Genomic DNA, 55,364 nt, shown 5'->3' on the forward strand with positions numbered 1-55,364 from the left:
TGCCGGCGAGCGCTCCTCGACCGTGGTGTTCCCGCTGCCGATGAACCTTCTCGATCACCTGGCGCCGCGACGTGAAGCGACGTGAACTGGTTTGGGAGCAGAAACGACGGTCGCTCAAGGTCGGCGCGCTCGGGATCGTGGGTCTCGTAGGCGCCGCGGCCTCTGCACGTCACTGCGAGCCAACGGGTCGCGCGAACGCGCGCCTGATGACAGGCTCCGCGAAGCAATCCATCGCGCCACATGCGGAGATATGGATTGCTTCGTCGCCATGCTCCTCGCAATGACGCGGATGGGTTCGGGGGCTTAACGCCCGCGATGCTTGGCCCGCCACGCAGGTCCCGGACCGCGCATGTAATGCGCCTCGGGCCGGTAGCCGTTGATCGGCTCCTCGCCGATCCAGGCGAGGAATGCGAGCAGCCCTTCTGCGGCGCGGCGCGGCAGGGCAGCGATGAACAAAACTGTGCGCATCTCAGTAGTCCCACTTCTCGCCGAGCACGACCGGCGCCCGTGGATATCTCTCGGCGTCGCCGCCGAGCATGCCGACGTTGAGGTTGGTCCGCGCCCAATCCTCGTGGCCGCGATGCAGCAGCAGCTCATTGCGGAGCCGATGAATCTTGGCGGCGGCGATCGCACGGTGAACAGTCCTGAAGACGAGGCCGATCCGCCGGAACGTCCGCCGCAGCATCAAGGGCATGGCGCCGGCCGAACCGTGCGGCCGGGCATCGTGGTAATGGAGCAAGGTCATGTGCCACCTTCCCGTTTGGCGGCGCGCGCGAGCGCACCGCATCACGGCAAAAGATGCGGGGAAGGCCGTAGGAATTCGAGAGCAGCCGCGGTCCTGTCACATAGCCGCGGCATAAGCGTCCGGCTGCGGTCCGTGCATTGCGGTCATGCCGCAAATCGCGAGATTTCGGACAATTTTACCCTCGATCAGCGGCGCGAGGGGCAGGTTTACGGTCGGCGGCAAGACCGGTAACCTTGCCTCCCAGTGCGACGTGGAGAGTGCCCATGCGGCCCAAGGATCAGATCAACTGGATGCTGTCGGATGCGATCGAGGCGCTCGCCCGCGCCGAACGGCTGCACCAGAGCTTCCTCAATTTGCACCCGCGCGCGGGAAGCACCGAGCCGAGCTGGGAACCGCCGACCGACGTGATCGAGACCGAGGATGAAATCCTGATCCTGGTCGCGTTGCCGGGGGTCGATCCCGACGAGGTCGAGGCCGCGCTCGACGGCGGCACGCTGGTGATCTCCGGCCGCCGCACCCTGCCCCCTGAACTCCGCAACGCCCGTATCCTGCGCCTCGAACTGCCGCAGGGCCGGTTCGAGCGCCGCATCGCGCTGCCGACCGGCCGCTACACGATCAGCCGCTTTGCCGCGCATGGTTGCGTCGGCCTGCGGCTCGGAAAGTCGAGCTAAAGGATTTCGACATGGCTGCCTCAGACATTTCAAGCCCAGCTTCAACTTCGACGCCGATCCCGAGCGACGCGCTGATCATCGTCCCGGTGCGCAACACCGTGCTGTTTCCGGATGTCATCATTCCGATCACGATCGCCCGGGCGACCTCGATTGCCGCGGCGCAGCAGGCGGTGCGCGAGCAGCGGCCGATCGGCATCCTGCTGCAGCGCGATCCCGAGACCAACGATCCCGGCCCCGACGGGCTTTACCGCGTCGGCACCGTCGCCAACATCGTGCGCTACATCACCGGTGCGGACGACACCCACCATCTGGTCTGCCAGGGCGTGCAGCGCATGCGCGTGCTCGACTATCTGCCCGGCACGCCGTTCCTCGCGGCCCGCGTGCTGCAAATCCCGGAGCCGACCACCACCTCGGCCGAGATCGAGGCGCGCTTCCTCAATCTGCAGCGCCAGGCGCTGGAGGCCGCGCAATTGCTGCCGCAAGTGCCGCAGGAGCTGATCGCCGCGCTGCAGGGCACCACCTCGCCGGCAACCCTTGCCGACCTTGCGACGTCCTACATGGACATCAAGCCGTCGGAGAAGCAGGACATCCTGGAAACCATCGATCTCGTGGCGCGGATGGACAAGGTGTCGCGTCACCTCGCCGAGCGCATCGAGGTGCTGCGGCTGAGCCAGGAGATCGGGCAGAAGACCAAGGCCGTGTTCGACGAGCGGCAGCGCGAGGCGATCCTGCGCGAGCAGATGGCGACGATCCAGCGCCAGCTCGGCGAAGGTGACGGCAAGGCCGCGGAAGTCGCCGAGCTGACCAAGGCGATCGTCGAGGCCAAGATGCCGCCGGAGGCCGAAAGCCAGGCGCAGAAGGAACTGCGCCGCTACGAGCGGATGCCGGAGGCAGCGGCCGAATCCGGCATGGTGCGCAGCTATCTCGACTGGCTGATCGACCTGCCCTGGAGCATTCCGGAGGAGAAGCCGATCGACATCGCGGAGGCGCGCAAGATCCTCGACCAGGACCATTATGGCCTCGAGAAGATCAAGAGCCGCATCATCGAATATCTCGCGGTGCGCAAGCTCGCGCCCGGCGGCAAGGCGCCGATCCTGTGCTTCCTCGGGCCGCCCGGGGTCGGCAAGACCTCGCTCGGCCAATCGATCGCGCGCGCGATGGCGCGGCCATTCGTCCGCGTCTCGCTCGGCGGCGTGCATGACGAGGCCGAGATCCGCGGCCATCGCCGCACCTATATCGGGGCGCTGCCCGGCAACATCATCCAGGCGATCAAGAAGGCCGGCGCGCGCAATTGCGTGATGATGCTGGACGAGATCGACAAGATGGGCCGTGGCATCCAGGGCGATCCGTCGGCCGCGATGCTGGAAGTGCTCGACCCCGAGCAGAACAGCACCTTCCGCGACAATTATCTCGGCGTGCCGTTCGACCTCTCGCGCGTCGTGTTCATCGCCACCGCCAACATGCTCGACGGCGTCCCCGGCCCGCTGCTCGACCGCATGGAGCTGATCAGTCTCGCCGGCTACACCGAGGACGAGAAGCTCGAGATCGCCAAGCGCTATCTGGTCCGCCGCCAGCTCGAGGCCAACGGCATCAAGGCCGAGCAGGTCGAGATCGATGCGGATGCGCTGCGGCTGATCATCCGCAGCTACACCCGCGAGGCCGGCGTGCGCAACCTGGAGCGCGAGATCGGCAAGGTGCTGCGCAACGTCGCGGTGCAGATCGCCGAGGGCAGCACCAGCCACGTCACCATCGCACCGAAGGACATCGTCTCGCTGCTCGGCCAGCCGAGGTTCGAGAACGAGATCGCGATGCGCACCAGCATCCCGGGCGTTGCCACCGGGCTGGCCTGGACCCCGGTCGGCGGCGACATCCTGTTCATCGAGGCGTCGCGCACGCCGGGCCGCGGCGCGTTGATCCTCACCGGCCAGCTCGGCGAGGTGATGCGCGAGAGCGTGCAGGCCGCGCTAACCCTGGTGAAGAGCCGGGCCTCGCAGCTCGGCATCGACCCCGGCGTGTTCGAGAAGAGCGACATCCACGTCCACGTTCCGGCCGGCGCGACGCCGAAGGACGGTCCGAGCGCGGGCGTTGCGATGTTCACCGCCCTCACCTCGCTCCTGACCGATCGCACGGTGCGCAGCGATACCGCGATGACCGGCGAGATCTCGCTGCGCGGCCTGGTGCTGCCGGTCGGCGGCATCAAGGAGAAGGTGGTCGCGGCCGCGGCCGCCGGCCTGACCCGGGTGATGCTGCCGGCGCGCAACAAGCGCGACTTCGACGACATCCCCGCCAGCGCCCGCGCCAAGCTGGAGTTCATCTGGCTCGAACGGGTCGACGAGGCGATCGCAGCCGCGCTGGAGGCCGCCAAGACGACGCCCGCCGCCGCGGAGTGACCGCGTCTCGAACGCAACAAGAGGGCGGAGCGGTGCCGCTCAGCTCTTGCCCATGCATTCTTCGATGTAGAACCAGCGGTCGTCGCCGGTCAGGCCCTTCGACTTCACCTCGGCGCGGCAAGCCTTCAGCTTTGGCTTGTTGGCCTTCCACTTCGCCTTCATGTCCTTCAGCTTCTGCATGGTGAGCTTGACCTTGGACGGCTTGGCCTCGGTGGTCTGGGCTGACGCGGTGTGCAACGAGCCGGCGAGAAGCAGGGCGGCCACAAGACAGCTTGCGGTACGAAACATGACTGAAATGTCCCTTGATTATCTGTTGAATTGAACGGCGTAGAGCTTCTTGCTTGACGCGTCTTCTTCACGCGAACCGGCATCCACTTCGCTCGAAAACGCTTCAGGCCGCGCGGGATACCAGATGGTCCGCGCGCGGCCTGAACTGCGATCAGAGGATTTTGACCGCGCTGAGCAGCGTCATGTAGACGCCCCACGCCAGCGGAATGCCGACGAACAGCCAGAACAGCGCCGCCTTGGCGTCGAGCCCGCCGAACCCGATCCCGTAGGAACCATGCGGTCCGGCCGCCGCGGCGCTGGCGCTCGCATCCTGCAGTTTGGCAACCTCGGCGTCGCTCATATGCCATTTCGCATCGACCGGCTTGATCAGGTAGTTGCAGATCAGGCCCGCGATCAACATGGCGCACAGGATGTACATCGTGGTGTTGTAGAGCTGGTCGCGCGGCACGCCTGCGGCCAGCTGGAACTCACGGATGTAGTTCACCACGACAGGACCGATGATGCCGGCGGTCGACCATGCCGTCAGCAGACGGCCGTGGATGGCGCCGACGAACTGGGTGCCGAACATGTCGGCGAGATAGGCCGGCACGGTGGCGAAGCCGCCGCCATACATCGACAGGATGATGCCGAAGCCGAGCACGAACAACAGCTTCGATCCCATCGCGGCGAAGGTCGGCGCCAGCGCGTAGAGCGCGATGCCGAGGATGAAGAACGTGTAGTAGGTGTTCTTGCGGCCGATCTTGTCCGACAGCGACGCCCAGAAGAAGCGGCCGCCGATGTTGAACAGCGACAGCAATCCGGCAAAGCCGGCCGCGATCGCCGCGATCTGCGCCTTCTGTCCGGCATCGAGCTGGTTGAAGCCGACATTGGGCAGGCCGATCAGCTTGCCCGCGAAGATCTCCTGCAGCATCGGCGAGGCCATGCCGATCACGCCGATGCCCGCCGACACGTTCAGGCAGAGCACCCACCAGATCAGCCAGAATTGCGGCGTCTTGTGCGCGTTGTCGAGATGGACGTGCTTGCTCGAGATCATCGCGTTGGCCTTCGTCGGCGGCGTCCAGCCTTCGGGCTGCCAGCCGGCCGGCGGGATGCGATAGCGGAACGCGCCGATCATCATGAACACGAAGTAGATCGCGCCCATGGCGAGGAAGGTCTCCCAGACGCCGACCGAGGTCGGGGTCTTGAAGTAGTTCATCAGCCTGTCGGCGAGCGGGGCGCCGATCATCGCGCCGCCGCCGAAGCCCATGATCGCCATGCCGGTCGCCATGCCGCGCCGGTCGGGGAACCATTTCACCAGCGTCGACACCGGCGAGATGTAGCCGAGGCCGAGGCCGACGCCGCCGATCACGCCGGAGCCGAGCCACATCAGCCAGAGCTGGTGCGTGTAGACGCCGAGCGCGCCGATCACGAGACCGCCGGCCCAGCACAGCGCCGCGACGAAGCCGGCCTTGCGCGGACCGACCTTCTCGAGCCAGCCGCCCCAGATCGCGGCGGAGACGCCGAGCAGCACGAAGAACAGCGTGTACATCCAGCCGAGGCTCGCGACCTTCCAGTCGCAGGTGGTGGTGAACAGCTCCTGCACCAGCGAGGTGTCGGGGCACGCCTTCGGCGCGGTCAGGCCGATCGCGCGCGACAGCGGCAGCCAGAACACCGAGAAGCCGTAAGCCATGCCGATGCACAGATGGATGCAGAGCGCGGCCGGCGGCACCAGCCAGCGGTTGAAGCCGGCGGTCGCGATTGTATGTTCCTTGTCGAGGAAACCTGCGCCTGTCGCGGATACGCGTCCGGCGCTGCTCACTGTGGTCATTGACACCTCCCCTGCAGCCGCCATTACGACAGGCGCATCTGCATCTTCGATCCCGTCTCAGCCCATTGCGGCCAGCGTCAGCCGGCAGCTCCGCACATTTCCTCAATGCGTCGGGACCAACCACGCACATTCCGGAAATGCTAACCCCCAATACGGCCGGATATGCCCGGCCGTGCAGCCCGTGATCTGGACACAGGCCCAGTCGTTGTCCGTCGATGCGCCAACACTCGAGCACAACTCCATCACCACAACCCGGCGGACATTATCAATTCGCGCAGAATGGAAAATAGGTGTCGATAGGCAAAAGGTAGATATCAAGCTGCATCTAGCGCGTACGCGGCAACGCAGCATTCGAATTGCCTATCGCTCCATTGATCTTCTCGATCAAGAAAACGATCCGGGCGTCGCTTCGTTCGGTGATCTCGACCTTGTCGCCGGTCTCCTGGATCAGGGCCGGGATATCGATCACCGAAAGCGGATCGGTGCAGTGCACCTCGAGGAAATCTCCCGCCGTCACGCTCCGGAGGGCCTTGCGCGTCTTCAGCGCCGGCAGCGGGCATTTCAGGCCGGTGAGATCGAGCTTCGTCGTTGTCATGGTTCGACCATGGCGAAGCCGTCCTGCATCGTCAACGCCGCCCCTCATCCACGTCAGCCTTCGGCCGGAGCCGACGCGAGCACGTCGTCGACGGGAATCGCGGCGCGCAGCATCAATTCGGCAACGTCCTCGATGTCGTCGAGATGCGCGACCGGCAGCGTGGTTGCAACGGCGACATCGCTGGCAATCCCGACTACGCGCGGGTCGTCGGGAAACAGCAGCGGCTTGCCGTTGGCGGCGCGGTACACCTCGATCTTGTTGACCGGCTCGCGCTTGAAGCCTTCGACCACGACCAGATCGACCTGCGCCATCTTGGCGAGCAGCTCCGGCAGCCGCGGCTCATCGGCGCCGCGCAGCTCGTGCATCAGCGCCCAGCGCCGCGTCGAGGACACCAGCACCTCGGTCGCACCGGACTGCCGGTGCACCCAGGAGTCCTTGCCGGGCACGTCGACATCGAATTCATGGTGGGCGTGCTTGATTACGGAGACGCGCAGGCCGCGGCCCAGCAGGCAGGGGATCACCCGCGACAGCAGGGTGGTCTTGCCGGCACCGCTCCAGCCCGCGAGGCCAATCACTTTCATACGCGTCTCCGAAGACATGCCAATCGTTAGGGTATCCACGCCCGCGGTTCCGCCCGACATGGATGGCCGGGACCAGCCGTGACGGCGGAAAGCCGCGACTTGCGCCCAACGCTGCTTATATCAGCCTTGGAGCAATGTCATGCCAGGCTCGCCGGCGGATGAGGATGGGCTGGCGCGCTAGAGGACCGCCCTCGGAAACTCCTGCAGCAGCTGCGCCCACAGCACCGCGAACGCGATCAGGCCACAGACCCCAAGCGCCGCGGTGAATCTCGGCAATCGGCCGATGGCGACGAGCAGCCAGGCCGGCAGGAAGAACAGGCCGAACACTAGGCCGAGCGGAAAGACCGCCAGCCACTGGAAGCCGGTACCGTCGCCAGGCGGCACATGGGCGATGGCGTAGAAGGTGTAGAGCCAGAACAAGGTGCCGGCCGCCGCGACGAGCGCGGCAATCTTACGGAAGTTGGCGGTGTCGAATGCCATGATCGATTGGTCGCCGCAATCGGCGAACCCGTTCACGCGCCGCCGCGCAAGTTGGGCTCGGCTCGCTATCCCGCAGGGTCAGTCGGTTCGTTGACTGACCGGCCGCCCCGGCTTGGCCAGCCTTGCCGATCGGCTCTCTCTCGGGGGCTGGTCACGCATCCGCAGCCTCTTCCGCGGCCGCTGCGTATCGACTGCCAGCACTTCTTCCAGCGTTGTGTTCCTAAAACGAAGCCTTCTTAACATCGCTCCGCTCCTCGAGCGGGTGGGAGCCCCATCGGTCGCTCAACCACCGACATCCACAACAGGGCCCATGTCGGTGACAAGAGATAACCAGCGACGGGACGGTTTGCTCCAATGCATGTTGCAGCCCCCGCTCACGTCACGCGCGATCCCGCTATCCAGCGGATTTACCTCGAAATTTCCGATACGCAGGGCGATCGGAACACGATAATGTGCAGCATGGAGGACTATGTATGCCTCGCTCGCCTTCGATTGTGCCGCATTCAATCGATCACGACACCTATCTGGTGCTGAACGATTTTGGCCGACTGGGCCGTGCCTGGAGCGAAACCGACGAAGAAGGCACTGACCGGAAAACGCTGATCCGGCGTCTGCTGGATGACCAGTACAGCCGCCCGGTCCGCATCGTGGCCTTCAATACCAACGAAGGATGGTCGCGCGACGTCACGACCGACATTGCCGACGAGCTTCGGCGCCGTTTCGTCGAATACGAAGAGGTCCCGCGCTCCGTGCTGGAGTTCGTGGAGACGGCCATGCGGCACTGAGCTGGATCGGCAACGCAAAAGGCCCGCTCGCAGCGCGATCGTTCGGCCCCCTGCAAGCATCCGCCAAACGGCAATTTTACGAGCAATCTCAACGGGATCCGGCTGCCGCGCGGCGCTGCTCCGCCATAAGGCAATATTAAGAGCATTCGCCTTACCTGTTCTCCGTTCAACGGGAGAGCGGTCCAGTGCGCAATCGTGGTGACGTTCGAGACGCCGTGAGCCTGAAAAACCGGGTTCTGGTCACGGCGATCTTTCTGGCATCGGGCGCGGCATCGCTGATCCTGCAGGTTCTCTGGTTCAAGCAACTGCAATTCGTGCTGGGAAGCGCGACCGTCTCCGTCAGCGTCACGGTGGCAAGCTTCTTTTTCGGCCTCTCGCTGGGCAGCGCCCTGGGAGGCCGGATCGCCGACACCGTCAGCCGCCCGCTGAAAATCTACGGGTTGCTCGAACTCGCCCTCGCCCTCGTTTCTCTCGCGGTCACCGCGTTCCTGTCGCATTGGCCGACATGGGTGGGCTGGCTGTCACCGATGCTGGATCTGGAGTCGCCATTCCGGCTGCCTCTCATGGTCGCCGTGTCGCTCGCCATCCTGTCGCTGCCAACGATGTTGATGGGCGCGACCCTGCCCTTCCTGGTGAAATTCCTGACCCGCACACAAACCGACCTCGCCAATCGGATCGGCCTGCTCTACGGGTTCAACACCCTGGGCGCCGCCATCGGCACCCTGGCGGTCGGCTTTGTGCTGATGGGCCTCTGGGGCATCGCGGGATCAAGCCTGGTTGCGGCAGCGCTGTATGTCTGCGTCGGCGTCGTTGCCCTGTTCGTTGCGCGCGGCGCAAGCCCGCTCTTGCCGGTCGCGGCACAGGCGCCGGTGCAAACCGCCGCGACCGCGCGTGGCAGGACGTCGATCCTGATCTGGATTTTCGCGTGCTCCGGTTTTGTATCGATCGCCTATGAGGTCGTCTGGTTCCGATTCCTGACCAATGTCAGCACCTCGAGCGTCTACGCGTTCTCGGGCATGCTCGGCGTTTACCTGCTGGGGCTCGTGATCGGCGCCCTGATCTGCGCCAGGCTGCTCGCCCCCCGCAAGGATCAATTGCTGCGATACTTCGCCGTGACGCAGCTGCTGATCGCGGTTGCAGCCACGCTGACCGTCGGAATGCTCGGCAAGGCGCGGACCATGGGAGTAGCGCTGTCTCCCATCGTATCGGGCCTGCTTCCAGTCCCGGTGCAGGAGCTGTTGGGGGGTGACGTTTCATTCTTCCTGGTCTGCGCTGTTGCGCTGTTGCTGCCGACGATGCTGATCGGCATCAGCTTTCCCCTGGCCAGCGAGCTGACCGTGATGCAGATGAGCGCGCTGGGCCGCAGGATCGGCACGCTCTACGCCTTGAACACGATTGGCGGCGTCGTGGGTTCGCTGGCGGCGGGCTTTCTGCTGATCCCGTATCTGGGCAGCCAGGGCGCGCTCACCGCGCTGATTGTCGTGAACGTCCTGCTGTTCGTCGCGACCACCGTGTCGCAGCCGGATCTTCTGAGAGAAAGGAGCCTGTGGCGGCAGGGGACGATCGCCGCGAGCGTCATCGCCGTAGCACTGCTGCTCTTCACTCCGCACTATCTGGAGCGGGTCCTGACCGCGATCGAAGGCGCCAATGTGCTCGAGTTGCGGGAAACCCGGCAAGCGACGTTTGCGGTGGTCGAGTATCGCGAGAAGGCGGCGGGCACCTATCAGCAGTTGGTGGTGAATTCGAAGAGCTATGCCAACAACCGTCCCGAGGGCAGACGCTACATGGCCGCGATGGGGCACTATCCCGTTCTGCTGCACCAGGGCCCGGTTGAAACGGCTGTCGTCATTTGCATCGGGACCGGAACCACGGTGGGAGCGGTGAGCACCCATGAAGAATTGCAATCCATCGACGCGGTCGATCTGGCATCGACGGTGTTCGAATTTGCGCCCCACTTCGTGCCGATCAACAAGCAATTCTATCAAAATCCCAAAGTCCATCAGATCGTCGCGGACGGGCGCCACTTCCTGCTGGGGACCAAGGAGACATTTGACGTCATCACGCTCGAGCCGCCACCGCCCCATGATGCCGGCGTCATCAACCTCTACACGGAGGAATTCTATGCGCTGGCAAAGCAGAGGATGCGTCCCGGCGGCGTTCTCGCGCAATGGGTGCCGCTGGATTTCAACCGCGGCATCCTTCCGAAGATGATACTCAAGGCCATGATGGGCCAGTTCAAGCATGTCTCGCTGTGGCTGCCGTCCAGAATGGAAGGCGTGGCGATCGCCTCCGATGAACCGTTGAACATCGATCCGCACGAGCTCGCCATGCGCATGTCGAAGCCCGCGGTGGCTGAAGACCTGACGGCGAACGGCCTCGGCTCGCCCGAGGATTTCCTGGCGACATTCATCGCCGCCGATGAAAAACTCGCGGCCTTTGTCGGGGATGTGCCGACCCTCACGGATGATCGGCCGCGTCTCGAATATTACAACTGGTATCCGCTGGGTTCGGTCAGCGTGGACGAACTGAAGCGCCTCCGCGAGCCGGTGGAAGCCTATCTTGCCGACCGTTCCATCGACGAGGCCCGTCTCGACACCGCGCGCACGGTGGCCAATGCGATCCTGGACGAGCACAAGGCCACGGCCGACGGCGACAAGTCCGCCGCCCGGGCCGCGCTTCGCCTGGCCGTCAAACTGGACCCGGACAATTCCTACGTCGACTTCCTGGACCGCAAGCTGAGCGAGTGATCAGGGTGCCTTCGGCACACCGCATCAGGAAGTCCCCGAATGTCGCGAGAATGCGGATGTTTTGACTCACAGCTAGCGCAACAAGCTCAGTGTCGTCCCTGCGAAAGCAGGGACCCATAACCACAAACGCAAATTGTTACGCGATGCTGGAACGGCGAGGCCCGCCTGTAACGCCCGCCGCGGCGTATGGGTTCCTGCTTTCGCAGGGACGAGAGCTGTGATGGTGCGGCAGAGCGCACACCGGCTACGCCGGCCTGAACCCCGCCTTCGTCAATGCAGCCCGGCCTTCATCCGACGCCAGCGCATCGAGAAAGGCCTGCACCGCGGGCCGGTGCTTGCGCGCCGTCACCAATGCGAAGTCATAATGCTCTTCGGCGAACGGTATGAAGCCGAGTCCCGACGCATCGGCGACGGGCGCGATGGTCATGCCCCAGTCGGCGCGGTGCTGCGCCACCGCGGCCGCAACCGCATTGTGCGAGCGGGGCTGATTCCAGTAACCGTCGGGACGGCGGCCCGCCAGCAAGCGATCGATCAGGATGCGGGTGCCGGCACCCTGGTTGCGGTTGACCATGATGCAGGCGGGATCGGCGAGCGCGGCGCGCACCGCCTGCTCTGCGCTCAAGCCGGCAAAGCGCGTGTCGTCCTTGCGAAACACGATGCCCTGCATGCGCCGCCAGCCCGGCACCAGCTCGAGCCCGTCGGCCAGATACGGCGTGTTGTAGGTCTCGGTCTTGTCGTCGAACAAATGGATCGGGGCGAGATCGCATTCGCCGCGCTTGGCGGCAGCGAGCCCGCCGAGGCTGCCGACCGCGATCGAGCGCACCACGAGACCGTCATGCGCCAGCGGCGCGGTGACGAGATCGAGCCCGGTGCAATGGCTGCCGACGATGACGAGATCGGGCACCCGCACATGCGGCGTGAACAGCGTCACCTCGGCCTCGCTGCCGGCCGGCAACTGGTCGGCCAGCGCCTCGATCTTCAGGAAGCCGTCGGCCTGCGCAAACGACGTGATCGCGCCCGAACCCTTGCCGCCGGGATAGGCGATCAGGCCGTCGGCGCCCTCGACCAGCGACACCATCACGAACTCGGTACGCCCGAGCTCGGAGGCGATGCGCACCGGCACCTTCGCCGCCACCTTGGCATCCGATCGCGGCGGCAGCCCGGCCATCCGCCGCAGCACCGGCACGATCATGTCGTGGAAGGTGAACATCGCCGAGGTCGGAAAGCCCGGCAGGATGACCACCGGCTTGCCGTCGCACACCGCAAGGCACAGCGGCTTGCCGGGCTTCAGCGCCACGCCATGCGCGATGATGCCGGGCTTGCCGAGGCGAGCGATGATCCGGTGCGAGACGTCACCCGCACCCTTGGAGGTGCCGCCTGACAGCACCAGCATGTCGCTGTCCGCCAGCGCCTTGCGCATCGCGGCCTCGAGCATCGCCTCGTTGTCGGCGATCGCGCCAAGGAACGCCGCGTCACCGCCGTTCTCGGCAATCGCCGCGGTGACGATCGCACCATTGGTATCGTAGATCGCGGCCGGCCGCAGCTTCTCACCCGGCTGCACCAGTTCGTCGCCGGTCGAGAGGATCGCGACGCGCGGACGGCGCGTCAGCGCAACCTCGGCGATGCCGCAGGCCGCGAGCATGCCGATCTCGCGCGACCCGATCATCGTTCCCGCGCGCAGCAGGGCCTCGCCGCGCGCGATGTCGGAGCCGGCATAGGACACGAACTGGCCGGGCGATGCCGCACGCCGCACCTCGATGGTGCCGTGGCCGGCGAGCTGGGTGTGCTCGACCATCACGATGGCATCAGCGCCGCGCGGTACCGGACCGCCGGTCGCGATCGCAGTTGCAGTACCCGGGAGCACCGGCAGGGTGGGCGCAGTCCCGCACGAAATCGTCTCGTCGTTCAGCGCGAGCTGCACCGGCGCGGCCTCGCCGGCGCGCACCAGATCGGCCGAGCGCACGGCAAAGCCGTCGACATTGGAGCGATCGAATGGCGGCACGTCGATCGGCGCCACCACGTCCTCCGCCAGCGCACGGCCGAGCGCATCGGCGAGCAGCCGTTTCTCGGACGGCAATTGGCGCGGGAACAGCGCCGCCTCGAAGCGCGCGAGCGCCTCCTCGCGCGACAGGATGGTCAGGAACTGGTCCTGCTCGACGGACGGGTTGGGTTTCGGCGTGAACGTGTTGCTCATCTCGGGAACTCACTCCCGCAACATATAGGCATCGACAACCGCGCCCGCAGCGAAGCCCTCGGCAGCGCCGGGCACGATCAGCAGGGCTTCGGCGCGCACGATGGCATCGAGTGACAGGTCGCCGATGGCAAGTGCCGCCCAGGAATCCTGTTGAGTACCTTGCTCGCGTATCAGCAGCACGACCTCGGCAACGCCGACGCCGGAGGCGATCTTGCGTTCCAGCGGCAGCGCCAGTGTTTTGCGCGCGCGCCGGCCCGACAGGCGGTCGAGCAGGGGAAGCGCAATCGCCCACCAGGCCGCGAAAGCCTGATCCGGCGCGCCCGGCAAGGCGACGACCGGCGTTGTGTGGATACGGCCGACCGCTGCGGTGCGCCCCGGTTGCAGGGCAATGCCGTGCGCTATCAGCGTGCCGCGCGATGCCAGCGCATTCACTGTCGCATCGGTGTGACCAACGCCAGTGCCCCCGATCGTGATGATGAGATCGCAACCGTCCGTATCGAGTGCGTTTGCAATCGCCGCCACATCGGGTGCGGCCTCGATGCCGACGACCTCAGCGCCCGCGAGGCGCGCGGTGTCAGCGATCAGTTGTGCGGTCAGCTCACCATTGGCGACGTTGACGATGCGAAGCCGCGGCCGTCGCACGCGCAACATCTGCAGTCCGGCCGCGCGCGCGAGCAGCAGGCCGCGCGGCAGCAGCGGCTCCCCTGCTGCGATCACGGTGCGCCCAACGGCGATGTCGCTGCCGGCACGCCTGACGCCCTGCCCCGGGATTGCTTCGGCGAGCACCTGCGCAAGCGGACCGGAGGTATCGACGGCATCGGCATCGACCACGCAGTCGGTACCATCAGGCATCGCTGCGCCTGCCGCCACCCAGACCGGAGGTTCGGCCAGCGGCAATGGCGCATAGGACGACGCGCCGACCAGGTCATTGGCGCGCATCGCCCACCCGTCGCTGACCGCGACATCGCGCGGCGGATAGGCGCGCAAGGCCGGCATCTCGGCCGCAATGCAGCGCAAGGCGTCGGCCGGCGGCAACGCGATCGGCTGGACCGGCCCGACGTCGCGCAGCACGGCAGCCAGTGTCGCAACGAGCGGGGTGAGCGAAGGCGGAAGGCGCTGGGCGGTGACCATGGCCCGCTATGGACTGAATCGGCCCCGAAAGAAACTGCCTCTCGCCCGACCGGGGCTGCGTCATTAGACCGATGGCGCGTTGACGCGGTCCCCAATATAGTTGCAAAAGAAACCAATATGACCGGGTCCCCGAAGGCCCGGCACAACCAATAACGGCCAATGCGCCAATTCAGGAGGGAGACAGAATGAAGGCCACCAGGCTAGCCATGTTCGGGACGCTCGCAGCCACGCTGCTGGCCTCCCCGAGCGTATCGGCGCAGGTATCCGACGACATCGTCAAGATCGGCGTGCTGACCGACATGAACGGCCCCGCCTCGACGCCGACCGGCCAGGGCTCGGTCACCGCCGCGCAGATGGCCGTCGACGATTTCGGCGGCAAGGTGCTCGGCAAGCCAATCTCGGTGATCGTCGGCGATCACCAGCTCAAGCCGGATATCGGCGCGACCATCGCGCGGCGCTGGTATGACGTCGATCAGGTCGACCTCATCGTCGACGTGCCGGTTTCGGCGGTCGGGCTCGCGGTGCAGAACATGGCCAACGAGAAGAAGAAGCTTTTCATCACGCATTCGACCGGCGCGACCGATTTCCACGGCAAGTTCTGCTCGCCCTACGCGATACAGTGGGTATTCGACACCAGGGCGCTCGCGGTCGGCACCGCGCAGGAGGTGGTGAAGCGCGGCGGCGACAGCTGGTTCTTCATCACCGACGATTATGCGTTCGGCCACTCTCTGGAGAAGGACGCCTCAGCGATCGTGACCAAGAACGGCGGCAAGGTGCTCGGCGCGGTGCGGCCGCCGTTTGCGACGCCCGATCTGTCGTCCTTCATCCTGCAGGCGCAGGCCTCGAAGGCCAAGATCATCGGCATTGCCGGCGGACCGCCCAACAACACCAACGAGATCAAGACCGCCGCCGAGTTCGGCGTCTTCGCCGGCGGGCAGCAGATGGCGGCGCTGCTGGCGCTGATCACCGACATCCACTCGATCGGGCTGTCGGCCGCGCAGGGCCTGCTGCTGACCACCTCGTTCTACTGGGACATGGACGACAAGACCCGCGAGTGGTCGAAGCGCTATTTCGCCAAGATGAACCGGATGCCGACGATGTGGCAGGCCGGCGTCTACTCCTCCGTGACCGCCTATCTGAACGCGATCAAGGATGCCGGCACCGACGATCCGCTCAAGGTCGCGGCCAAGATGCGCGAGAAGCCGGTCGAGGACTTCTTCGCCCGCAACGGCAAGCTGCGCGAGGACAATCTGATGGTGCACGATCTCTGGCTGGTGCAGGTCAAGACCCCGGCCGAGTCGAAATATCCGTGGGACTACTACAAGATCCTGGCCAAGATCTCCGGCGAGGACGCGTTCGGCCCGCCGGACCCGGCCTGCGCGATGGCGAAGAAATGACGACCGAAGGTCGTCATTCCGGGGCGATGCGTCAGCATCGAACCCGGAATCTCGAGATTCCGGGTTCGCGCTTCGCGCGCCCCGGAATGACCTCTGCATAGACGCGATAGCGCGTCCATGCAGAAGTCATTTCGCCGCCCCGATCTCGCGGAAATATCTGAGCACGCCGGGGTGGATCAGGTTGGTATCAGGCGCGGCGGCGAGCGTGTTCGCCGCCGTGGTCTCGCACGCCTGGGCGAGCTTCGTGCAGAAGGTCGCTTCGATGCCGTGCAGCGTTTTCGCCAGCCGGTAGGCGACGTCGTCGGGCAAGGTCTCGCGCACCAGGATGTAGCTCCAGGAGCCGACCGAAGAGATTGCCGCGGTCTGCTTCGGATAGCTGCCGGCGGGGATCGTCAGCGGCTTGAGGAACGTGTGCTTGGCGCGGATGCGGGCGATCTCGTCCGTGGTCGGCGCGATGAAGCGCGCGCCGGTGGCGCTCTCGGCCATCTTGGTGAAGCCGGGCCAGCCGATGCCGGCGCCCCACAGTGCGGCGGCGCGGCCATCCTCAACCATCGCGGGCCCGTCGCCGGCGCGATCGAGATAGATCGACTTGAAGTCCTCGTCCTGCTTCAGCCCGATGCCGTCGAGGATGTAGCGCGACAGGATCGGCAGGCCGGAGCCCTTGGCGCCGAACGCGACGGGCTGGCCGACCAGGTCCTGGATAGTCTTGTAGGGACTGTCCGCGCGCACCACGAACATGCCCGGGCTCGAATACATCGCGGTGAGGATCTTCAGCTTCGTGGCCTTCGGCCGGCCGATGCCCATGAAGGCTTCATAGGACGGCTCGCCCGCCACGGTCGCGATATCGACGTTGCCGGCCTCGAGCAGCGGGATGTTCTCATTGGAGCCCTTGGTGTTGCGCGGCTCGATCGACAGCGTCGGGTCGGCCGCATTCATCACCTCGGCGAAGGCATTGCCATAGAGCGGAAAGCCGCCACCCGGCGTCGCCGTGGCGAAACTGATCGTGGTCTTGGTAATGGTCTTGCTCCCCTCTTGCGCCGCCGCCCCGTCCGCGAGCAGCAGCGCGCCGGCGCACATCATAACAGCGAATTTCATCCCGAGCCTCAAGCATTCCACACGAACCCGACTATCGTCGCACGGGCGACGTCGTAGGCAAAGCCAGCGTTTTGTGAAACCATGCCGGCAACAGTCACAAGAAAATGACGGGAGAGACGATGATCCAGTTCGCGCGTGTCGCCTTGCTTGGTTTGATTTGCTGCCTCGCCTCGATTGCCCCCTCATCCGCATCCGACTATCCGAACCGCCCGGTGCGCTGGGTGATCGGGTTTGCCGCCGGCGGTCCGGTCGACATCGTCGCCCGCATCATGAGCCAGTGGCTGTCGGATCATTTCGGCCAGCAATTCATCGTCGAGAATCGCACCGGATCGGGCGGCAACATCGCCGCCGCGGCCGCTATCAACTCGCCGGCTGACGGCTATACGCTGTTGTTCGTCGCGCCCAACAATGCGATCTCGACCTCGCTCTACAAGAAGCTGCCGTTCGACTTCCTGCGCGATACCACCCCGGTCGCGAGCATCATGCAGCTCACCAACATGCTGGTGGTCTCGAACGCGATGCCGGTGAAGACCGTCCAGGAGTTCATCGACTACTGCAAGGCCAATCCGGGCAAGATCTCCTATGCCTCTTCGGGCAACGGCACCTCGGTGCACATGTCGGCCGAGTTGTTCAAGGCGATGACCAAGTGCGACATGCTGCATGTGCCGTATCGGGGATCCGCGATCGCCTTCCCCGACATCATCTCCAACAAGGTGCAGCTGATCTTCGACAATCTGCCGTCGGCGCTGGAGCAGGCCCGCGGCGGCAACGTCCGCGCGCTCGGCGTCACCTCGCCGAAACGCTGGGCGAGCGTGCCCGACGTGCCGGCGATCGCCGAGACCGTGCCGGGATTCGAGGCGGTCGGCTTCTACGGCATCTCGGCGCCGAAGGGCACCCCGCCCGAGATCGTCGATGCGCTCAACAAGGCGGTCGGCGAAGCGCTGAAGAACCCCAAGCTCGTGGCGCGCCTCGCCGAGGTCGGCGGCATCCCGAAGCCGATGGCCCCGGCCGAATTCGGCAAGCTGGTGGCCGACGAGACCGAGAAATGGCGCAAAGTCGTCGAGTTTGCCGGCGTCTCGGTGGATTGAGGCGCCGGTCGCCAGGGAAACGGAGGGCCAGGCAGGATGGCTGCCGGCCGCTGTTCCAGTGATGCCAGCCGCGAGACGTGGCTGGCCCGGCGGCGATGGCAGGGACGTGGGGGCGGCATTGCCGAAACCGCAGTCAGCCTGTAAACGGAGCCCGCACCGTTGCCGGCCGCGCCCCGCGGCCCGCAAGGCGGCGGGGCCTGTAGCTCAATGGTTAGAGCCGGCCGCTCATAACGGTCTGGTTGCAGGTTCGAGTCCTGCCGGGCCCACCAGCAAATCAACTGTAAGTTCGTTATCGCAGCTTGCCGAGCCACAGCGCGGTGAGCGCCGAGCGATTACGCACGCCGAACTTGGCGTAGATCGACTTGACGTGGAAATGCGTGGTGTTCGGACTTTGGTCAAGCCTCTGCGCGATCTGCTTTTCCGTGTGCCCGTCGAGCAGTGCGAGCAACACCCTGCGTTCAGCAGGTGTCAGGGGTGCATTGGCGATGAGCAGGCCGTGGCTGAGCAGTTGCTGACGGTGAAACCATCTCAACCCGCGCATCACGAAGCCCAGACGCTGGCCGTCCTGTGCCGAGAAGCGAGGGGCCTCCGCATCGCGAAATACGAACAGGCGAATCCTCACGTCGTCGTTGAGCGCAATGCGCACGGAGATGCTGTCGGCGAATCCGACGTCCAGATAGTGCCGCCGATAGTGCTCGCCCTCGAACCATTCCGGCGGCAGCGCTTCGAACAGCAGGCGGACCCGGAACGGCTCATCTCCCGACATGGAAAGGATCTGAGACAGGTCGACGTCGCGGGACCAGAGCGTATCGAACTGCTTCTGCACGGATGCTGCCACCGCCGGTATCGGGTCCAGCACCCGGACGAGGCGCGGACGCCAACCGAGCAAGGGATCGGCCCGCTTCGGCGACGGCAATCGCACGACCACACCCCATAGCACATTGCGTGCCGACAACATGGTACGCAGTGCGGCTAGCAGATGTGTCAGTGCGGCGTCGCCGTCGCCGACGGAAAACTCGGCCAGCCGATCCCAGAGTGCATAGACATCTTGATTCTGCGGATTGGTGGAATCCGTGGATAGATACATGTCCCCCCCGAAACGAGTGCGCAGATCACCGACCTTCGAGCATAGGAGACACCGGACCACCTTTCTAGGTAGTTCCCAGACGCATCAACTGGCGAGATATTCAGTGCGGGTGTTGGGAAGACTGGCCTTCTCACCGTCACGATATTCGGAGATTAACGATGCGCACAGCAACGGGCGCGCGCCGGCTTGACACGCCCGACGACGACCGGACGGAGCGGCGGTGGCGTCTCGGCTTTTTCATCGCCCTATTATGCGCCGTTTTGATTGCACTCGCGGCCTTCACGCAGGAGCAACCTGCTAAAGCGTTGATCCGCCCCACTGGCCCGCTGCCGGCGATCAACATTCCCTGATCGAGGCGCTGTTGGCGCACCATTTGCCTGGAGCCGAGATTTCATTTGCATTGGAAATTGTGGATCCAGACCGTTCACGATCGGGCATCTTTGCTCATGCTGATTTCGGTTTGCCTTGGGCCCTGCTTTGTCTGGGCATTCTGGGAGATCGAAGAAGCCCCCGTCGCCGAGAGCCGAATCGCGGGCTCGTGCGTGAAGCACGAGGCTCGCTGACGCCCAGTCATTAGCCAACTCCTGGAGATCATCATGCGCGCCGCTGCAACTGCTGCGATTGCAAACGCTTTTGTCCGGGTATTCCCCGCATCGTCATTGCAGGCAAACGTCCTCAAGCAGACCGCGTTGTTCTGTGGAGCCGCCCTCTTGGTGTGGCTGCTGTCGATGACTTATGGGCTGGATCTTAGTGCCGGATTCTTCTAGCCGATCAGCATCTGATTTTGCGCTTGCTTCGGTATCCAAGCCCGTTGAGCCACATGTGCAGGGCTCGTCGCGCTCTTCAGGGTCAAGTTCATAGAAGGACGCGGAAATGCGCTGCTCAGACGTTCTGCTTTGCGGCTCGAAATCCTGGGTTGAAGCCGCCGGCTATCTCGCATCTCTTCTCGTCTTCGCCACGTTTTGCATGAGGACGATGCTCCAGCTCAGGATCACGGCCATCTTGAGCAATGTCGCGTTCATCGCATACGCGTTCTTCGACGGCTTGTATCCAATCCTCATCCTTCACTCGGTTCTGCTGCCTCTTAACGCCGTCCGAACAGTCCAAATGCTCCGCGTCAGGCGAATTGTGGAGCAAGCATCCAGGAGCGAATTCACAACCGAACCGCTATGCCCGTTCATGGTTGCAGGTTCGAGTCCTGCCGGGCCCAGCAATAAATCAATGGCTTGGCACTCACGATCGCCGAAGCCCTTGTCTCCTCCACGCAAAAAAGATGCCGCGCCCGAAGGACACGGCAAGTTTCAGGGAGGGTGAACCGGCAGACTTCCGGTGCATGCCTGAGACCCCGGCCCATCGTCGATCGGGGCGCAATCTGAAAATCAGCGGCCGCCCACCACGGCAGTCACCATTTCAATGCGGCCGTACGCACGGGATGATCCCAGAGCCCGGTGGTCTCGCTATCGAGCAGGCTTACGGTGAGCGAGCAACCCGCCATGTCCAGCGATGTGACATAGCTGCCGACCAGCGAACGGGCGATGCGCAGGCCCCGCTCCTCGAGCATCCGGCGCGTCGCGTTGTACATCAGATAGAGCTCGATCGTCGGCGTGCCGCCGAAGCCGTTGACGAGCAGCAGGGCCTCGGAGCCCGCGGGCGCCGCGAGATCGCCGGCGATCGCTGCCGTCATCTCCGATGCGATCGCATCGGCCTCCGCAAGCTTGACGCGGCGGCGGCCCGGCTCGCCGTGAATGCCGACCCCCATCTCCATCTCGTCTTCGGCAAGTGCAAAGGTCGGCGTGCCCGCAGCCGGGACGGTGCAGCTGGTCAGCGCAACGCCCATCGAGCGCGTCTGTGCGTTGATGCGCTCGCCGAGCGCCACGCAGGTCTTGAGATCGGCGCCCTTCTCGGCCGCGGCGCCGACGATCTTCTCGACAATCAACGTGCCGGCGACGCCGCGCCGCCCGGCGCTGTAGGTCGACTTCTCGACCGCCACATCGTCATCGGTCACGATGGTGGCGATACGACCCTCGGCGATCTCGGCTGCCATCTCGAAGTTCATGCGGTCGCCAGCATAGTTCTTGACGATGAAGAGAACGCCGGCATCGCCCGCGACCGCCTGTGCGGCCTCGACGATCTGGTCCGGCGTCGGCGAAGTGAACACCTGGCCGGGACAGGCGGCATCCAGCATGCCGTAGCCAACGAAGCCGGCATGCAGCGGCTCGTGCCCGCTGCCGCCGCCCGAGACCAGCGCAACTTTCTTCGAGTTCAGCTCGCGGCGGCGGACGAATTTGCGCTCGGCGCCCAGCACAACCAGATCGGCGTGCGCGGCCGCGAAACCGTCGAGGCTTTCGCCGAGCACGTTGTCGACCGAATTGATGAACTTCTTCATGGTGTCCTCCCCGCTTGGTCCGTTTGGCGTTTCTCGCCTATTTTTCCCGCATGATGGCAATCAGTCGCCGCGTGAACTCCTGGAGCAGCGTGTCGAGCTCGGCGTTGCGCTTGGCGCTGCCGAAGTCTGGCAGATGCAGCGTCAGCGTCCGCTCGTGCGAGCCTTCGCTCAACCGGCCGACGCGGCGCGGATGTGCGCGCGCATAGGCGCGAAGGAAGGCTGCCTTCGCCTGTGGCGGAAAGTGGCAGACATCGAAGATCGTGTTGAGATGCTGCACCGGGATCGGCACCGGATAGGCCGGGTTGCTGATCTGGCTGACGAAGCTGCGGTTCTTTCCCATGGCATGGGCCAGCCGCAGCCGCATGCCGGACGGGCGGCTCTCAAGGACTTCCTTGAAGATGCGCTTGTAGACTGCGACCGCGCCGGCTTCGGGCGCGTCATCGGCCGCCGTGTCAGCCAAGGCCGCCTCCGCTGCTCAGCCGGTCGATGGTGTGCTTGATCTGCGCCAGCGCCGAGGCGTTCACGGACAATTCGCGCAGTCCGCAATTCAGCAGAGCGGGCAGGCAGCGCGGATCACCGGCCATGTCGCCGCAGAGGCTGACACTGATGGCGGCGCGGCGGCCGTGCTCCGCGGTCCGCGCGATCAGTTCGAGCACTGCGGGATGCAGAGGGTCCATCAATGGGGCAAGAGCTCCGTTGGAACGATCGCAAGCCAGGACATATTGCGCGAGATCGTTCGAGCCGATCGAGAAGAAGGCGGCCTTGAAGCTAGATACCGCAAGGGCCGCCGCCGGGACTTCGACCATGATTCCCAGCTCGGGAAGCATCGCGGCAATGCCGTCCGCCTGCAAGCGCTGCACGAGATCGGCGAACAGCTTCCGTCCCGCCTCGAGCTCGTCCGCCGATGTGATCATCGGGAACATGACCTTGAGATTGCCGCGCACCGCGGCCCGCGCCAGCGCGCGGAGCTGAACCGCAAAGATCTCGGGCCGGGCGAGGCACAGGCGCAGGCCGCGCACCCCGAGGAACGGATTGGCTTCGCCGTCCACCGTGAAGCCCGGCACCGGCTTGTCGCCGCCCGCGTCAAACGTGCGAATGGTGACCGGTCGCCGGTCTGCCCAACGCAACACCGCATCGTAAGCCTGAAACTGTGTCTCTTCGTCGGGCAGGCCACCGCGCTCCGTCAGCAGGAACTCGGTGCGCATCAGGCCGATGCCGTCGGCATATTGCGCGTCGGCATGCTCGAGATCCTCGACGCGCTGGATATTGATGAAGAGCTTGATCCGCTCGCCGCGCCAGGAGGCTGTCGGCCGCCGCAGGGTCGCGCGCGCGGATGCCCTGCTCTTGAGATGGCTGTCGCGCCGCTTCTCGAAAGTACGGACCTGTTCGGCATTGGGATCGAGCTCCAGCATCGCGCCTTCGCCGTCGAGCAACGCCATGGTGCCGATGTCTGGAATTGAACCGAGCTGCACCACCATCGGGATGCCGCGCGCGCGCGCCAGCATCGCGACATGGCTGGTCGGGCTGCCGCGCAACAGCGCCAGGCCGCCGCCGCCGGACCAGTCAATCTCGAGGAATCGCGATGGCGGCAGATCGTCGGCGCAGACCACGCCCCCGCTCGGGATCTTCAGCGGCTGCCCCTGGTCGCCGCGCAGAATGTGGACCACGCGGTCGCGCAAATCCGCAAGATCGGAGGAACGCGCTTTCAGATAGTCGTCCGGTGCGGAATTGTAGTCGGCGATGTGCGCGTCGAGCGTCGAACGCCATGCGACATCGGCCGGACGTCCCTCGCCGATCGACGCGAAGATCGCCTCGATCAAATCCTCATCCTCCAGCAGCGCAACCTGGAATTCGAGAATCTGCGCAGCTTCGCCGCCGGCGCTGGCGGCAAGATCCGCGATCTGGCCACTCGCGACGTCGATCGCATTGCGCAAGGCCAGCGCCTCCTCGACCAGTGTGCCGGCCACGCGCTCGCCGGCCGCGCCCGCATCGACACGGACAAACGGGCCATGGGCAAAGCCGATCGAGGCGGTCCTGCCGCGGTAGGCCAGACCTGCAGCGCCGCCCTGCATGCTATGGTGCTCCATCCGGAAAATCGCTTGCGATCAGATCGACCAGCGTCGCGACCGCGGCCTCGGCATCGCTACCGGAGGCCTTGATCTCGATCGTGCTGCCATGTGCCGCGCGCATTGCCATGATCTTGGCCACGCTCTTGGCATTGATCCATTCAGGCGCGCCCGCGACCCGCACCGAGATCTGAGCCTGGAACTTCTTGGCGAGCTTGGTCAGCTTGACCGCGGGGCGCGCGTGCATGCCAACCGCATGCACCAACCGCACACTGCCGGTGAAGATCTGTTCGTCCGCTTTATCAAGCATGCTCATCATCCATCATCGCTTCCCCGCCGGCTCAGTCGGCAGAGAGTTCCTCGGCCACGGCCCTGACCTGGGCCAGCGAGCTGCCGCCCGCAGCTTCGGTCGCCGCCATGACGGCGCCCTCGACGATCGGGGCGTTGCAGACGACAACGAGATCACGCCGCGCCGGCTCCAGCATTTCGACCGCCATTTCGCTGTTCGTCTCGGCGCCGCCGAGGTCGACAAGCACAGCAACGCCTTTTGACGACCAGGCATCGTTGATGGCGTCGATGATCAGCGGCACGCTGGTGCCGAGACCACCATCGGGATTGCCGCCGCAGAAGGCGACCTTGACCTCGCTGCCGACCATCTGCCGCACCATGTCCGCGGTTCCCTTGGCGATATCCCGGGAATGCGAGACGATCACGATCCCTACGGTATCGGTCATTGCCGCGCCTCCAGGCCAGCGCACACAGCGTGCAGCAGAACGCAGCTCGATCGTGCCCCCGGATCGACATGACCGACGCTGCGCGCACCGAGGAACGACGCCCGGCCCTTGGTGGCTTGCATCGGCACTGTGCGCTCAACCGCTTCAGCCGCGGTGATGCGCACCCGCTCGATCAGATCGGGCTGGCCGGCGCCCGCTTTCAGTGTCTCCAGCACCGGAACGAGCACATCGAGCATCGTCTTCTCGCCGGCCTGCGAGCGGCCGCGCGCGCTCACCGCGTCCACTCCGCTACCGAACACGTCGGCGAGATCGTCGGGCAGGTGTTTGTCTTGCGACAGCGCCTCGCCCGCGGCGAGAAAGAAACTGCCATAAAGCGGGCCGGAGGCGCCGCCGACCGTCATGACAAGGGTCTTGCCAATCGCCTTGAATGCCTCGTTGAGCGGCTGCGCCGAGATGGCATCGAGCTTGCCGAGTACGGCTTCGAAGCCGCGCTTCATGTTGGTCCCGTGGTCGCCGTCGCCGATCGCCTGGTCCAGGCTCGTGAGCTCCGGCGCGCTGGCGATGACCTGCTCGGCGGCCGCCTTGAGCAGCGACTTGAATGTCTCCGGTTGCACAGACATCTATCTGAACCTCTCGCTCCCCTATTGGACCATCGCGCCGATGCGTTGCCCCGCCCGGTCGAAACACAGCGGACGCACCAGTTGCAATTCAACCTCCTGGCCGGCCCGCAGCGGTTGGTGCGGATCCGCCAGCGTCACCAGCGTTTCGCCCTTATAGTCGAGGTGAACGTGATTCTGCTCGCCGAGATGCTCGACGCGATGCACCCGACCGACCATCTGCCCGCCGTTGCGCGCGGCGATCTGAAGGTGCTCGGTGCGGATGCCGACCGTCTCCGTTTCCGGCGGTATCGCCATATCGGACAGCAGCCGTGCGGGCAGGAAATTGATCTGCGGCGTCCCGAGCCGCGACGCGACATAGCTGCTGGATGGATTTTCGTAGATCTCCCTCGGCGTGCCGAGCTGAAGCAGCCGGCCGTCCTTGATCACGCCGATCCTCGATGCCATCGTCATGGCTTCGACCTGATCGTGGGTCACATACAGGATGGTCGCGCCGAGCTCGAGCTGGATCCGCTTCAGCTCGAGGCGAAGCTCGGCGCGGAGCTTTGCATCCAGCGACGACAGCGGCTCGTCCATCAGATAGATCGAGGGATCGCGCACCAGCGCGCGGCCGATCGCGACCCGCTGCATCTCACCTCCCGACAGACGGGTGGCGCGATTATTCAGCTTGCTGGCGATATGCAGGAGCTCTGCGGTCTGCTCGACACGCTTGCGGATCTGTGGCTCCGGCACGCGCCGCGCAGGAGAGCGCAGCGGGAACGCGAGGTTGTCATAGACCGACATATGCGGATACAGCGAATATTGCTGGAACACGAATGCGATGTCCCGTGCACCCGGCGGATCATGCGTCACGTCGCGCCCGCCGATCATGACCGAACCGGCGTCGGGGCTCTCGAGCCCGGTGATCAGCCGCAGCGTCGTGGTCTTGCCGGCACCGCTCGGCCCGAGCAGGACGAGGAACTCACCGTCGTTCACCGTCAGTGAGAGGTCGCGCACCGCCTCCACCGCGCCGAAGCGCTTGCTGATGTTGCGCAAGCTGACGTCAACCATGGCGCCCTCCCTCCTCGCCGGCGGTCCTGATCGCAAGGCCGCTGCCGGCATCGAACAATGAGAGTCGAACGGAGTTGAATTCGAGGCCGACGGTCTCTCCGATCCGCACCGAGGCGCTCGACGGCAGCCGCGCCGCGACCCGTCCATAGGCCGTGTCGATCGTGACGATCTGCGTCGTGCCGAGATATTCCGCGCCGAACACCTCGCCGCGAACGGATCCGGCGTCGGTGAATCGAATATGTTCTGGACGAATCCCGAGGGCCAGCGCAGCGCTGGGGCGGTCCTCGCGGATCTCGGGCACCACGAGCCTGGTGTCGTGAAAATTGATCGCCCGGTCACCAGATCGCAGGCCGCCCTCGAAGCGCAGGAAGTTCATCGGAGGCGAGCCGATGAAGTCGGCCACGAACATGCTGGCGGGCCGGTCGTAGACCTCCTGCGGCGTGCCGATCTGTTCCACGCGCCCCTTGTTCATGATCGCAATCTGGTCGGCCATCGACATCGCTTCGAGCTGGTCGTGGGTGACATAGACCGTGGTCGCCTTGATGCGATCGTGCAAATCGCGCAGCTCGCCGCACATCAGATGACGAAACTCGGCGTCGAGCGCGCCCAGCGGCTCGTCCATCAGGAAGGCCTTCGGGCGCCGCACCATGGCTCGCCCGAGCGCGACACGCTGGCGGTCGCCGCCCGAGAGCTTTGATGTCTTGCTCGACAGCAGATGCTCGATCCGCAGCATCCGCGCGGTCTCCTGCACCCGCTCGCGAATCTCGTGCCGCGCCATGCCCTGGCACTTCAGCGGGAAGCCGATATTCTGCCCGACATTCATATGCGGATAGAGCGCGAACAGCTGGAACACGAACGCAATATCGCGGGCGGCGGCGCGGTGGAACGTGACGTCCTCCCCGTCGAGCAGGATCTTGCCCTCGGTCGGCAGCTCGAGGCCAGCAATCATGCGTAAGGTGGTGGTCTTGCCGCAGCCGGAAGGGCCGAGCAACGCGAAGAAAGTGCCGTCGTCGATGGTGAAGGTCGACCCTTCCACCGCGGTGAACTGATCGAACGACTTGCGAAGATTTTCGATGCGGATCTGAGCCATGTCCCTATTCCGGAAAGTGGCTGACGACGACGAAGCCTACCGTGCCGGCCAGAATCGTCACGAATGAATAGCTGTAGAGATCGATCGAGAAGGGCTGCACCAGCATGAAGATGCCGCCCCCGATCAGGGTCATCGCAACGGCCTCCCAGCGCCCGCGGCTGAAGAAGCGGTGCAATGTCCCCTTGGTTCCCTTGGCCTCCTTAACAACAGCTGAACCGCTCATTTGCGCACCGCTCCGAAGGTGATGCCGCGCAACAGATGCTTGCGGAGCAGCACGGTGAACATGACGATCGGGACGACGAACAGCGTGGTCGCGGCGGCAACCGCCGGCCAGTCCTGCCCGCCCTCACCGATGATGAAAGGGATGAAGGGCGGCATGGTCTGCGCCTCGCCGCTGGTCAGCAGAACCGCGAAGGCGTATTCATTCCAGGAGAAGATCAGGCAGAAGATCGCGGTCGCCGCAATTCCGGTGACGGCCTGCGGCAGCACCACCTTGCGCAGCGCCTGCAGTCGCGTGTAGCCGTCGACGAGAGCCGCCTCCTCGTACTCGCGTGGGATCTCGTCGATGAACCCCTTGAGCAGCCAGACCGCGAGCGAGACGTTCACGGCGGTATAGAGCAGGATCATTCCGAGCCTGGTGTCGGTCAGGTTGAGCTGCCGGTACATCAGATAGATCGGGATCGCGACCGCGACCGGCGGCATCATCCGCGTCGACAGAATGAAGAACAGGAGATCGTCCGCCAGCGGAATGCGGAAGCGCGAGAAGGCGTAGGCCGCGAGCGTACCGAGGAAGACGGCGAGGAAGGTCGAACCGAACCCGATGATGAGCGAGTTGACGAAGCGCGGGACGACTTTGGACGGTCCGGCAATGACCATGTCATGCTTGCGGACCAGCTTGTCATACCAGGTCTCCGGGGGCGGCAACTTGGCGATGAAATCAGGTGTCTGGCGGGTGCGCACCGTGAACAGGTTGACATAACCTTCGAGCGTCGGCTCGAAGATCACCTTGGGCGGATAGGCGATGGCATCGCTTTGCGACTTGAAGGCGGTGGCGACGATCCAGACCAGCGGCAGGATCGTGATCAACGCATAGAGGATGACGAGAGCACCAGCGAATGCCTTGGTGCGCGGCGAGGCCTCGACGATCGAGTGTGCGCTGGATCTGGCCAGGACCGATTTGGCTACGGCAGCGGTCATCGTTGCTTCACCTTGTTGAGCGCTTTGACGTAGATGTTGGCGGCCCCGAACACGGTCACGAACAGGATGATGGCGAGCGCGGAGGAATAGCCGGTGCGCCACTTCTCGAATGCCGCACGCTTCAGCGTGATCGATACGAGCTCGGTGGTCGACCCCGGCCCTCCCGAGGTCAGCAGGTTGACCATGTCGAACATCTTGAAGTTCTCGATCGCGCGAAACAGCACCGCCAGCATCAGGAACGGCACCGTCATCGGCAGCGTGATCGACCAGAACTGCCGCCAGGCCGAGGCACGATCGACTTCGGCCGCCTCGTAGATGTAATCCGGGATCGAGCGCAGCCCGGCGAGACAGATCAGCATCACGTACGGCGCCCACATCCAGGTGTCGACGAGCACGATGGTCCATGGCGCGAGCGCGACTTGCCCTGTCATGCTGAAAGAGCTCGGCGGCACACCGGTGAACAAGCTGATCAGATAGTTGAACGGGCCGATCTGCGGCTGCAGCAGCAGCGTCCAGAAATTACCGACAACCGCCGGCGACAGCATCATCGGCAGCAGGATGATCGTGGTCCAGAAGCTGTGGCCGCGGAACTGACGGTTGATCAGAAGCGCGAGCCCAAAGCCGACCACGACCTGCAAGGCGACCGAGCAGATCACGAATTGCGCGGTGGTCTGGAGCCGGAACCAGACGTCCTCGTCGTTGAGTATGTCGCTGAAATTGTCGAGCCCGACAAACCGCAGCGGCAGATAGGACATGCTGAGGTTGAGGCTGGTGAAGGACAGCCGGATCATCCAGACCAGCGGAAAGATGTTGATCGCGAGCAGCAGCGCAATCGTCGGCGCGACGAACAGCCACGCGATGGTCCGGTCGGACAGACCATGGCCGCGGCGCACGGCGCGGGATTTGGCGGGCTCGCTCACGCCCGGGATCGTAGCATGGTCGGGTTGCAGGATCGTCGTCATCTTGTCCATCGGCTGGTTCGTCTTCCCCGAGGCTGACCTCGGGGAAGCCAGTTCAGTTGGGACGCGGCGTTCGGGCTATTGCGAGGCGACTTGCTTGCCCTGTTCCTTGAACACCTTGGTCCAGTCCTTGACCAGGAGATCGAGCGCCTGCTGCGCCGTGCCCTTGTCGGCGACGACGTAGTCGTGCACCCGCTTCTGCATATCAAGCAGCAGCTGGGCGTAGGACGGTTCGGCCCAGAAGTCCTTGACGATACCCATCGACTCCAGGAATTGCGGCGCGAACGCCGCGCTCTTCGGGAAGTCCGGCGCGTCGACCACCGCCTTGAGCGCCGAGTAGCCGCCGATCTGCCACCATTTCTGCTGCACGGCGGGCTGCGCGAACCACTTGATATAGGCGAGCGCGTCGTCCTTGCGGTCGGAGGTCGCAACCACCGAGATGCCTTGTCCGCCGAGCTGGGTGAAGTGCCCGTTCGGGCCAGCCGGATTGACGAAGAAGCCGATCTTGTCGCCGCCCACATTCGGATCCTTGTAGAGGCCGGGGAAGAAGGCGAACCAGTTCATCTGCATCGCCACCTGGCCCGACTTGAAGGCATCGAGCCCTTCCTGCATGTAGGCGTTGGTCATGCCCGGCGCGGTGCAGCACTTGTAGAGCTCCTTGTAGAATTCGAGCCCCTTGGCCGCCTCGGCGGAATTGACGATGCCCTGCATCTGGTACGGCTTCTTCGGATTGTCGTAGCTGAAGCCGTAATTGTAGAGGACGTTGGTCACGCCCATCGTGATGCCTTCGGAGCCGCGCTCGGTGAAGATGTAGGCGCCGTAGACCTTCTTGCCGTCGATCTCGCGGCCCTGGAAGAACTCCGCGATCTGCTTCAACTCGTCATAGGTTTTCGGCGGCGCCAGATCACGACCGTACTTGGCCTTGAAAGCCGACTGAATGTCGGGCCGCGAGAACCAGTCCTTGCGATAGGTCCAGCCCACGGCGTCGGCCATCGCCGGCAGCGCCCAGTAGTTCGCCGAATTCTTCGGCCACTGCGAATAACCGACAACGGTCGCCGGGACGAAGTCGTCCATCGAGATGTGCTCTTTGTCGAAGAAATCGTTGAGCTTGACGTACCACTTGTTCTCGGCGGCGCCGCCGATCCACTGGCTGTCGCCGATGATCAGGTCGCAGAGCTTGCCGTGGGAGTTGAGCTCGTTGAGGAAGCGATCCGCGTAGCTCGTCCAGGGGACAAACTCGTACTTCATCTCGATGCCGGATTGCTTGGTGAAATCCTTGCCGAGTTCGACCAGCGCGTTGGCCGGATCCCATGCCGCCCAGCACAGCGTGAGCTGCTTACCCTGGGCCGCAGCTTCGCCTCCGCCAAATATCCCCAGCAGCGCCGCCCCGAGAACCGTGGTGGCCGCCGAGCTTCTCAGCCAATTGAATGTCCGCATATCCGTTTCCTCTCTCGTTGAAGCATCCAACCCGCTCGGCGCGCCCTGCCGGAGCGACGCCAAGACCCTGAAACCGAGTTTGAGGAGCGATGAGTGAAGGACGAGACGGACCGCTGCCGGAGACGGCTCCGGCATGGCTTGGGCTCCTCCTGCACATCGGCGCTCGATGCGCGATGTTTAGTTTTTTGTATTACTAAACGTAGTACTAAATTTTTTGGCCCGTCAAGCCGGTTCTCGCGACCTTGGCGAAAATATTCCCGACGCTCGCACGCGCAAGCGTCGACGTTTGCAATGCAGCAACTTCCCCATAATTGCAGCGAATGCGGCGAACAACGATTGCGACCTGGTCCGGAGGACGCAATTCGGTCCGTCCTGATAACAGGGAAGCCGGAAGGTCAGCCGCGGCCAGCATGTTTAGTATACCACTTTACTGAACGTTCAACAAAGCGATTGGGCGCGCGAGCAGCCTCAGCTTCGGCCGAAATCCGCCATTGCCGCGAACCGCACCGGTTTCGCGCCAGAAAACGACCTCACCAAAGCGCGACGAACGCCATCGAACTCAAGCATGGTGCAGCTAGATCAACGAAGCTGATCTTGCTCCGCCGCTCATAACCGGTCTGGTTGCAGGTTCGAGTCCTGCCGGGCCCACCAAGACACGTGGAGCCGTCACCGTTTCAATAGGCGCGCGCGAAGTCACCCTCCTGCTTGATGTCAGTGAATACCGGAAAGCGCGCTTTCCACGGCGTGCCCTTGGCCGTCGTCAGCTTGTTGAGCCGCTCAAGCACGCCGAGGCCATCCTTGCGCAGGCCCGCCGAAACCGCCGCAAGGTCCGGGAAATTCTTCAGGACGGCATCGAGCCAGATGGTGCGACCGGCCAGGAAACCGCCCGCGCCCGCGGCATAGGCGAAGTCGAGGACACGCTCGAATTTTTCCGGCGCGGCGCCGCCCGACAGCAGGACCCAGGGAATGCTCCGCTCGCGGCAGATATCGCCGATTGCATCGAATTCCTTCTGCGCGGCCGTGGCTTCGGCGCTGCCGTCACGGGCCGGCAGGCTGTTGGCCGCGAGGGGACTCTCAAGCTTCAGGAGATCGACGCCGTATTCGGGCTTGGCAAACTCGCGCACGCTATCGATGACGAGGCCCGGCAGCTTGCCGGGCGATTCCACGTAATCGGCGGTGTGATTGGCGCTGCCAAGGAACGGATAGACCAGCAGTTCAAGAACATAGGGAACGTCGTGGCGGGCGCACTCCTCGCCAATCTCGCGCACGAAGCGCTTCTGATGCTCATTGACCGCGGCGTCCGCATCCGGCCGATACCAGGCCAGCACCTTGACGGCGTCGCCGCCCATGGCGCGAATTTTCTCCACACTCCAGTTGGCGATCGCGCGCGACTTGCGACCGCCCGCGGTCTCCTCGACGCGATGCTCCTCCAGCGTCATGATCAGGCCGCAGCGCGGCGGCAACAGATCGATCGCTGCGGGCACGGCAAAATTCGGGTCGAACAACATCGAGCTGCAATGCGGTGCGAGGTTCTCCACGAGGAGCCGCTTGGCCGCCGTGACGTCGGAATATTCGACCTGATCCCGCGTGATTCCCTTCGCCTTCGCAATGGCATCGAACAGCGGCGGCCGCTGATCCAGCGCGACCATGCGAAAGTGGCCTTCCGCGTCAGCAAGGCGGCCCAGCCCGCGGTTCTTTCCAATCGTTCTCATGGCTTCGTCCTCATGAATGCAAGACAGTCGTTGATGGTGGGGATTCCGTTGCGGCCACCGGCGTGGCGACATTTCATCGCGGCCGTGGCTGCAGAAAACGCCATGGCGTTGCGCACATCGAGGCCGACGCCGATCGCAAGGGCATAGGCGCCATGGAAGACGTCGCCGGCGCCGGTGGTATCGACGACATCGACGGCATAGGCGGCGTGCCGGTGCAGCTGGCCATTCTCGTACCAACTGACGCCGCCCTCGCCGCGCGTGACGGCGATGACACTGCAGCCCAGCCGCGCCAGTGCTGCGAGAGATTCGTCTTTGGCAGACCCGGCGAAAGAAGCGAGCGCAGGCTCGGAAAAGATCGCATGGTCGGTCAGGGGCAGCAGTCGCTCGAATACCTCGGCATCAGCCATGTCGCCGTCGAGCACCGTCGGAATGCCGCGCGCACGCGCCTCGCGAAACAGCGTCGCGGCGCCCTCCACCCAACGCGGATCGGCCAGCACCGAGGATGCGCGAGCGACGGCTTCAAGCGGAAGCCAATCGGCCGCTTCCGGAAACAGACCACGGAAGTTCACGATCTGCCGCTCGCCCGAACTGTCGACAATGATCCCCGAGACCGATGAGCGGCCATCGGGAAACAGCCGGAAATTCTCGACGTCGACACCTTCGGCCGCAAAAGCCGACCGCATCTCGTGCCCGGCGGCATCGTCCCCTGCCCGCCCCCAGAACGCGACGGAGGCACCGAGCCGTGCGACCGCGACCGCGGCATTGGCGGCCATTCCGCCGCCAAGGGTACCGTAGTCGATGGCCTTTATCTTCTCGCTGTTGCCCGCAAAGAGCCGATCGACGCGCCAGACCTGATCGAGCGCGGATAGCCCAAGGCAGATCATCTGGACGCCCCTGGCTCCCGTCGCCACATCCGCGAGCGCCGAAAGAGCTGCTATGTTCGCCGACGCGCTCACCGCAAGACCTGCCCGTTCGCTGCATCGAACAAATGCGTCTTGCCCGGCTGCGGCCGCAAGCTAAGGCGATCGCCGGGCTTTGGTCGCAACGACGGATCGACCCTTGCGATCGCGGAGACGCCGGCGAGATCGAAATGGATCAGCGTATCCGAGCCGAGCGGCTCGACCAGCTTGACGTTGATGGCGATGCCGTCCGCCGCATCGGTCGTGACGGCAAAATGTTCAGGACGGATGCCGAGCACGGCATTTCCCGCCTGCTGCAGACGGCTTGCGGCCTCACCGTCCAGCGGCACCGCCGTTGCGCCTTGCGAAAGGATCGCGCGCTCCTCACGCCATTCGACCGGGAAGAAGTTCATGGCGGGCGAGCCGATGAAGCCGGCGACGAACTGGTTGGCCGGCCGCTCGTAGACCGTCTCCGGCGTGTCGTATTGCTGGATCGTCCCGTTCTGGAGCACCACGATCCGGTCGGCCATCGTCATGGCCTCGATCTGGTCATGGGTCACGAAGACCATGGTGGTCTTGAGCTCCTGCGATAGCGCCTTGATCTCGGCCCGCACCTGTCCGCGCAGTTTTGCGTCGAGGTTGGACAACGGCTCGTCGAACAGGAACGCCTTGGGATTGCGCACAATCGCACGGCCCATGGCGACGCGCTGGCGCTGTCCGCCGGAGAGCTCCTTCGGCTTGCGATCGAGATAGGGCTCGATGTGCAGGAGTGCGGCGGCACGCTTCACGCGCGCATCGATCTCCGCCTTTGGCGTTCCCCGCAGCTCCAATGCGAACGACATATTGTCGTAGACGCGCATGTGCGGATAGAGCGCGTAGTCCTGGAACACCATCGCGATGTCGCGCTGTGCAGCTTGCACGCCGTTGACGCGCTTGTCGCCGATGTAGAGGTCACCCGACGTGATCGGCTCGAGACCCGCAATGATTCGCAGCAGGGTCGACTTGCCACAGCCGGACGGCCCGACGAAGACGACGAATTCATGGTCCGCGATCTCCAGATTGAGATCGGGGATCACAGTGAAACTGCCGTAGCGCTTGACGAGGTTGCGGATCGAGATCGAGGCCATGATCGCTTAATCCAGCGCCAGTACCGGCTTGATCAGCTCGCCCCTGGCAAAGCGGGCGAAATTCTCAGGCAGGGCCGACAGGCCGAACTCGCCGTCGACGAGGACGCGGTATTCGTCCTTGAACTTGCGCAGCAGCTCGATGTTCGGCTCGAAATCCGAGACCGGAAAGTAGAAGGTCCGGATCATGTAGAAGTCCTTGCGGCGGAACACCTTGCCCTCCTCGATGGTCCAGGGCGCGGCGTTCTCGCCGACCAGCACCAGCGCGCCGCGCGGCAGGACAAGCTCGATGCCGAGGTTGCGCGCCGCATGCGCGCCGGAGCATTCCATGATGAGAGCAAAGCGCTTCGAGGCGTCGCCCACGGGATGCGCCTTCGCGCCGAAGGATTGCGCGATCTTCAACCGCGTCGCATTGGGGTCGGCAACGTAGATGTCGTTGTAGCTGAGCGCACGGAGCGCCAGCACGACGCCGAGGCCGACCGGCCCGGCGCCCATGACAAGAACAGGTCCGGCCTCACCGGGCGGCACCACGCGGCTGACGAAACGCACGGCGTGGCCCGACGTGCCGATGGTGTCGAGCAGCAGCGGCGCAAGGCTGTCCTCGATGTCATCGGGCACCGGCAGCAAACAGTTTTCCGGCACCGGCACGTATTCGGCGTAGCCGCCCGGCCGGTTCCAGCCGATCAAGCTGGAGACCTCCAGGCACATCTGGGTATCGCCGCGTTTGCAGGCCGCGCAATGGTCGCAGTGGAGTGGAATATAGACGGCACAGCGGCGACCATGCAGCCGGTGACCGGGCTGCTCGACCACGCCGAAAATCTCATGGCCGGCGGTGAACTCTGCGCCCTTGTGCCAGAGCTTGAAGTCCGAACCGCACAGCGCGGTGCGCGAAGCGCGCACGAGCACTTCACCTGTGCCGACGTCAGGCATTGCCACGCGCTCGATGGTGATGCGGTCGCCGCCGTGGAAGACCGCGGCCTGCATGATCGAATTCGGACGGGGTGACACGTTCATCAGATACCTAGCCTTTCACCGCACCGAGCGTCAGTCCGGACACCAGCCAGCGCTGAACCAGGGCAGCCAGCACCAGCGGCGGCAGTGCGATCAGCGTCGCCGCGGCCATGAGAGCGCCCCATTGCGTCGAGCCTTCGCCGATGAAGTTGAAGGCCGCCGCGATCAGCGTCTTGGTGTCGCCGTTGGAGAGCACCAGCGCAAACAGGAAGTAGTTCCATGAGAAGACGAAGGCGAGGATCGCCGAGACGGCGACGCCGGACGCCACCAACGGCAGCGCGATACGCCAGAGGATGCGCGTGACGCTGCATCCGTCGACCTGCGCCGCCTCGAAGACGCTGCGCGGGATGCCGTCGAAGGACGGCAGCAGCACCCAGATCACGATCGGCAGCGTGATGACCGCGTGGCTCAGGATCAGCGCGGTGTAGGAGCCGATCATCCCGACCTGCCGGAACATGACGTACCACGGCAGCAGGAACAGCGTGCCCGGCGCCATGCGCGCCGCGAGCGTCAGGATCGCCGGCCACGAGATCCGTGTCCAGGAGACGGCGAAAGCGGCGGGGATGCCGAACAGTAAGCCGAGCGCCGTCGAGCCGACGGTGACGATGAGGCTGTTGAGCGCATAGCTGAGGAACGGCGTGGTCTTGGTCAGCTCGACATAATTGTCGAGCGTCGGCGTGAAGATCAGCGTCGGCGGATAGGCCGTGACCTCGAACGACGGCTTGAACGAGGACAACACCATCCAGACCGTCGGCGCCATGATGAGCACGCCGGCGAGCACGAGCTGCACGGTGTTGAGCCAGCGGATCCAGCGGTCGGTGTTGGCGGCATCCGTCATGACATCACCACGCCACGGCGCCGCGCAGGCGGTTGAAGGCGAGCACGGCGCCGAACACGATCGCCGTCAGCGTCAGCATCAGGGCGCTGGCGTAACCGATGTTGAAGAACTCGAAACCCACCCGGAAGCCGTAGATGTTGAGCGTGTTCGAAGCGTTGCCGGGGCCGCCCTGGGTGGTGATGTAGATGATGTCGAAGAAGCGCAGGAGATCGACGCTGCGCAGGATGGCCGCGGTGACGATGGTCGGCAGCAGCAGCGGCAGCGTGATGCGCTGGAAGGTCTTGAACGGCGATGCCCCGTCGATCTGCGCGGCCTCGTAGACACTCGGCGGCAGCGATTGCAGGCCGCCCAGCACGATCAAGGCGACATATGGCGTCCACTGCCAGCTGTCGATCAGAGCGACGGTCGGGATAACCCACGTCGGCGACGCCAGCCAGTCCGACGGCGGCAGGCCGAGCGACTGGAGGATGTAGTTGGCCGCGCCCAGCGAGGGATCGAGGATCACCAGCCACATCATGCCCGCCACCACCGGCGGCATCATGAATGGGGAGATGAACAGCGAGCGCACGATTCCCGGCAGGCGCCTGGCGTGAAACAACACCAGAGCCAGCCACACGCCAAAGACGAGCTGGAGCACCAACGATAGCACATAGAGCGCTATGGTGATCCAGAGTCCGTGCCAAAACTCGTAGTCGGAGATCAGCTTTGAATAATTGGCGAGGCCCGCAAAGGACTGCTTGCCGGTCGAGGAGAATGTCTGGAAGCCGAGCCAGATCGTATAGACGACCGGAAACGCGATCATCGCGACCGTGAAGATCACGGCCGGCGCCGAGAGCGCCGCCATTTCCAGCTTCTGCCGGTCCTGCGTGAGTGTCGCAGCCGCGTCCGACATGCGTCCGTTTCCTTGAGAGTGAGGCGCCGGCAGGCATAAGCCTGCCAGCATCAGGCGGTTACTTCTGGGCGATCAGCGCATCGAGCGCCTTGTCAGCATCGGCACAGGCTTGGTCGATCGGCTTCTGCTTCAGGATCAGGTCCTGCACGGCCTGGCCGATGAACTCGCGCGATTCCGGATTGGCGATGATGGGATAGCCGACCTCGGAGGAGCCCTTCGTGGCCAGCACATCGAGCGCAGCCTGCCATTCCTTGCGGACGGGTTCTTCGTCGATCCATTTACGGTACTCAGGATCCTTGGCAACCGACGGCCGCGGCGGGGCAATGCCCTGGAGCGCCATTTTCTTCTGCACCTCGGGGCTGGTTGCCCACTGCACGAAGTACCAGGCCGCGTCCGGCTGCTTGCTGTGCGAAGACACCGCCATGCCCCAGCCGATCGTGGTCGGCACCTGGCCGGCCTCGCCTGCCGGGAACGGCAACAGGCCGGTATCCTTCAGGCGCACGCCGCCCTCCATCACCGTGCGCAACTCGTTCGAGGATTCGAATGCCATCGCGGCGCGGCCGCTGCGGTAGAGCGCCGAAATCTGCTGGAAGCTGTAGTTGACCACACCCGGCGGACCGAAGTCGCGCAGCAGCCGGCTATAGGTGTCGAGTGCTTCCTTGCCCTTGGCCGAGCAGAGGTTCGACTTGCCGCCTGCGATGTAGCTGCCTCCGATGTTGTGCAGCATGTTGCTGAAGGTGTAGGCGACCGCGGGCTTGAGGCCACGCGAGACAAAGGGCGTGACAGCGCTGTCGCAGGTCTTGATCTTCTCGGCCGCCGCCTCGACATCCTTGATGGTCTTCGGCGCCTCAATGCCGCACTTCTTGAAGATGTCGGTGCGGTAATAGAAGATCGGACCTTCGATGTTCATCGGCATGCTGGTCAGCTTGCCGCCGAAGGTCGCGGCCTTGAGCAGGGCCTGGCTCAACCCGGCCGGGTCGTATTCCTTGGCTACCTCGTTCTTGGCCATCGCAGTGAGATCGCCGTACCAGCCGGCCGCGGCGAACTGCTCACCCTCGCGCGAAGGCAGCGTCATGAACACGTCGACCTCGTCGCTGTTCGCATTCATGACGGTGACCAGACGCTGGCGCATCTGTTGTTCCTGATAGCCGTCGACCTTCAGGGTCATGCCGGTCAGCTTCTCGAAATCGGCCTTGTAGGTCAGCAGTGCCTGCGCGACCGGATTGTTATTGGCGAGAAAGGTGACGGTCCTGCCCTTGAACTTCATCCAGTCGAAATCGGCCGCATGAGCCTGCGCGCTGACGGCGACAAGCGCGAGAACGGGCAACGCGACGTGCGTCGCGAGCATCCTGACCTTCATCGAACTCTCCTCCCCGGCTGGCCGCCTTAAGCTGGCGGGCCATTTTGAACGCGGCTTGAAAACGGTTACAATCTAGACCTCACATCGGTTGTGTCAAGCAATGGACAAACCGGATATTCTGCGGCAAATTTACGAGATTGCCGCTACCACGCGGTTTGCCCCATCGAATGTAACGTTACATTGATACGATTGACCAACGCCAAATCCGTGAAACAGGGCATCCGCGCCGTCGCAGCCCGTGCCGGCGTCTCAACGGCCTCGGTGTCGCGCGCGCTCAACAATCCCGATGCGGTGAGCCCTTCCCTGCGGGCGCGCATCGAACAGGCCATCGACGCGCTCGGCTACATTCCGCATGCGCCGGCGCGCATCCTGTCGTCACGGCGCTCGCGCACGCTTGGCGCGATCGTTCCGACCATCGACAACACGATGTTCGCGCGCGGCATCGCCTCGCTGCAGCAGTATCTCTCCTCGGTCGGATACATGCTGTTTCTCACCACGAGCGGCTACGATCTCGACGTCGAATTGCAGCAAGCGCGCAATTTGATCAGCCGCGGCGTCGATGGACTTGTGCTGCGCGGTGATTGCCATCACGAGGGACTGCGCAAGTTGCTTGCGGACAACGCGGTTCCCTTCATCAATGTCGGCATCTACCAGCCTGATCGACCCCACCCGTGCGTCGGAACCAACAACGAAGCGGCCGCCCATCGCGCCGCTGCGCATGTCATCGAGCTTGGCCACCGCCGCATCGGGATCGTCTCGGCGCTCCAGCGCAACAACGACCGCGCCAGCGCTCGCGTCGCCGGCTTTCGCCGCGCGCTCACCGAGAACGGCCTGGAGCTTCCGCCGCAATGGCATGTCGAGGTGCCCTACACGCTGGATGACGCGCGCGAAGCGGCCCGCTATCTCCTCAACCTGAAGGATCGTCCGACCGCCGTCGTCTGCGGCAACGATGTGATCGCCTACGGCGTGTTGCTCGAGGCGGAGCGCGATGGATTTTCGGTGCCGCGTGACCTGTCGGTGGTCGGCTTCGACGATCTCGACTGGAGCCGCCACTTGCGGCCGAGCCTGACCACGATCCACGTACCGACCGGAGAAACCTGGCAGCGCGCCGGGGAATATCTGGTGCGCAGCCTCGCCGGCGAGCAGACCATCATGCATCGCGAGATCGACTTCTCCCTGGTGGTCCGTGAATCGACGGCTCCCCCTCTCAAATCCTGAAGCGAGACCCCTCCAATGCGCTCAAACTTCTCTCTTGCGTCCGACTTCCATGCCGTGGTGATCGGCGGCGCCGGCGACATTGGCGCCGCAATCAGCAATCAGTTTTGCGACCTCGGCGCGACAGTGACCGCAACGGCGGCCAACGAGACCGATCTGGCGCGCACTTTGCTGAAATCGCGCGCCGGACTCACACTCGCGACGCTCGACGTCACGAACGACGACGCTGTCGCTTCTTTTGCCCGACAGCAAAAGCGCGTCGATGCGCTGGTCAACTGCGCGGGAATCCTCGCCCGCGACAAGGAATACGAGATCGAGACCTTCATGAAGGTGCTCGACGTCAATCTCACGGGCACTTTTCGAACCTGCATGGCGTTCCGCCCGCTTCTCGCCGAGAGCAAGGGCTCGATCGTCAATCTTGCCTCGATGAACGCGACCTTGGCGCTGCCGCGAATCCCGGCTTATTGCGCCAGCAAGGGCGGTGTCGTGATGCTGACCAAGGCGCTCGCGTTGGCATGGGCCGAGCAAGGCATCCGGGTCAATGCGGTTGCGCCCGGCTATATCGAAACGGCGATCAATGCGGCCGGCCGCACCGATCGCGCGCACTATCAGCGCATCGCCGACCGCACCGCGTTCAAGCGGTGGGGTCAGCCGGAGGACATTGCGGGAGCCGTCGCATTCCTCTGCATGCCGGCATCACAATATGCGACCGGCACCGTCGTCGCGGTGGATGGCGGGTTTCTTGCCGGATGAGCCAAGAAACCAACGGATACGGCCTGCATAATGTCGCCGGAAATGTTTGGGAATGGTACGAGGACCGCCTCGCACCGTCGGGAGTCCCCTTGAATCGCGAGCCTGCACCGAACCGCTCGACGCGCGGTGAATCCTGCCTCGAGTCCCACGGCAGCCGCCACCGCTTCGCAGCGCGAAACCCGAACGCGCCGGTCGGCTCGTCGGGCACGACCGGCTTCCGTGTCGTGCGCACCGGGCAGCTGCGGGATTCGGCATAGGATGACGCTGGCGACAAATGCCGCGAAGCCGGCCCCTGCTCCCGGCACCCGTCTGTTGCCGCAGTTCTTGCGCAATTTCGTGCGCAATCGCGAGACCGGCCTCGTGCTGGTCGGCATTGTCGTCGGGTTGCTGAGCGGCGTCCTCGTTGCCGCGATCTCGGGCCTCAGCCAGGCTTCGCACGCGCTGCTGTTCGACATTCCCCTCGACGCACATCTGAGCGCCACCGGCGTGATTTCCTGGCAGCGCACCCTGCTGATCCCGGCAGTTGGCGGCCTGGTCCTGGCGCTGATCGGGCTGTACTTCGCGCGGCGCGTCAAGGGACAGCAGCTCGCTGACGCGATCGAAGCCAACGCGCTCTATGGCGGCCGGGTGTCGTTCCGCGGCAGCCTGCTGATCTCGATCCAGACTCTGCTGTCCAACGGGTTCGGCGGATCGGTCGGACTGGAAGCGGGATACACGCAAATCTGCTCGATGTTTGGCTCCCATGTCGGCCAGCGCCTCGCCGCCCGCCGCAACGACATGCGGCTGTTGGTGGCCTGCGGCGCGGCGGGGGCGATCAGCGCAGCCTTTTCGGCTCCACTGGCCGGCGCCTTCTATGCCTTCGAGGTCGTGCTGGGAGCCTACACCTCGGCCGCCCTCGTGCCCGTCATCGCCAGCGCCGTCACGGCCTGGCTGGTGGCGCGGGGGTTGACGCATCAGTCCTTTCTGATGGTGCCGGGCTTCCCATCGCCCGTGTCCGTCGAGATGATCGGACAGACCGTGCTGATCGGCATCATTTGCGCATTCGTCAGCATCCTCGTCATGCTCGCGGTCGCATTTTCCGAACGTTGCTTTCAGCGGGTCACGCTTTTCAGCGGCTTCGTGCGCCCGATCCTCGGCGGTCTGCTGCTCGGCGGCCTCGCCCTGCTGACGCCGACCGTGCTCGGCGCCGGCCACGGCGCAATGCAAATCCTGCTGGTCAGCAATCCGAGCTGGCTCCTGCTCACGACGACCATCGTGCTCAAGATCCTGGCATCGGCCGTCTCGCTCGGCTCCGGCTTTCGCGGCGGACTGTTCTTCGCCTCGCTGCTGCTCGGCGCGCTGATCGGGCAGCTCTACAGCGTCGTGCTGACCGGCCCCTTCCCCACGCTCGCGCTTCAGCCCGGCACCGCTGCCATCGCGGCTCTCGCCGCACTCGGAACCGGCGTACTGGGCGCACCGTTCAGCATGGTTTGTCTCGCGCTCGAAATCACCGGCGATTTCTCCGTGACCGTCGGGGCGGTGGTCGCATCATCGGTCTGCGCGCTCATCGTCCGCGAGTTGTTCGGCTACAGTTTTGCGACATGGCGCTTCCATCTGCGCGGCGAGGTGATCCGCGGTCCGCAGGACATCGGTTGGGTCCGTCAGATGAGCGCGGCCTCCCTGATGCGCGCCGACTTCGAGAATGCACTGACGACCATGCCGATCGGCGAGGCGCAGAAGCTGTTCTCGCCGGCCCAGGTCCGACAGGTCGTGCTGCGCGATCCGAACGGCAGCTATGCCGGCATCGTTGCGGCGGCGACGCTGCATTCCGTCACCAATCGGGACGACGATCCGCTCGGGTCGCTGGCCCAGCAGCAGGATGAGTACCTGCTTCCGACCACGTCGGTTCGCGAGATCCTGAAGGCCTTTGAACGGAGCGAAGCCGACGTCCTCGCGGTCATTGACCGTGCCGACCACCGCGTCACGATTGGTACCTTAAGCGAATCCCATGTGCTGCGCACCTATGGGGAAGAGCTCGAACGCCGGAACCAGGAGCTGTTTTCGCGGTGATGCTTGCGCGCTATGGCCTTAGATCCATATCGATCCGCACAAAATCGCCGCGATAGGTGACTTCACCGAGATAGATCACGGTGCGATCGCTCGCCGTGAAGACACGGCGGACTTCGGCGACCGGCGAATTCAAAGGCACGCGTAGCAGCCGCGCCGCCTCGATGTCCGCGGTTCCGATGGTCAATGTCTGGCGGGCGCTGGCGATCGCCGGATCCCTGAGATCGTTGAGGATCGGGATCACCGTCTCGTTGCGAAAGCGCTTGGGAGACCTGCGAAAGATCTTCTCATCGAGATAGATGGAAATGACGCAATAAGGCTGCTTCTGGCGCGAGTGCAGACGGCGCATGAAGACATATTTCTCGGCCGGCTTGCCGTCTTCTGGAAGCAACGGCGCATCGCTCCGGCTTTCCGAGATGTTGATGATCTCCGGCGAGGTGTCGCGGTACATGTCCGCGAGATCGGACAGTGTGGTCTCGACCTTGAGCCAGCGGTCCTGTCGTACAGTCCCGGTGACGAAGGTGCCGCGGCCTTGCTGCGCCTCAATGACACCGTCGCGGGCGAGCAACTCAACGGCCTGCCTGATGGTGACGCGCGAGACGCCGAACTCGGCCGCCAGATCCTCGTTGGCCGGCAGGCGAAAACCTTGACTCCAGACACCGCGCGCAATCCGCTGGCGAAAGATATCGGCAATCTGCGCGTATTTGGGGACGCGACTGTCGGAACTCAATTCCATCTCGCCCTCCGGAAATCAAGCGGCCCAATCACGGCATGACAAGGGCTGCACCGCGTTCCCCGATCATCAGGCTGGTCGCATTGGTGTTGGCCGAGGTGATCTGCGGCATCACCGAGGCGTCGATCACGCGCAGCCGCTCGACGCCGCGCACCCGCAGCTGCGGATCGAGGACTGCCCGCTCGTCGCTGCCCATGCGGCAGGTGCCCACGCAGTGAAACACCGTGCCGCCGGTGTTGCGCGCAAACTCCCACAGCCCGGCATCGTTACTTGCGGCCTCGCCCGGCACCATTTCGACGTCCCAGAGCGGGCGGAACGCCTTTTGCTGATAGATCTCGCGCAAGATCTTCAGGCCGGCAACAATGGTCTTGCGGTCGATCTCCTCGGCGAAATAATTGGGCGCGATCAGCGGCTGCTCGAACGGATCGGCCGAGCGGATCGCGAGCTGTCCGCGCGACCGGCCGTGGCATTGCCAGACCGAGGCCGTGAAGCCGGAATAGCTGTGGAGGGGTTCGCCGGGCTTGTCGACGGAGAGCGGCATCACGTTGAACTGCACGTCGGGACGGCCGCCGACCGCATATTCGGTACAGGCCGCTCCGCCCACCTGTCCCGCCCCCACCGTCAACGGCCCTCGCCCGGCCAGCATCCATTGCAACCCCATCTTCGCGAGTTCGACAGGATGGCGGACCTGGTCATTGAGCGAGATCCGCTCCTTCAGGCGCACGATCAGCCGCGCCTGGTAGTGGTCCTGCAGATTGGAGCCGACTTCGGGCGAGTCGGTGGCGACGGCAATGCCGTGCTTGCGAAGCAGGTCGGCCGGACCGATCCCGGAAAGCTGGAGGATTTGCGGCGATTGCAGCGCGCCGCCCGACAGGATCACCTCGCGATCGGCTGTCGCGCGATGAACCTGCCCTTTGCTGATCCACTCGACGCCGATCGCGACGCGGCCGTTGAAAATGACTTTGCTCACCTGCGCATGCGTGATGATGGTCAGGTTGCGCCGGTCGGCAATCGGTCGAAGAAAGGCGGATGCCGAGCTGGTCCGCCAATGCCGCCCGATGCCAAGCTGATAGGCACCGACGCCAAGCGTCGTCGCGCCGTTGAAGTCGGGATTGCGCGGCAGGCCGAACTGCACGCCCGCCTCTACCCAGGCCCTCGACGCCGGGTTGTCGTTCCGGAGGTCGGAGACCTCGAACTCACCGAGGCCGCCGTGAAACTGGCTCTCGCCGCCGCGATAGCGCTCGTAGCGCCGGAAATAGGGCAGGACGTCGCGATAGTTCCAGCCGTCGGCGCCGAGACGTTCCCAGTCGTCAAAATCCTCGTGCTGGCCGCGGATGAAGATCAGGCCGTTGATCGACGACGATCCGCCGAGCACGCGGCCACGCGGCCAGACGATGGCGCGGCCGCCGCTTCCTTCCGACGGCTCGGTCTTGAACAGGCGCGAGAAGCGCTCGTCGTAGATGGTCCGGTAATACCCGACCGGCAGCTTGAGCCAGAAATTCCGGTCCGATCCGCCGGCTTCGAGCAACAACACGCGGCAGGCAGGATCGGCCGACAGTCTGTTTGCGACCACACAGCCGGCCGACCCCGCACCGACGATGATGTAATCGTAGCCAAGCCCCGACATCACGCGGTCCGGTATTGTTCGATCGAGGCAAGATCGGGCGCAATGCCGAGACCCGCCTCGTCGCCGAGCTCGATCATTCCATCGCTGACGTGAAGCACGGGGCCGCAGAATTGATCCCGCAGCGGGTTCTCGTTGCTGTCGACCTCCAGCAATCCCTCGCCGCCGACGCCCGCCAGCAGATGCGCCGACGCCAACAGGCCGATGCCGGCGCCGAGATAGTGCGGACAGAACATCTTGCCTGACGTCAGGATGTCGCGGGCGATGCCGGCGCAAGCCGAAAGCCCGCCCCACTTGGCGATGTCAGGCTGGACGACACCGAGAACCGGCTCGCTCAGCACCTCGGCAAAGCCGGCGTAGCTCGCGATGTTCTCACCGGCCGCGAGCGGAAAACGGATCGTCTCGTGCAGCTGCTTCCATTCCTGCCGCGGACGGTCCGCGCGGATCGGCTCCTCGAGCCAGGCAAGGCCGAACGGCTCGAGCTGCGGCGCACGCTCGAGCGCCTGCGCGATGGTCCAACCCTGGTTGACATCGGCCGCAAGCATGCCATTGCCGACGAGGTCGCGCAGCGCGGCGAGGTTGGCCCGGTCGTCTGCCGGATCGAAGCCGATCTTCAGCTTCAAGGCGCGATAGCCGCGGCCGAGCGCCGCTTCCGCCGCTCGCTCCGATCCGACCGGATTGATACCGCTGGCATAGACCTTGATCCGGCTCCGCGATCCGCCGAGCAATTCCCACAACGCAACGTTCCGGCGGCGCGCATGGAGATCCCAGACGGCGAGATCGATGCCGGCGATCGATTGCGCGAATGGGCCCGCTTCGCCGGATTGCAACGCGAGCACCGAAGTTCCCTGCGTCAGTCGCTCGAATGCGGCACCAGGTTCGCTTGCCCTGAATCCGACAAGCGCCGGTGCCAGGACCTCATTGACCAGCCGAACACGATGCTCGGCGCCCGGCGCCGGAAAGTTGCACCAGACCTCGCCCCAGCCCACGTAACCGTCCGTGTCCTCGACCCGAACGAACACGGCAGGCCGGTCCCCCATCCGCCCGAACGAGGTGATGACCGGTGTCGTCAGAGGATAGCGAAAGCCAAAGGCCTGGACGCTCCGGATGGTGAAAGGCGGCGATGTCATGCGCGGAAACCTGCGGCGCCTACGACCAAAGCGGCGCTTGTATGGTCATCCTATTTATAATATGACTTGGGCAAACATCAACTGCAATCTGGGTGGACGCGTCGAATGGACGGAGCTGGCGTGAGACGCTTTGGTCTCGGGTTGATACCGTGGGTCGGTGCGATCCTGCTCTGGTATGCCGTGCGCTGGAGCGGCTTCGTCAACGCATCGCTGATCCCCGCCCCGCACCAGGTCGCCGCGAAGTTCGTCGAGCTTCTCACCAAGGAAGGCCTCCTGATCGACATCTTCGCCTCGACCAGGCGCGTCTTTTTCGGCGTCTCGCTTGGAATTCTGGTCGCGGTGCCGGTCGGCTTTCTGCTCGGATGGTATCGCCCGGCCCGCACCTTCGCCGACCCTATGATCAATTTCTTCCGCGCGCTGCCGCCGATCGCGCTGATCCCGCTCGTCATCGTCTATTTCGGCGTGGACGAGCTCGCAAAGCTCGTCATCCTGTTCTACGCCTCGTTCTTCTCCGGCGTGATCGTCATGTATGAGGGGGTCTCGCAGATCACGCCGCTCTATATCCGCGTGGCGCAGACGCTAGGCGCCAATCAGGCGGAAATCTTTCGCAAGGTGATCATTCCCCTCACCGTTCCGCACATCCTCACCGCGCTGCGGGTCGCGCTTGGCGTGGCCTGGGCGACGCTGGTGGCATCCGAACTGATCGCGGCCCAGCGTGGGCTTGGCGCCATGATCCAGAATGCGTCGACCTACTTCCTGCTCGACGTCATCTATGTCGGCATCATCTGCATCGGCCTGATCGCGCTGATCATGGACATGATCCTGCGCAAGATCACGGCCCGGTTGCTGGTCTGGCAGGATCGGGCCATCGCATGACCACGCGTGCACAATTCGACAAGGTTTCGCTTGCCTTCGAGACCCCGAAGGGACGCCTCAACGTCGTCGAGGATGTCAGCTACGATATCAGCGATGGCGATTTCATCGCAGTGATCGGCCCTTCAGGCTGCGGCAAGACCACGATGATGAGCATGCTCGCGGGCTTCCAGAAGCCGACGACCGGAAGCGTGCTGTTCGACGGGCGGCCCGTCACGGGTCCTGGTCCCGAGCGCGGCGTCATCTTCCAGGAATATGGCGTCTTCCCGTGGCTGACGGTGAAACAGAACATCGCTTTCGGCCTGACGCTCCGGGCCAATCACGTCGCGGCCGGCGAGCGTGATTCGATCTGCGATCACTATCTCGGCCTGATGGGGCTGTCCGACTTCGCCAACTCCTATCCGAAGCACTTGTCCGGCGGCATGCGGCAGCGGCTCGCGATCGCGCGGGCTTACGCGGTCAAGCCGCAGTTCCTGCTGATGGACGAGCCGTTCGGTGCGCTCGACGCCCAGACCCGTTCCAACATGCAGAACCTGCTGCTCAAGGTGCTCCAGACCGAAGGCAAGACGGTCATGCTGATCACCCACTCCGTGGAGGAGGCGATCTATCTCGCGTCCCGCATCGTGGTCGTGACCGCGCGGCCGGCGCGGATCAGGCAGATCATCGACGTGCCGTTCGCCTATCCGCGCGATGAATCGATCCAGGAACGGCCCGAATTCGGCGAGTTGCGAAGCTATATCAAGCATCTGGTGATGGACGAGTATCGCGCCCAGCAGGCGCAGATGCGTCCGGTCTCATTCTCGGAATAACAACACAGCGGAGGACGACCTATGGATCGGCGACAATTTCTGACCACGACGGCCGGGCTTGCCCTGGGGTCCTTCACCGCCGCAGCCCCTGCGATTGCTCAGGCAAAAACAAAAGTTCGGGTCGGCTATCTGCACACCGTTGCCGTCGACGGCCAGATCTGGACCGGCATGGACCGCGGTTCCTTCGAAAAGCAGGGACTGGATCTCGAGCTGCGGCAGTTCAATACCGGCCTCGAAATCTTCCAGGCGCTGATCGGCGGCAGCCTCGACGTGCTGGCGACGGGCGCCGTGCTCTCGAACTTCCCCGCCCGGGGCCAGGGCAAGGTCTTCCTCATCAACGACATCGAGGTCGCGACCGCACAGCTCTGGGTGCGCGGCGATCAGGGCATCAAGTCATTCGAGGATCTGAAGGGCAAGCGGATCGCAACTGCGACCGGCACCACCGCGCATGTGTTCCTGGACACCGCGCTGCGCGCGAACAAGGTCGATCCCAAACAGGTCGAGCTCGTCAACCAGACCATGCCGGCCGCCGTAACCGCCTTCATTTCAGGGGCGGTGCCTGCCGTCGCGCTCTGGGTGCCTTTCAACGTGACGGTTCGCGACAAGGTGCCGGGCGCGGTCAAGCTCGCCGACGCCTCAGCCTATTATCCAAAGGCCGCGATCATCGGCGGCTGGGCCGCGGCCAACGACTATTACGAGCCCAACAAGGAAACGCTGGCGAAGCTGATCCGTGGCTGGGCCGATGCCAATGACTACATCATCGCGAACAGTACCGAAGCGATGGAAAAGCTGCAGAAGGGCCATTACAGCCAGACGCCGATGGCCGACATCGACGAATCGTTCAAGGCGCAGAAGATGTTCTCGTCGCGGGACTGGAAGCGGATGTATTCCGACGGCACGGTCACCAACTGGCTGCAGCAATCGACCGACTTCTTCATGGCCAATGCCGGCATCAAGGACTTTACCCCGGCAAGCAAATATTTCGATCCGAGCCTGTATTTGAAAACGATTGCGTGACGCACCTGGACGCAAATCGCGTCCTAGAGGTAGCTCTCGAACGCGACCCGCTGCGCGGGCGTCAAGTGCAAGCCGTGCTTGGTGCGCCGGTCCAGGAAGTCGGCAGGCCGCCTGGCCCACTCATTCTTGCGGAGATACACCGCTTCGCATTCATAGAACTCACCGCCGAAATGACGGCCGAGGTCTACGGCGCGGCGGACCGGACCCAGCAGTTGGCGCGCGCGCGTCCCATAAAGACGCGCATAGTGATGGATGAGCGTTCGCGGCAAATCGGGATAGTCGCGTGCCAGCCGATTTGCGAACTCATCGAAGCTGCCGCCGATGTCGCCGCCCGGCAGCGGCCGATCCGCGGTCCAGGCCGACGACAGCTTCGGAAACCACGGCGCGAGGCGCTGCAGCGCCTGCTCCGCCAGCCGGCGGTAGGTCGTGATCTTGCCGCCGAAGATCGACAGCAGCGGCGGCACATCCTGCGCGCCATGAACCTCGAACACATAGTCGCGCGTCACGGCCGACGGATTGTCGGCGTTGTCGTCGTAGAGCGGCCGGACCCCGGAGAACGCATGCACGATCTCGCCGGCCTGCGGCGGCGTTCGGAAATAGCGGCGCAAGATCTGCAACAGGTAATCGGTCTCGTCCTCGCCGATCGCGACGTCCTCGGCGCGGCCGTGATAGGGAATGTCCGTGGTGCCGATCAATGCGAGATCGCCCTCATAGGGATTGACGAAGATCACCCGGCGATCGCTGTTCTGCAGCAGATAGGCCTGCGGCCCGCTCCAGAATTTCGGCACCACGATATGGCTGCCCTTGACCAGCCGTACGCTCTGGGCCGAGTTCAGGCCCGCCACGCCCTGGATGACATCCTGAACCCACGGCCCGGCGGCGTTGACCAGCGCGCGCGACCGCACGACCTGCGTTGTGCCGTCGTCGCCGTGCATTTCGAGCAGCCAGGTCCCGCCGTCGCGGCGTGCGCGCACCGCCCGCGTGCGCGGCAGGATGCAGGCGCCGTTCTGCGCGGCATCGATCAAATTGAGGATCACCAGCCTGCTGTCATCGACCCAGCAGTCCGAATATTCGAAGCCTCGCCGGAACTCCCGACGCAGCGGCGCGCCCTCCGGAGCGCACGACAGATCCAGGCTGCGGCTCGCCGGCAGTTGCTTGCGGCCACCGAGATGGTCGTAGAGCAACAGGCCGGTGCGGACCAGCCACGCCGGCCGTTGCTCCGGCGAATGCGGCAGCACGAAGCGCATCGGCCAGATGATATGCGGCGCCGACGCGAGCAGCACCTCGCGCTCGATCAGCGCCTCGCGCACCAGGCGGAACTCGTAATATTCGAGATAGCGCAGTCCGCCATGGATCAGCTTGCCCGAGCGCGACGAGGTGCCCTCGGCGAAATCATTCTTCTCGCAGAGCAGCACCTTCAAGCCGCGGCCGGCGGCGTCGCGGGCGATGCCGGCACCGTTGATGCCGCCACCGATGATGGCGATATCGACCAGCCCGTGATCCGTACCTGCGACCGGCGCAGTGCCCGTCATCGCTTGCTGCTGCGCCTTTTCTCGGCGCGGCGCGGCGCCGCCTTTGCGGTCGCGCGGGCCTTGTTCGGCTTCGGCGCCTGCAGACCGTAAGTGGAGAACCCCTTCGCGGTGTCGGCAATCTCCTCGTCGGTCAGGATGACGCGCGAATCGAGCGCCAGCGAGAGGTAGTACTGACGCGCGATGGTCTCGAGCTCGACCGCGAGCCACATCGCCTTGTCGAGATTGGCGCCGAGCGCGATCATGCCGTGATTGGCGAGCAGGCAGCCATTGCGGCCTTCGAGCGCCGCAATCGCATGATCGGACAATTCCTTGGTGCCGTAGCGCGCATAGCCGGCGCAGCGGATTTCGGTACCGCCGAACGCCGCCATCATGTAATGGCAGGCCGGGATCGGCTTGCGCGCGATCGCGAGCACGGTCGCGTAAGTCGAGTGAGTATGGACGATGGCGCCGACATCGGGCCGGGCGCGCGTGATGTCGAGATGGAAGCGCCATTCGGTGGACGGCTGCAGCGGCCCCTCCCACGCACCATAGTCGCCCTCGAGCGGCATCGAGGCGATCATCTCCGGCTTCATCGAATCGTAGGGGGTCGCCGACGGCGTGATCAGCATCCGGTCCTTGTAGCGGGCGGAGATGTTGCCCGATGTCCCCTGGTTGAGACCCGACGCATTCATCCACTGGCACTTGGCGATGATCGCCTCGCGCAACTGTCGTTCCTCACGGGTCATACGAACTGCCTTTCTCTTCAGCACGGATTGCGTGGCGGCTCGCCGGCCAGGAAGCGACGAACCTCTTCGGCCGCCTGCCCAGCGGCCACGGTGACGGTACGCACGGAGGCGCCGGCGATGTGCGGCGTCAGCGTGACGTTGGGAAGTCGCAAGAGCGGCCAGTCCGCCGGAACCGGCTCGACCGCGAAGGTGTCGAGCATGGCGCCGCCGAGATGCCCCGATGCCAGCGCATCATGCAGCGCTTCGTAGTCGACCAGCGGACCGCGCGCGGTGTTGATCAGGAACGCGCCCGGCTTGATCCGCACCAGAGCCTCGCGCCCGATGAAACGGGTGGTCTCCGGCGTCACCCGGGCGTGCAGCGTGACGACGTCGGCGCGGCCGAGCAATTCGCCGAGCGCGACATGCTCGACGCCGTCATTGCGGTCCTGGGCGCTGAGCTGGACATAGGGATCGGCGACCAGGATCTTGCAGCCGAAGGCCTTCAGCAGCTTGACCACGCGGCTGCCGATCGCGCCGTAGCCGACAATGCCGACCGTCATCTCGCCGAGCTCGCGCCCGGTGCGGTCGGCGCGATAGAGATCGCCGCGCCATTCCCCGCCTCGCAGCGCCTCGTGACCACTGCGGATCAGGCGTGTCTCGGCCAGAATGGCGCCGATCGTGAACTCCGCGACCGCACCCGCATTGCGGCCGGGCGTATTGACCACCAGCACGTTGTGGTCGCGCGCCGCCTGCATGTCGATGTTGACCGGGCCGCCGCGCGACACCGCGATGAACTTCAGCTTCGGCAACCGCTCCAGCATCGACCGCGAGATCGGCGCCAGATGGGTGACGAGCAGTTCGGCATCGCCGATGAAGCCGATGATCTCGTCGGGCTGCCCCATGAATTCCTTCAGACCGTCGAGCTTCGAGCCGGCGTAACCGTGCTCCATCGGCTCGTCCGGCCACGGCTGCTCCAGGGTGCGGATATCGACGCCATCGCCGCAGGCTGACCGGATGTGCTCGGCGAACACCGAGGGCAGCATGAAGCGGTCGCCGACAATGGCGATGGACTTAGACATGATCGCCTCCGGCGCGCAGCGCAGCGAGTTGCTTCCAGACCGGCCGCGACGCCAGCCTTGCCTCGAGATAGGTCGGGAAGATGCTGGCATAGCGCTTCGCCAGCGCAGCGTCCGGCGATTGCGGCGCACTGAGATGCGGCGCGACCCACTGCTCGGCGCAGGCGCGCATGTCGGGATAGGCATCGATCGCGACCGCCGCGATCATCGCAGCGCCCGCGGCGCCGGCCTCGGCGCGGCTGCAGATCCGGACGTCGCAATCCAGCGCGGCCCCGAGGATGGCGCCAAGCGCACGGCTCTTCGCCGCGCCGCCTGTGATCCTGACATCGCGCGGCAGCGACCCCATCGCCGTGTAACAATCCCGTGCGGCGAAGGCCAGGCCCTCCATCACGCCGCGCATCAGGTCGCCATAGCGGTGGCGCGACCGCAAGCCGAAGAATTGCGCGCTGGCCTCATGCGCGACGAACGGACCACGCTCGCCGGCATCGGAGATGAACGGGTGGAACAGCACCTCGCCGGGCCTCGCCCGCAGCACCTGATCGTCGAGCCGGCGGATCAGTTCGGCGCGCGTGCGCGTCACGCCTTCCGCCGCCAGCATGTCGCAGGCGAGATCGAGCATCCAGTCAATGTTCAGCGTCGCCGCCATGTTGGACTGCATTTGGGCATAATGACCGGGCACGGGGAACGGCATGGTATAGCCGGTTGCCTCCCGATTCAGTGTCACCGCGTCGGCGCTCGGTACCAGCCGCATATGCATGCCGGTCGACCCGATGATGGTGCAGCCGACATCGGGTGACGGATCGTAGAGCCCGGCGCCGAGCGCATTGCAGATCACGTCCACATAGCCGAGGCAGACCGGCACACCTTCCGGCAGGCCGATCTCGATGGCGGCGGCCGCGGTCAGCGGATGCGTCATGACCGCGCCGTCAACGACCGGCGGGAACAGGCGCGTCAGGTCGGCGATACCGATCAACCGCGCGGTCTCTGCGTCGAATGCTCGCTTGCGGAAATCGCCGCAGGAGAACGTGGCTTCCGACGGATCGGTTGCGCGTTCACCGGTGAGCAGGAAATAAAGCCAGTCCTTGCAGTGGAAGGCCGTGGTCGCGCTGGCGATCGTGTCGGGCATGTGGGCCTGCAGCCACGCCAGTTGCGGCCCTTGCTGGCAGGCATTGAGCCCGGAGCCGGTTCGACGGTAAAGGATCGCGTTGTGCTCGCCACCGCGAATCGCCTCGACCAGCCGCCCGGCGCGCGAGTCGAGCCACAGCAGCGCCGGCGCGACCGGCCGGCCGTCGTCATCGATCAGCCAGGTGCCGTCGCCCTGCCCGGTCACCGCGACGGCCGCGATCCGCGCCGACAGGTCAGGCACGGACTTCGCCAGCGCACGAATGACCGCGACCGTATCGCTCCAGGTCTGCGCCATGTCCTGCTCGACATGGCCGCCGGCCAGGCTGCTGTACGCATTCGGCCGCGAGACATCTGCGAGTTGCTCGCCGGTCAGCGTGAACGCCACCGCCTTGATCAGGGAGGTGCCGGCGTCAATGCCGATGATAACGTCGCGGCTGGCCGAAGCGGTCATCGTCACGCTCCCTCCGCATGGCGAATGTAGGTTCCGTCGCTGCCAAAGATGTGCAGGTGACGCGGCTCCAGCGCAAACGAGATGATCTCTCCCGGCCGCGCGGCGACACGGCCCGGTATGACCGCGATCAGCATGCGGCCACCGCAATCGCCGGCGACATGCGATTGATCGCCGAGCCACTGGTTGGAGACGACCTTGACCCTGACGTCACCGGTCCCGACCACGATCTTCTGCGGACGAATGCCGATCCGCACCTGCGGCGTGGCCGCGAGCGTCTTCGCCGCCTCAACGTCGAGTCCGGCGCCGGCGATATCGAAACCCATGTCGGTTCCGACCGACAGACGGAAGCCGCCATCGGACCGCGTCACCTCGGCGTCGAGCAGGTTCATCGGCGGCTCGCCGATGAAGCTTGCAACGAACAGATTGGCCGGTCGGCCCTTCAGCTCCTTCTCGCTGGCGAACTGCTGCAGCAGGCCGCCTTCCATGACAGCGATGCGGTCGGCCAGCGCACTCGCTTCGGTCTGGTCGTGGGTGACGAAGATCGCGGTCATGCCGCGCTCGGCAAGCAGGCTCTTGATCCGGCCGCGCAGCACCGCGCGCAGCTGCGGTTCGAGCTGCCCCATTGGCTCATCGAGCAGATAGAGATCGGCGTCGCGCACCAGCGCCCGCGCCAGCGACACGCGCTGCTGCTGGCCGCCTGAGATCGCGCGCGGATAGCTGTCGAGGATGTCCTCGATCTCGACCAGACGGGCGATCTCGCCGACGCGACGCGTCACCTCGGCTCGCGGCAACTGGGCAGATTTCAGCGCGAACGCGATGTTCTCGCGGACCGTGAGCGGCGGATAGAGCGAGTAGCCCTCGAACGCCATCGCGACCTTGCGCCGCGCCGGCGGCAGCTCGTGGATCCGCCGCCCGCCGAGCGCGATCGATCCGGCGGAGACGTCCTCGAAGCCTGCGATCATGCGCAATGTCGAGGTCTTGCCGCAGCCCGACGATCCCAGCAGTGCGACGATCTCGCCTTTTTCGACCGCCATGTCGAGCGCGCGCACCGCGTGCACCGGCTCCTTGCCGCGGCTGCGATAGACCTTGTCGATGCCTCGAAGCTCGAGCGTGTCCATGACCATTCGCTCCTATGCCGCCTTGAGCCGGTGCGACGCCCCGATCCGCAGCCCGGTGGCGCGATCGAACAGCATCGCGGCGTCGGGCGCAAAGCGAACGAAAATAGCATCGTCAGCCGCGCCTTGCGGCGCATCCGGCGGTAGCGCCGCCAGCCACTCCGTGCCGTCGGCAAGACGGAGCAGCAGCACCGCCTTCTCGTGCATCGGCGTGATCGCGAGAATGCGCGCCGGGATGGCGTCGTCGGTGGATGCAGACGAGACCACGAGATCCTCGGGCCGGACGCCCAGCCAACATGCACCGGCAGGTGCTGCGCCATCGGCCGCGCCGAGCCGGATCCTGGCGCCGGCGATGTCAGCCGACAGCATGCCGTGCTCCGCTACTGGCGAGACTTCCGCGAGGTTGACGGTCGGATCGCCGAACAGGCGCGCGACCGCGACCGATGCGGGTTGGGCATAGATATCGGTCGGCGTCGCGACCTGCGCGAGCCGGCCGTCGATCAAGACCGCGATGCGGTCGGCGATCGCCATCGCCTCGCGATAGTCCTGGGTCACGTAGAGCACCGCGGCAGTGCCGCGACGCAGCAGGTTCGGCAGCTCGAGCCGCATCTCGTAGCGCAGCTTGGCGTCGACATTGCGCAGGGGATCATCCAGCAGCAGGACATCCGGATTGCCGATCAGCGCCCGTGCCAGCGCCGTGCGCTGCTT

The 55,364-nt window shown here is 64.8% G+C and carries 56 protein-coding genes and 1 tRNA gene (2 of these 57 cut by a window edge); 17 read left to right on the plus strand and 40 right to left on the minus strand.

Annotation, left to right across the window (positions count from 1 at the left end; all coding sequences use genetic code 11):
• Positions 1–85, plus strand: partial view of a slipin family protein gene (locus tag ACZBJS_RS10285; protein WP_028332707.1) — the 3' end only. 677 nt of this gene lie to the left of the window's left edge; the window shows 85 of its 762 coding nt (coding positions 678–762); its start codon lies off the left edge, out of view; it ends in the stop codon at positions 83–85.
• Between the two features lie 218 nt (positions 86–303).
• Here ACZBJS_RS10285 and ACZBJS_RS10290 read toward each other — a convergent pair whose 3' ends face one another.
• Both ACZBJS_RS10290 and ACZBJS_RS10295 read right to left on the minus strand, forming a co-directional pair.
• Positions 304–468 carry a hypothetical protein gene (locus ACZBJS_RS10290; protein ID WP_253639001.1) on the minus strand — a complete coding sequence of 55 codons (165 nt, stop codon included), beginning with the start codon at positions 466–468 and terminating at the stop codon, positions 304–306.
• Between the two features lies 1 nt (position 469).
• Entirely contained in the window at positions 470–745 is a 276-nt protein-coding gene (locus ACZBJS_RS10295) for a hypothetical protein (protein ID WP_076823899.1), read from the minus strand.
• A gap of 263 nt (positions 746–1,008) precedes the next feature.
• On the opposite strand from ACZBJS_RS10295, the gene ACZBJS_RS10300 reads away from it, so the two are divergent.
• Both ACZBJS_RS10300 and lon read left to right on the plus strand, forming a co-directional pair.
• Complete coding sequence (locus ACZBJS_RS10300) at positions 1,009–1,416, plus strand: Hsp20/alpha crystallin family protein (protein WP_028332710.1); 408 nt, start codon at positions 1,009–1,011, stop codon at positions 1,414–1,416.
• 11 nt (positions 1,417–1,427) lie between these two features.
• Positions 1,428–3,806: an endopeptidase La gene (gene lon / locus ACZBJS_RS10305; protein WP_463438692.1), complete on the plus strand. Its 2,379-nt coding sequence runs from the start codon at positions 1,428–1,430 to the stop codon at positions 3,804–3,806.
• A gap of 39 nt (positions 3,807–3,845) precedes the next feature.
• Here lon and ACZBJS_RS10310 read toward each other — a convergent pair whose 3' ends face one another.
• The 5 genes from ACZBJS_RS10310 to ACZBJS_RS10330 all read right to left on the minus strand — a co-directional run bounded on the left by ACZBJS_RS10310 (position 3,846) and on the right by ACZBJS_RS10330 (position 7,557).
• Positions 3,846–4,094 carry a hypothetical protein gene (locus ACZBJS_RS10310; protein WP_028342462.1) on the minus strand — a complete coding sequence of 83 codons (249 nt, stop codon included), beginning with the start codon at positions 4,092–4,094 and terminating at the stop codon, positions 3,846–3,848.
• A gap of 151 nt (positions 4,095–4,245) precedes the next feature.
• The gene (locus tag ACZBJS_RS10315) at positions 4,246–5,901 is read right to left on the minus strand and encodes an OFA family MFS transporter (RefSeq protein ID WP_463438693.1); all 1,656 of its coding nucleotides are present in this window, start codon (positions 5,899–5,901) and stop codon (positions 4,246–4,248) included.
• A gap of 325 nt (positions 5,902–6,226) precedes the next feature.
• Entirely contained in the window at positions 6,227–6,496 is a 270-nt protein-coding gene (locus ACZBJS_RS10320) for a sulfurtransferase TusA family protein (protein WP_057014863.1), read from the minus strand.
• Between the two features lie 53 nt (positions 6,497–6,549).
• Positions 6,550–7,095, minus strand: a complete 546-nt coding sequence (gene mobB / locus ACZBJS_RS10325; protein ID WP_141339621.1) for a molybdopterin-guanine dinucleotide biosynthesis protein B — start codon at positions 7,093–7,095, stop codon at positions 6,550–6,552.
• 159 nt (positions 7,096–7,254) lie between these two features.
• Positions 7,255–7,557, minus strand: a complete 303-nt coding sequence (locus ACZBJS_RS10330) for a hypothetical protein (protein WP_456822314.1) — start codon at positions 7,555–7,557, stop codon at positions 7,255–7,257.
• 473 nt (positions 7,558–8,030) lie between these two features.
• On the opposite strand from ACZBJS_RS10330, the gene ACZBJS_RS10335 reads away from it, so the two are divergent.
• Both ACZBJS_RS10335 and ACZBJS_RS10340 read left to right on the plus strand, forming a co-directional pair.
• Entirely contained in the window at positions 8,031–8,342 is a 312-nt protein-coding gene (locus tag ACZBJS_RS10335; protein ID WP_016847487.1) for a hypothetical protein, read from the plus strand.
• A 215-nt stretch (positions 8,343–8,557) separates the two neighbouring features.
• On the plus strand, positions 8,558–11,089 hold the full coding sequence (locus ACZBJS_RS10340) for a fused MFS/spermidine synthase (RefSeq protein ID WP_463438694.1): 2,532 nt from the start codon (positions 8,558–8,560) through the stop codon (positions 11,087–11,089).
• A gap of 244 nt (positions 11,090–11,333) precedes the next feature.
• Here ACZBJS_RS10340 and ACZBJS_RS10345 read toward each other — a convergent pair whose 3' ends face one another.
• The gene (locus tag ACZBJS_RS10345; protein WP_463438695.1) at positions 11,334–13,283 is read right to left on the minus strand and encodes a molybdopterin biosynthesis protein; all 1,950 of its coding nucleotides are present in this window, start codon (positions 13,281–13,283) and stop codon (positions 11,334–11,336) included.
• 9 nt (positions 13,284–13,292) lie between these two features.
• Positions 13,293–14,414 (minus strand): molybdopterin-binding protein, encoded by a 1,122-nt coding sequence (locus ACZBJS_RS10350; protein ID WP_463438696.1) that lies wholly within the window; start codon positions 14,412–14,414, stop codon positions 13,293–13,295.
• A gap of 185 nt (positions 14,415–14,599) precedes the next feature.
• On the opposite strand from ACZBJS_RS10350, the gene ACZBJS_RS10355 reads away from it, so the two are divergent.
• Entirely contained in the window at positions 14,600–15,811 is a 1,212-nt protein-coding gene (locus ACZBJS_RS10355) for an ABC transporter substrate-binding protein (RefSeq protein WP_076823879.1), read from the plus strand.
• 126 nt (positions 15,812–15,937) lie between these two features.
• On the opposite strand, the gene ACZBJS_RS10360 is transcribed toward ACZBJS_RS10355, so the two are convergent.
• On the minus strand, positions 15,938–16,906 hold the full coding sequence (locus ACZBJS_RS10360; RefSeq protein ID WP_253625756.1) for a TAXI family TRAP transporter solute-binding subunit: 969 nt from the start codon (positions 16,904–16,906) through the stop codon (positions 15,938–15,940).
• Between the two features lie 119 nt (positions 16,907–17,025).
• Between ACZBJS_RS10360 and ACZBJS_RS10365 the strand changes: the two genes are divergently transcribed.
• Both ACZBJS_RS10365 and ACZBJS_RS10370 read left to right on the plus strand, forming a co-directional pair.
• The gene (locus ACZBJS_RS10365) at positions 17,026–17,994 is read left to right on the plus strand and encodes a Bug family tripartite tricarboxylate transporter substrate binding protein (RefSeq protein ID WP_463438697.1); all 969 of its coding nucleotides are present in this window, start codon (positions 17,026–17,028) and stop codon (positions 17,992–17,994) included.
• A gap of 193 nt (positions 17,995–18,187) precedes the next feature.
• Positions 18,188–18,263, plus strand: a tRNA-Ile gene (locus ACZBJS_RS10370).
• Positions 18,264–18,283: 20 nt separating this feature from the next.
• Here the strand turns inward: ACZBJS_RS10370 and ACZBJS_RS10375 are convergent.
• Complete coding sequence (locus ACZBJS_RS10375) at positions 18,284–19,081, minus strand: helix-turn-helix transcriptional regulator (RefSeq protein ID WP_057021007.1); 798 nt, start codon at positions 19,079–19,081, stop codon at positions 18,284–18,286.
• 158 nt (positions 19,082–19,239) lie between these two features.
• On the opposite strand from ACZBJS_RS10375, the gene ACZBJS_RS10380 reads away from it, so the two are divergent.
• Positions 19,240–19,431: a hypothetical protein gene (locus ACZBJS_RS10380; RefSeq protein WP_092085983.1), complete on the plus strand. Its 192-nt coding sequence runs from the start codon at positions 19,240–19,242 to the stop codon at positions 19,429–19,431.
• A 246-nt stretch (positions 19,432–19,677) separates the two neighbouring features.
• Positions 19,678–19,848, plus strand: coding sequence for a hypothetical protein (locus ACZBJS_RS10385; protein ID WP_156436579.1), 171 nt, complete (start codon positions 19,678–19,680; stop codon positions 19,846–19,848).
• Between the two features lie 115 nt (positions 19,849–19,963).
• Here the strand turns inward: ACZBJS_RS10385 and ACZBJS_RS10390 are convergent, their stop codons facing one another.
• The 20 genes from ACZBJS_RS10390 to ACZBJS_RS10485 all read right to left on the minus strand — a co-directional run bounded on the left by ACZBJS_RS10390 (position 19,964) and on the right by ACZBJS_RS10485 (position 38,453).
• Positions 19,964–20,149: a hypothetical protein gene (locus ACZBJS_RS10390; RefSeq protein ID WP_210262651.1), complete on the minus strand. Its 186-nt coding sequence runs from the start codon at positions 20,147–20,149 to the stop codon at positions 19,964–19,966.
• 334 nt (positions 20,150–20,483) lie between these two features.
• On the minus strand, positions 20,484–21,467 hold the full coding sequence (gene dhaK / locus ACZBJS_RS10395; protein ID WP_076823874.1) for a dihydroxyacetone kinase subunit DhaK: 984 nt from the start codon (positions 21,465–21,467) through the stop codon (positions 20,484–20,486).
• Positions 21,468–21,504: 37 nt separating this feature from the next.
• Positions 21,505–21,927: a hypothetical protein gene (locus tag ACZBJS_RS10400; protein ID WP_316396333.1), complete on the minus strand. Its 423-nt coding sequence runs from the start codon at positions 21,925–21,927 to the stop codon at positions 21,505–21,507.
• Complete coding sequence (ptsP, locus tag ACZBJS_RS10405; protein ID WP_316396332.1) at positions 21,920–23,539, minus strand: phosphoenolpyruvate--protein phosphotransferase; 1,620 nt, start codon at positions 23,537–23,539, stop codon at positions 21,920–21,922. Before ptsP ends, ACZBJS_RS10400 begins: the two co-directional genes overlap by 8 nt.
• Before the next feature lies 1 nt (position 23,540).
• Positions 23,541–23,843 (minus strand): HPr family phosphocarrier protein, encoded by a 303-nt coding sequence (locus ACZBJS_RS10410; protein WP_233475452.1) that lies wholly within the window; start codon positions 23,841–23,843, stop codon positions 23,541–23,543.
• A 31-nt stretch (positions 23,844–23,874) separates the two neighbouring features.
• A complete protein-coding gene (dhaM, locus tag ACZBJS_RS10415; RefSeq protein ID WP_028163196.1) occupies positions 23,875–24,267 on the minus strand; it encodes a dihydroxyacetone kinase phosphoryl donor subunit DhaM in 393 nt (130 codons plus the stop codon).
• Positions 24,264–24,887: a dihydroxyacetone kinase subunit DhaL gene (dhaL, locus tag ACZBJS_RS10420; protein WP_057021013.1), complete on the minus strand. Its 624-nt coding sequence runs from the start codon at positions 24,885–24,887 to the stop codon at positions 24,264–24,266. Before dhaL ends, dhaM begins: the two co-directional genes overlap by 4 nt.
• A 21-nt stretch (positions 24,888–24,908) precedes the next feature.
• Positions 24,909–25,934: an ABC transporter ATP-binding protein gene (locus ACZBJS_RS10425; protein WP_316396331.1), complete on the minus strand. Its 1,026-nt coding sequence runs from the start codon at positions 25,932–25,934 to the stop codon at positions 24,909–24,911.
• The gene (locus ACZBJS_RS10430) at positions 25,927–27,024 is read right to left on the minus strand and encodes an ABC transporter ATP-binding protein (protein WP_316396330.1); all 1,098 of its coding nucleotides are present in this window, start codon (positions 27,022–27,024) and stop codon (positions 25,927–25,929) included. The genes ACZBJS_RS10425 and ACZBJS_RS10430 overlap by 8 nt, the downstream gene beginning before the upstream one ends.
• Before the next feature lie 4 nt (positions 27,025–27,028).
• Positions 27,029–27,247 carry a hypothetical protein gene (locus ACZBJS_RS10435; protein WP_057021016.1) on the minus strand — a complete coding sequence of 73 codons (219 nt, stop codon included), beginning with the start codon at positions 27,245–27,247 and terminating at the stop codon, positions 27,029–27,031.
• A complete protein-coding gene (locus tag ACZBJS_RS10440; protein ID WP_016843403.1) occupies positions 27,244–28,221 on the minus strand; it encodes a carbohydrate ABC transporter permease in 978 nt (325 codons plus the stop codon). The genes ACZBJS_RS10435 and ACZBJS_RS10440 overlap by 4 nt, the downstream gene beginning before the upstream one ends.
• Positions 28,218–29,192, minus strand: coding sequence for a carbohydrate ABC transporter permease (locus ACZBJS_RS10445; protein ID WP_141339626.1), 975 nt, complete (start codon positions 29,190–29,192; stop codon positions 28,218–28,220). The genes ACZBJS_RS10440 and ACZBJS_RS10445 overlap by 4 nt, the downstream gene beginning before the upstream one ends.
• Positions 29,193–29,258: 66 nt before the next feature.
• Positions 29,259–30,617 carry an ABC transporter substrate-binding protein gene (locus ACZBJS_RS10450; RefSeq protein ID WP_028335636.1) on the minus strand — a complete coding sequence of 453 codons (1,359 nt, stop codon included), beginning with the start codon at positions 30,615–30,617 and terminating at the stop codon, positions 29,259–29,261.
• A 674-nt stretch (positions 30,618–31,291) separates the two neighbouring features.
• Entirely contained in the window at positions 31,292–32,329 is a 1,038-nt protein-coding gene (locus tag ACZBJS_RS10455; RefSeq protein WP_316396326.1) for a tagatose 1,6-diphosphate aldolase, read from the minus strand.
• Positions 32,326–33,285 (minus strand): sugar kinase, encoded by a 960-nt coding sequence (locus ACZBJS_RS10460; protein WP_316396325.1) that lies wholly within the window; start codon positions 33,283–33,285, stop codon positions 32,326–32,328. The genes ACZBJS_RS10455 and ACZBJS_RS10460 overlap by 4 nt, the downstream gene beginning before the upstream one ends.
• Positions 33,282–34,355 carry an ABC transporter ATP-binding protein gene (locus ACZBJS_RS10465; protein WP_168856297.1) on the minus strand — a complete coding sequence of 358 codons (1,074 nt, stop codon included), beginning with the start codon at positions 34,353–34,355 and terminating at the stop codon, positions 33,282–33,284. The genes ACZBJS_RS10460 and ACZBJS_RS10465 overlap by 4 nt, the downstream gene beginning before the upstream one ends.
• Before the next feature lie 6 nt (positions 34,356–34,361).
• Positions 34,362–35,366 (minus strand): zinc-dependent alcohol dehydrogenase family protein, encoded by a 1,005-nt coding sequence (locus ACZBJS_RS10470; RefSeq protein WP_316396323.1) that lies wholly within the window; start codon positions 35,364–35,366, stop codon positions 34,362–34,364.
• A gap of 7 nt (positions 35,367–35,373) precedes the next feature.
• Positions 35,374–36,201, minus strand: a complete 828-nt coding sequence (locus ACZBJS_RS10475; protein WP_028335651.1) for a carbohydrate ABC transporter permease — start codon at positions 36,199–36,201, stop codon at positions 35,374–35,376.
• 4 nt (positions 36,202–36,205) lie between these two features.
• On the minus strand, positions 36,206–37,093 hold the full coding sequence (locus tag ACZBJS_RS10480; RefSeq protein WP_316396321.1) for a carbohydrate ABC transporter permease: 888 nt from the start codon (positions 37,091–37,093) through the stop codon (positions 36,206–36,208).
• Between the two features lie 58 nt (positions 37,094–37,151).
• On the minus strand, positions 37,152–38,453 hold the full coding sequence (locus ACZBJS_RS10485; RefSeq protein ID WP_316396320.1) for an ABC transporter substrate-binding protein: 1,302 nt from the start codon (positions 38,451–38,453) through the stop codon (positions 37,152–37,154).
• A gap of 183 nt (positions 38,454–38,636) precedes the next feature.
• On the opposite strand from ACZBJS_RS10485, the gene ACZBJS_RS10490 reads away from it, so the two are divergent.
• From ACZBJS_RS10490 to ACZBJS_RS10505, 4 genes are read left to right on the plus strand one after another with little or no spacing between them, the layout of a single operon-like run.
• Positions 38,637–39,671, plus strand: a complete 1,035-nt coding sequence (locus ACZBJS_RS10490; RefSeq protein WP_057021071.1) for a LacI family DNA-binding transcriptional regulator — start codon at positions 38,637–38,639, stop codon at positions 39,669–39,671.
• Between the two features lie 15 nt (positions 39,672–39,686).
• A complete protein-coding gene (locus ACZBJS_RS10495) occupies positions 39,687–40,421 on the plus strand; it encodes an SDR family NAD(P)-dependent oxidoreductase (RefSeq protein ID WP_316396318.1) in 735 nt (244 codons plus the stop codon).
• A complete protein-coding gene (locus ACZBJS_RS10500) occupies positions 40,418–40,678 on the plus strand; it encodes an SUMF1/EgtB/PvdO family nonheme iron enzyme (RefSeq protein ID WP_057021025.1) in 261 nt (86 codons plus the stop codon). Before ACZBJS_RS10495 ends, ACZBJS_RS10500 begins: the two co-directional genes overlap by 4 nt.
• 1 nt (position 40,679) lies before the next feature.
• Complete coding sequence (locus ACZBJS_RS10505; protein WP_092086040.1) at positions 40,680–42,470, plus strand: chloride channel protein; 1,791 nt, start codon at positions 40,680–40,682, stop codon at positions 42,468–42,470.
• A gap of 10 nt (positions 42,471–42,480) precedes the next feature.
• On the opposite strand, the gene ACZBJS_RS10510 is transcribed toward ACZBJS_RS10505, so the two are convergent.
• Genes ACZBJS_RS10510 through ACZBJS_RS10520 form a run of 3 tightly spaced genes read right to left on the minus strand, consistent with a single transcriptional unit; the run spans position 42,481 to position 45,954 of the window.
• Entirely contained in the window at positions 42,481–43,203 is a 723-nt protein-coding gene (locus ACZBJS_RS10510; RefSeq protein ID WP_316396315.1) for a GntR family transcriptional regulator, read from the minus strand.
• Positions 43,204–43,231: 28 nt separating this feature from the next.
• A complete protein-coding gene (locus tag ACZBJS_RS10515; protein WP_316396313.1) occupies positions 43,232–44,827 on the minus strand; it encodes a GMC family oxidoreductase in 1,596 nt (531 codons plus the stop codon).
• Positions 44,827–45,954 (minus strand): mandelate racemase/muconate lactonizing enzyme family protein, encoded by a 1,128-nt coding sequence (locus ACZBJS_RS10520; RefSeq protein WP_316396312.1) that lies wholly within the window; start codon positions 45,952–45,954, stop codon positions 44,827–44,829. Before ACZBJS_RS10520 ends, ACZBJS_RS10515 begins: the two co-directional genes overlap by 1 nt.
• A 120-nt stretch (positions 45,955–46,074) precedes the next feature.
• Here ACZBJS_RS10520 and ACZBJS_RS10525 point away from each other — a divergent pair, with 120 nt between their 5' ends.
• From ACZBJS_RS10525 to ACZBJS_RS10535, 3 genes are read left to right on the plus strand one after another with little or no spacing between them, the layout of a single operon-like run.
• Positions 46,075–46,830, plus strand: coding sequence for an ABC transporter permease (locus ACZBJS_RS10525; RefSeq protein ID WP_225163506.1), 756 nt, complete (start codon positions 46,075–46,077; stop codon positions 46,828–46,830).
• Positions 46,827–47,636 (plus strand): ABC transporter ATP-binding protein, encoded by an 810-nt coding sequence (locus tag ACZBJS_RS10530; RefSeq protein WP_316396310.1) that lies wholly within the window; start codon positions 46,827–46,829, stop codon positions 47,634–47,636. Before ACZBJS_RS10525 ends, ACZBJS_RS10530 begins: the two co-directional genes overlap by 4 nt.
• Before the next feature lie 21 nt (positions 47,637–47,657).
• Entirely contained in the window at positions 47,658–48,653 is a 996-nt protein-coding gene (locus ACZBJS_RS10535) for an ABC transporter substrate-binding protein (protein ID WP_028335663.1), read from the plus strand.
• A 23-nt stretch (positions 48,654–48,676) separates the two neighbouring features.
• Here the strand turns inward: ACZBJS_RS10535 and ACZBJS_RS10540 are convergent, their stop codons facing one another.
• The 6 genes in view from ACZBJS_RS10540 to ACZBJS_RS10565 are tightly spaced (at most 17 nt apart) and all read right to left on the minus strand, a layout consistent with a single transcriptional unit that may run on beyond the window.
• Positions 48,677–50,185: a glycerol-3-phosphate dehydrogenase gene (locus ACZBJS_RS10540; protein WP_316396308.1), complete on the minus strand. Its 1,509-nt coding sequence runs from the start codon at positions 50,183–50,185 to the stop codon at positions 48,677–48,679.
• Positions 50,182–50,910 (minus strand): class II aldolase/adducin family protein, encoded by a 729-nt coding sequence (locus ACZBJS_RS10545; RefSeq protein WP_168856289.1) that lies wholly within the window; start codon positions 50,908–50,910, stop codon positions 50,182–50,184. Before ACZBJS_RS10545 ends, ACZBJS_RS10540 begins: the two co-directional genes overlap by 4 nt.
• A gap of 17 nt (positions 50,911–50,927) precedes the next feature.
• On the minus strand, positions 50,928–51,968 hold the full coding sequence (locus ACZBJS_RS10550) for a 2-hydroxyacid dehydrogenase (protein ID WP_253638976.1): 1,041 nt from the start codon (positions 51,966–51,968) through the stop codon (positions 50,928–50,930).
• Positions 51,961–53,541, minus strand: coding sequence for an FGGY-family carbohydrate kinase (locus ACZBJS_RS10555; protein ID WP_168856287.1), 1,581 nt, complete (start codon positions 53,539–53,541; stop codon positions 51,961–51,963). Before ACZBJS_RS10555 ends, ACZBJS_RS10550 begins: the two co-directional genes overlap by 8 nt.
• Positions 53,542–53,543: 2 nt before the next feature.
• Positions 53,544–54,659 (minus strand): ABC transporter ATP-binding protein, encoded by a 1,116-nt coding sequence (locus ACZBJS_RS10560; protein WP_463438698.1) that lies wholly within the window; start codon positions 54,657–54,659, stop codon positions 53,544–53,546.
• Positions 54,660–54,671: 12 nt separating this feature from the next.
• Positions 54,672–55,364 carry the 3' portion of an ABC transporter ATP-binding protein gene (locus ACZBJS_RS10565; protein WP_253638973.1) on the minus strand. 411 nt of this gene lie beyond the right edge of the window, so only the last 693 of its 1,104 coding nucleotides appear in the window; its start codon lies beyond the right edge, outside the window — the gene reads right to left on this strand; it ends in the stop codon at positions 54,672–54,674.

It is taken from the genome of Bradyrhizobium sp. KZN70725, assembly GCF_055264925.1.

Bases quoted from the DNA above. Each gene is read 5' to 3' on its own strand.
- ACZBJS_RS10335 (WP_016847487.1), top strand. From the start codon at position 8,031: ATGCCTCGCTCGCCTTCGATTGTGCCGCATTCAATCGATCACGACACC.
- ptsP (WP_316396332.1), bottom strand. From the start codon at position 23,539: ATGCAGGGCGGCGCTGCAGGTCTGGCCTACCGCGGCAGGACCGCCTCG.
- ACZBJS_RS10410 (WP_233475452.1), bottom strand. From the start codon at position 23,843: ATGCTTGATAAAGCGGACGAACAGATCTTCACCGGCAGTGTGCGGTTG.
- ACZBJS_RS10560 (WP_463438698.1), bottom strand. From the start codon at position 54,659: ATGGACACGCTCGAGCTTCGAGGCATCGACAAGGTCTATCGCAGCCGC.
- ACZBJS_RS10545 (WP_168856289.1), bottom strand. From the start codon at position 50,910: ATGACCCGTGAGGAACGACAGTTGCGCGAGGCGATCATCGCCAAGTGC.
- ACZBJS_RS10485 (WP_316396320.1), bottom strand. From the start codon at position 38,453: ATGAAGGTCAGGATGCTCGCGACGCACGTCGCGTTGCCCGTTCTCGCG.
- ACZBJS_RS10350 (WP_463438696.1), bottom strand. From the start codon at position 14,414: ATGGTCACCGCCCAGCGCCTTCCGCCTTCGCTCACCCCGCTCGTTGCG.
- ACZBJS_RS10295 (WP_076823899.1), bottom strand. From the start codon at position 745: ATGACCTTGCTCCATTACCACGATGCCCGGCCGCACGGTTCGGCCGGC.
- ACZBJS_RS10320 (WP_057014863.1), bottom strand. From the start codon at position 6,496: ATGACAACGACGAAGCTCGATCTCACCGGCCTGAAATGCCCGCTGCCG.
- ACZBJS_RS10450 (WP_028335636.1), bottom strand. From the start codon at position 30,617: ATGCGGACATTCAATTGGCTGAGAAGCTCGGCGGCCACCACGGTTCTC.
- ACZBJS_RS10510 (WP_316396315.1), bottom strand. From the start codon at position 43,203: ATGGAATTGAGTTCCGACAGTCGCGTCCCCAAATACGCGCAGATTGCC.
- ACZBJS_RS10380 (WP_092085983.1), top strand. From the start codon at position 19,240: ATGCGCACAGCAACGGGCGCGCGCCGGCTTGACACGCCCGACGACGAC.
- ACZBJS_RS10500 (WP_057021025.1), top strand. From the start codon at position 40,418: ATGAGCCAAGAAACCAACGGATACGGCCTGCATAATGTCGCCGGAAAT.
- ACZBJS_RS10360 (WP_253625756.1), bottom strand. From the start codon at position 16,906: ATGAAATTCGCTGTTATGATGTGCGCCGGCGCGCTGCTGCTCGCGGAC.
- ACZBJS_RS10345 (WP_463438695.1), bottom strand. From the start codon at position 13,283: ATGAGCAACACGTTCACGCCGAAACCCAACCCGTCCGTCGAGCAGGAC.
- ACZBJS_RS10465 (WP_168856297.1), bottom strand. From the start codon at position 34,355: ATGGCCTCGATCTCGATCCGCAACCTCGTCAAGCGCTACGGCAGTTTC.
- ACZBJS_RS10535 (WP_028335663.1), top strand. From the start codon at position 47,658: ATGGATCGGCGACAATTTCTGACCACGACGGCCGGGCTTGCCCTGGGG.
- ACZBJS_RS10475 (WP_028335651.1), bottom strand. From the start codon at position 36,201: ATGACGGATGCCGCCAACACCGACCGCTGGATCCGCTGGCTCAACACC.
- mobB (WP_141339621.1), bottom strand. From the start codon at position 7,095: ATGTCTTCGGAGACGCGTATGAAAGTGATTGGCCTCGCGGGCTGGAGC.
- ACZBJS_RS10330 (WP_456822314.1), bottom strand. From the start codon at position 7,557: ATGGCATTCGACACCGCCAACTTCCGTAAGATTGCCGCGCTCGTCGCG.
- dhaK (WP_076823874.1), bottom strand. From the start codon at position 21,467: ATGAAGAAGTTCATCAATTCGGTCGACAACGTGCTCGGCGAAAGCCTC.
- ACZBJS_RS10555 (WP_168856287.1), bottom strand. From the start codon at position 53,541: ATGACCGCTTCGGCCAGCCGCGACGTTATCATCGGCATTGACGCCGGC.
- ACZBJS_RS10300 (WP_028332710.1), top strand. From the start codon at position 1,009: ATGCGGCCCAAGGATCAGATCAACTGGATGCTGTCGGATGCGATCGAG.
- ACZBJS_RS10470 (WP_316396323.1), bottom strand. From the start codon at position 35,366: ATGAACGTGTCACCCCGTCCGAATTCGATCATGCAGGCCGCGGTCTTC.
- ACZBJS_RS10365 (WP_463438697.1), top strand. From the start codon at position 17,026: ATGATCCAGTTCGCGCGTGTCGCCTTGCTTGGTTTGATTTGCTGCCTC.
- ACZBJS_RS10425 (WP_316396331.1), bottom strand. From the start codon at position 25,934: ATGGTTGACGTCAGCTTGCGCAACATCAGCAAGCGCTTCGGCGCGGTG.
- ACZBJS_RS10430 (WP_316396330.1), bottom strand. From the start codon at position 27,024: ATGGCTCAGATCCGCATCGAAAATCTTCGCAAGTCGTTCGATCAGTTC.
- dhaL (WP_057021013.1), bottom strand. From the start codon at position 24,887: ATGTCTGTGCAACCGGAGACATTCAAGTCGCTGCTCAAGGCGGCCGCC.
- ACZBJS_RS10505 (WP_092086040.1), top strand. From the start codon at position 40,680: ATGACGCTGGCGACAAATGCCGCGAAGCCGGCCCCTGCTCCCGGCACC.
- lon (WP_463438692.1), top strand. From the start codon at position 1,428: ATGGCTGCCTCAGACATTTCAAGCCCAGCTTCAACTTCGACGCCGATC.
- ACZBJS_RS10310 (WP_028342462.1), bottom strand. From the start codon at position 4,094: ATGTTTCGTACCGCAAGCTGTCTTGTGGCCGCCCTGCTTCTCGCCGGC.
- ACZBJS_RS10290 (WP_253639001.1), bottom strand. From the start codon at position 468: ATGCGCACAGTTTTGTTCATCGCTGCCCTGCCGCGCCGCGCCGCAGAA.
- ACZBJS_RS10315 (WP_463438693.1), bottom strand. From the start codon at position 5,901: ATGACCACAGTGAGCAGCGCCGGACGCGTATCCGCGACAGGCGCAGGT.
- ACZBJS_RS10530 (WP_316396310.1), top strand. From the start codon at position 46,827: ATGACCACGCGTGCACAATTCGACAAGGTTTCGCTTGCCTTCGAGACC.
- ACZBJS_RS10455 (WP_316396326.1), bottom strand. From the start codon at position 32,329: ATGAGAACGATTGGAAAGAACCGCGGGCTGGGCCGCCTTGCTGACGCG.
- ACZBJS_RS10495 (WP_316396318.1), top strand. From the start codon at position 39,687: ATGCGCTCAAACTTCTCTCTTGCGTCCGACTTCCATGCCGTGGTGATC.
- ACZBJS_RS10445 (WP_141339626.1), bottom strand. From the start codon at position 29,192: ATGGACAAGATGACGACGATCCTGCAACCCGACCATGCTACGATCCCG.
- ACZBJS_RS10520 (WP_316396312.1), bottom strand. From the start codon at position 45,954: ATGACATCGCCGCCTTTCACCATCCGGAGCGTCCAGGCCTTTGGCTTT.
- ACZBJS_RS10480 (WP_316396321.1), bottom strand. From the start codon at position 37,093: ATGTCGGACGCGGCTGCGACACTCACGCAGGACCGGCAGAAGCTGGAA.
- ACZBJS_RS10435 (WP_057021016.1), bottom strand. From the start codon at position 27,247: ATGAGCGGTTCAGCTGTTGTTAAGGAGGCCAAGGGAACCAAGGGGACA.
- ACZBJS_RS10375 (WP_057021007.1), bottom strand. From the start codon at position 19,081: ATGTATCTATCCACGGATTCCACCAATCCGCAGAATCAAGATGTCTAT.
- ACZBJS_RS10540 (WP_316396308.1), bottom strand. From the start codon at position 50,185: ATGACGGGCACTGCGCCGGTCGCAGGTACGGATCACGGGCTGGTCGAT.
- dhaM (WP_028163196.1), bottom strand. From the start codon at position 24,267: ATGACCGATACCGTAGGGATCGTGATCGTCTCGCATTCCCGGGATATC.
- ACZBJS_RS10550 (WP_253638976.1), bottom strand. From the start codon at position 51,968: ATGTCTAAGTCCATCGCCATTGTCGGCGACCGCTTCATGCTGCCCTCG.
- ACZBJS_RS10440 (WP_016843403.1), bottom strand. From the start codon at position 28,221: ATGACCGCTGCCGTAGCCAAATCGGTCCTGGCCAGATCCAGCGCACAC.
- ACZBJS_RS10385 (WP_156436579.1), top strand. From the start codon at position 19,678: ATGCGCGCCGCTGCAACTGCTGCGATTGCAAACGCTTTTGTCCGGGTA.
- ACZBJS_RS10515 (WP_316396313.1), bottom strand. From the start codon at position 44,827: ATGTCGGGGCTTGGCTACGATTACATCATCGTCGGTGCGGGGTCGGCC.
- ACZBJS_RS10355 (WP_076823879.1), top strand. From the start codon at position 14,600: ATGAAGGCCACCAGGCTAGCCATGTTCGGGACGCTCGCAGCCACGCTG.